This window comes from Catenibacterium mitsuokai, from assembly GCF_025148785.1.
Lineage (GTDB): Bacteria > Bacillota_I > Bacilli_A > Erysipelotrichales > Coprobacillaceae > Catenibacterium > Catenibacterium mitsuoka.
In genome coordinates this window covers 230,685-288,355 of sequence record NZ_CP102271.1, presented here as the reverse complement: position 1 = coordinate 288,355, position 57,671 = coordinate 230,685, and the positions used below count along the sequence as shown (strand labels likewise).

Here is a 57,671-nt window from a genome sequence, read left to right as displayed (position 1 = left end):
TACATTCTCCGAATGATTTTAGTTATCTTCTTTTAATAAATATGGTTTTAAAATTATTTCATCATTTTCTATTTTCTTGATTCCAAATTCTATGAATTTCTTATATAAATCTGGACTTAGGAACTCCATCATCTCCAGCGGTGACTTTCCTTTTAGGTTCTCCTTTGGCTGGGAATTGATGTGGGATGCCATGAGGTTAGCCTTCTCCTGTGAATCAAAACCGAGATCCTTGAGATCTGCTTCTTTAGGGCATATGTAACGTATCTCTTTGTGGTTGTTCTCAAGACTTCCTTTCTGGCATGATTGCATAGGATCACAGTAAAAGACATGAGTCCTCATGCTGCCATCATTGTCCTTTTCTAGTCCATCTGCATCTGAGAATTCAGTACCTCTATCTGTCTTGATGACCTCCACTTCCTTTACAAAAAGGTTTTTTCCTAATATTGATTCAAGAAGGGCTACGCCTTCAACCATAGCCTTTGCAGTCTTCTCTTCATGGTATATAATGAACATGAAAGAGTAAGACAGGAACTTAAAAGTCTGCATGAAGGGACCGCTTTGCCCATTGTAGACGGTATCCATCTCGACAATACTAACGTTGTCATGATCGTCAGTATATGAGATGAAATCCTTATAGGTGCGGCCTATCAGGAACTTTCTGTCTTCTCTTTTTTTATATTTGACAGAATCCTTCTTTGATATTCTTCTTGTCTTGACTCTTAAGTCAATATCAAGCAGGCCGAACTGTCTAAATACGCCAGATTCTATGTAATTGTATAATGTCTTTTCAGAAATATTCAGTTCAGGATGAGAAGTGATGATCTGATATGGTGAATGACCCTTCTTAACAAGAGGGACAATGACATCAGCTAAAGCCTTAAGTTCGCTGTATGTCATGTTTATTCCTTCTCTTGATTCAATGAGATCAGCCATATATTCCTTATTGGCGAGATCTGCAGAATATGTGAACTTGTCAAATCTACAGTGCTGGAATTTAGGACACCCGTTGCAGGCACCAGGAGATCTGTCTCTTCGCTTGCATTTAAAAACTACCAAATCAGCACAATCCTTACATACATGATGATGCTTGCATCTGTCCTTGTTGGCACATGCAGGATCAAAACTGCAGTAATGTGAATGTTTTCTATGTGCCTTTATTTCTTTGCCTATAGTTGATTTATCCTTCCCAAGAGTTGCAGCGATAGAAGCCTTGGTAGCACCATTTTCTATCCCTCTCTCAATGATTTGTCTTTCTGAAAGAGTAAGATGTAAATTCTTATTTGATTTAGCCATGATAATCAGCCTTTCATGAAATAGAGAAACAGACATCACGGTAATTATATACCTGAAGGAGAAAATTCAACTATTGAAGGTGTAAAAGTAAATTCAACTGTAAGAGTAAAATCAACTGGAAAGATGTGAAAGACTAAACGCAACTTTGACCCGCCTAAAGTGGAATTTAACTTTTCACTTTAGATAATCAACAATATTTTGGCTCATACCTTGACATCCTCCTAAAAAGTGATTATGCTAATAGTGTCGAAACAAATAGTTTTGATACAGTTCAAAATAACACAACGAGTTAAAATAAAGCTTATGCTTAAATGTCGGGTTTCCCGATTGTCATTTAGATGACGTATCAAATGCTACTTCGGTAGCATTTTTTATTTGTCTTTTTTTACTATTAACACCTAAATTTATTTACTCCTTTATTATAACTCTTTTAAATAATTATATTAACAGTTAGCCCTCCGACAGCGCCTTTTTAGAGGCACTTACTTATTTTTTCTCTTTTTTTTAATGAATTTCTCAATTTTTTATCAAAAAATTAACGCTCAATTTAAGAAAATTGTTGCTTTGAGTAATCTTATTCAGCGAATATACCATAACGATATTCGTAATATGCTTCCTTAAGTGAAATAGGCATAGGTGTAGCTCTTACCATTTCATTACTGAAAGCCTCAGTATCCATCATCATTCTTAGAATCTCAGATGCCATTTCCTTTCTCTTGAATGTATACTTAGCCTGCTTCTTAAGAAGCAGGAAATCTAGATAACCTTGTATGTATCTGGTGCCAACGCCTCTTGTTGTCTGTATCATTGAGCTTACTTCTGTCATCATCTCATTGACAGCTCCTAATGATTTACCATCATCAGTAAGATATCTCTTCTCTAAAGGAGATGTCTTTATCTTATTGTTTACTGCTTCAAGATAGTTGGCAAACTGCTGTATGCTTGCCTTTGAATCTGATATGAACTCTTCCACATCCTTAAAGTAGTCTTTATTCGCTTTATATTTATCGAATGACTCACTTCCAAGACCTGATACCTGCATCATCATATGATCATTTTCATCTGTAGCACAGACAATGGCAACCTTGTGATGAGATATTCCTCTATATGCAGCCTGTTTACCTCTTTTCTTTGAGTATCTAGGCATATTTTGAGGACGTGTTCCCTTTAGGTTTATACTTTTATACTGTGTATCTATTTCAACTTCACCAGATAATTTCTGATGACCCATGATTTCAGATGCTGCATGATAAAGTTTATGACGCATATAGAAGCAGGTCGTCTTGCTTGTCTCTAAGACTTGAGCCTCACCCTCTAGAGGCATTTTATATAGTTCCAGTTCAATGAAGTGAAGCCACTGGTCCAAAGTAAAATGAGACCAGTAGAATAAGGTGTTGGTTCTATCACTAAAAGACTTGTGACAGTCAAGACAGATATATCTCTGATGTCTGTTCTTATCTTTTCCATTCTTCTTGAAATGGACTGAACCACATATAGGGCATGCCTTATGAGATGGATCAATGTCTTCATCATCCTGTTCATATAATGATTCGATAAGTTTATTTACATAATCCTTATCCTTAGATCTTAAATAGTTTTTTACCTGGTTTTCAGTTATCATAGCACTCACCTGACCTTTTAAGATCATTTTACAACTGTTCGAGAAATGATGATTTGAGTTAGGTGGCTATAAAGTAGAAAAATAGGCGTTAAGTTAAATTTAATGATCTAGTAGCAACATTTTTCATAAACTTAGCGAAAATTAAAAAAAGCATCAACAGATGTTCTAAAGCGAGCAGTTAAATTCCACTTAGTCTAGAAGAAGTAGACTTTACTCTTACAGTTGAAGTTACTTTTACATCCTTTTTCTACTACACATATGCAAGGTAAGTTCAACATAAAAAAAGATCACCTACGGTGATCATGGTAAGGAAATCGGATTTTGGTATGAGCTATTCCCTTACCCATTCATTACTATACACTACTTTCTTATTTTATGCACCTTTTTGCAGTTTTAGAAAAAACTATTAAAAAAAGATTTAGTGGCATACCACTAAATCCCCTTTCTGTATAAACTATAGCTATATCCAAAACATAGTAAACTAGATATCAATAAAATACCTAACCCTATATACATATAACCTAACATACTAAAGATAATATACAACATTCCACTCAATACAAACACATAACCAGAAAATCTATGTGTACGTGACCAGTTCTCATCACTATTTAATGCCCATGAAGTACGAATACCTATAGTATAGTTTCTTTTTATTTTAGGTAAGTAATTACCTAAAATAATAAAGATGAAGCCTATTACTATATTCACGATAAATGTCATATCAAAACGATAGCCTAGACTATATGTAATAATAAGTAGAGTCACCATCAAACATATAACTGGGCAGATCATTAATATGATTCTTAATCCTACTTCTGGTATATTACTCTTTTTAGGATCCTTGAATGTCATAAAAGCACAGAATATATGAAGCAATAACATAAATGCCCACACACCATATAAACCTAAGAACTTATTCATATACCCATCAGGTGTTCCATGAAAATCAAAATGTGTTGCGACTTGTGCAGGTAACTTATTATAAGTCACTAATATACATACAAGTGGCAACAGAAATAATACCAAACTAAACTTAAACCATTTATTCTTCAACATCATCATTTCCTCCTAAAAAAGACTTAAAATACAACAACATTTCTTCAAACACAGTCGCATTAATTTCGTAATAAATATAATTCTTATCTTTTTCTTCTCTTACTAAGTCTGCAGATTTTAATATCGATAAGTGATATGAGACAGTGGCCTGTGTCATATCAAATTGTGCGGCGATATCTCCTGCAGACATCCTTCCTTTCTTTAATAAGTTAAGAATATCTCTTCTTACTGGTGCACTGAGTGCTTTAAATGTTTTCTCAAACATATGTTCACCACCTATTTAGATAACTTTCTAAATAGATTATACAATAAACGCCAAGAAATGCAATACCTATTTAGAAATATTTCTAAATAGGTATCAAAAGAAAAAGAGGCCTAAGCCTCTTTAATGAATGGATCTCTCCAGAATACGATTAATAGATAGATTGTCATAACAACCCAGATGACTGGTTCACAGAAGATGACAGCCATATATTTAAAGACTGGAATAAGTGCGAATACGAAGATGATCTTACCAACTAATTCAATAATACTCGATACAAGTGGTAACATCTTCTGTCCAATACCTTGCAAGGCAAATCTAGTCTGCATTAATATACCTAAGACTGCATAGTTAGGGGCTACAATACGTAAATAAAGTGAGCCATTGTATAAGACTGTCTTGTCCGTTGTACCAGAAATCCATGTTACAAGTGTAGGGGCACTGAATAATAGAATAACGGTTGCTAATGCGGCTACAACGACATCATAGATATACATCTGTTTCATACCTTTGCGAATACGTGATACATTTTCTGCGCCTTTGTTTTGAGATACAAATGTACTGGCTGCTTGAGCCATGGCAGTAAATGGCATATTGAAGAACATATAAAGTTTTCTTGCAGCAGTATGACCTGCAATGATCTGTTTGCTTCCTAGACCATTGATACCTGACTGCAAGATAACTGAACCGGCATTAACGATCGCACTCATAACAGCCATAGAGTATCCCTGACCCAATAGTTCTTTATAAAGAGCTGCATCAAATTTAAAATGTCTCTTTTCTGGTACGAGTAATGGGACATTCTTAAAGATATAAATCAAACAGAATACGACTGATACCCCCTGGGCAATGACTGTCGCAACTGCTGCTCCTCTTACACCCATATGAAGCTGTGTGATAAAGAATAAGTCTAAACCGATATTTAATACTGATGATATGATTAAGAATACTAAAGGCATTAAACTATTCCCTATAGCACGCAATAATCCTGCACATAGATTATAGGCAAACATAACGACTAAGAATTGGACAATCACAATAATATAGCTATAAGCTTCATTCAGTAAGTCTGGTGATACATTGATTGCAATAAGTAATGGTTTAATTCCAATAGAGGCAATAATAGTAATCACAATAGAAGATATAATACCAATCACAAAACTCGCTGCCACTGATTTCTTTAAGAGTTCTTCATCTCCTGAACCATAGCTTCTTGCAGTGACAATAGATAACCCATTCCCAATACCTAACGCAAAACCTACTAATAAGTCATAGACCGCTGCACATGAACCAATGGCAGAAAGTGATGTCATTCCTAAAGTATTTCCTACAATGGCAGTGTCCATTGTGTTATAGAATTGCTGGAAGATGTTTGATATAAGAATTGGAATCATAAAGATAACTAAACTCTTAAATATTGAACCTTCAAGCATATTGACTGATGTTTTCTTTTTATCCACAATAATTTCTCCCTTCTTTTTCTGTGTTATTCTAACACAAATTAATGTTTATAATTCATAACTGACAAATTATGAAAACACTTTAACACTCGGTAGTACCTCTCGGTCAAGTGTTTGTGGTAGAATATGTACGGTGATCTATATGAAAACAATAAAATTATATGATGAAATGCCTTATAGTACAGATTTCAAGGCAACAGTAGTAGAAGTCAATAAGAATGAAATCATTCTTGATCAAACACTTTTCTTTCCTGAGGAAGGTGGCCAAGAATGTGATTTAGGAACTATTAATGATATTCCTGTTAAGGATGTACAAATTAAGAATGATGTGATTATCCATTATGTTAAGAAGCATCACTTCAATGTAGGAGATACAATAGAAGGTCATATTGACTGGAAGAGACGTTATTCTTTTATGCAGAATCATACAGGAGAACATCTTCTTTCTGGTATTGTGCATAGTTTATATGGTTATGATAATGTGAGTTTCCATCTAAATAGTGAAGAAGGACAAGTAGAATATGATGGTGATATCAAGGATATTGATTTAATAGAAGAGAAAGTGAATCAGGCAATCTATGAGAATAAAGAGATTCATTGTTTCTATCCTGATGATTTAGAGAGTATCTCTTATCGTTCTAAGAAAGAGATTGAAGGTAAAGTACGTATTGTAGAGATTAAAGATTATGATATATGCGCATGTTGTGCACCCCATGTAAAAAGAACAGGTGAATTAGGAATATTCAAGATCATCAAAGTGATTCATACCACTCGAGGTACACGTTTTATATTCTTATTTGGGGAACGTGCTTATCATCGTTTCAAGGATGATTTTGATCATCTTGAATCACTTTATCATCTTTTCTCTTCCAACAATCAAACACTTGTAAAACAAGTCAATAAGATGTATGAAGAAAAAACAGCTTTAGAAGTCAAATATGCACAACTAGAGAAAGAACATATGCTTTCTTTATGTGATCATGCTTATTTATTTGTAGAAGACTGTTTACCTGCAAATCAAAGAGAAGTAACGAATCATCTCGTCAATGTTTATAGTACAGGTGGTGTATTTGTAGGAAATGATGAGAAAGGCTATCGTTATGTCATAGGTTCTGCGAATAATGCATTGGATATATTGACACAATTAAAAAGCCTTAAAAGCAAAGGTGGAGGATCAAAGGATATGATCCAGGGATTTACACCTGCTTCTAAGGCTGAGTTGCTTAAAGCCCTCTCTTAGGGCTTTTTATAATACTTCATTAAGGCTTGTGTACCTAAGTCACCATAGCCTTCTTTTTCTAATTCCTGATAGTTTCTTAATACTGTTTCTAATACATTAAGTGTAATGTCTGATTCTTTGGCTTCTTCATCAGCAAGTTTCATATCTTTAATAAAGTGTTTCATAAAGAATCCTGGCTGATAATCATCTTTTAAGATTTTAGGACCAAATGCATCTAACTGATGACTTCCTGCCGCACCAGTAGACACAGACTTTAATAAAACATCTAAATCTAAACCTTTACTAGATGCATATGTGAGTGCTTCACATACACCAGATAATGCGCCTGCAATCATGATCTGATTGGCCATCTTTGCATGCTGTCCTGAACCACTAGGACCCTGATAATTAATATTAGTACCCATAGCTTTAAATAAAGGAAGACATGCTTCATAATCTTCTTTGTCTCCTCCTACAAGAATAGAAAGAGTCGCATTCTTTGCGCCTGTATCTCCACCAGTGACTGGTGCATCTAATACATGGAGATTTCTCTTTTTACCTTCTTCATATATTCTTTGATCAAGTGTAGGTGATGTCGTCGTCATATCAATAAGATATGTACCTTCCTTTACTGAATCAAGAATGTTGTTGTCATTAAAATAAACTTCTTCTACATCCTGTGGAAAACCTACAATAGTCATGACTGCATCTACATCTTTCACGCAATCATGAATAGTAGAATGAAGTGTCGCCCCCTTCTCTACTAAAGATGTCACCTTTTCTGGATGTCTTGCATAAATATGCATTTCATAACCTGCATCCATTAAATGACCTGCCATAGGTAGCCCCATGATACCTAAACCAATAAATCCGATTTTCTTCATCTTATATGTTCCTTTCCTATCATATACTGTATATCTAATTCTAAGATATTCACATTATCTACCATTTGATCAGTAATATCTACCTTCTGTGTAGGACAAAGCGTATAAACGAGTGTTTCTAATACATCTTTCTTTGTTTCTTTGTTCTCTACTTCTTCTAATATACCTAATAAATATACTGAACGATGATTGTGTGTTCTCTTTTCTTCATTGATACCACAATCTTCTACGACAGTGTAACTTACCTGTTTCCCTACACCATTGATCTTATGACCTGTCTTTGATGTATGGAAATAGAGCTTTCCATTCATGTAAATATGATCTAGAGGAATACTATAAGGTATTTCATCAAAGAATGAGAGAACACCATATGCTATCTTATTAATTATATTCACTGATTCATTATAGTTTAATAGCTGTTTTGTTTTTCTCATCTTCCCTGGAACTTTAAAAGGAAGTAACGATTCCCAGTCATCACTATAATGCATACAATGATCACCTAATGGCATATCATCCTTCACAATAGTCAAACCATCTTTAAATTTGTATAAGTAATCCATCTTCTTCCTCCATCATCTTCTGCATTGTTTTCATAACCCCATCATGCTCATTATCTTCTTGAGTCACAAAACGTGCTTTACTTTGTATAAAGTGATCTGCATTCTTCATTGCATAACTATAATAAGCATGCTTAAACATCGGTAGATCATTATCAGAATCCCCAAAGACCATTGTTTCTTCTTCTGATATACTTAATGTCTTTTGTAAGAAGATGACACTATCTGCTTTAGATTGTCCCTTCTTATTAATATCAATCCAACAGTCTCCTGATGGTTTCACTTCAAAACCTTTAATACAAGACAAAGGACCTTCCAAACAATTCTTCACTGGATCAATAGGATCACATACTGTAATCTTGAATATATCATCATCGATATCTTCTATTGTATTTACATAAGTAATATTAAAGTGAATTGTATGCTTACTTATAAGTTCCTTATCTTTATTGAATGCATACATGGCCTTCTTACCACTTAACATAGGAGCCATGCCTTTAAGTGTATTCACATAGTCAACTAGCTTATATACATCTTCATATTTCATATAATCTGCAAAGAGTGTATCTCCGTTATGTTGTATATAGCCACCATTTTCAGCCATAAGGTATATAGTCTTGTTACCTTCAAAGTATTTCTTCACTTCTCCCATCTGTCTTCCAGACGAAATCGCAAAAATGATATTTCTATCATACAATTCCTTATATATTTGATTAAAATGTGGGGGTAAATTCTTCTGATTATCCAACAAAGTGCCGTCCATATCACAAATAATCATCTTAATTTGTGTAAAATTCATACTTTTTCACCTCAAAATGCATTATATCACTATTTTCATACTAGACCAAAAAGTTAGGTTATGATAATATGTGGGCGGTGATGAAAAATGTCTAAATATCAAGAAGTAGTGGAAGATATTATCCACAAAATAGAAAATAATGAATATACTGATAAGCTGCCAACAGAAGATCAGTTAATTGAACAGTATCAGGTAAGTAGAAATACAATTAGAAATGCGATTCGTACTTTAAAGAAACAAGGTACTTTATTCTCTATTCAGGGAAGTGGTGTTTTTGTACGTCATACAAGAGATGATGATTCTTTATGGATGAATGGATCTCGTGGTATTACAGAGAATGCCCCTCGTCATAATATTACAACTGAAGTGAAGGGATTCCATATTATGATGGCTGGTGAAGAACTATCAAAACGTATGCAATGTGAACTCACTACACCTATCTACTATATTGAAAGAATTAGAAAGATGGATGGTGTACCAATGGCTATTGAGTACACATACTACAATAAAGATCTTATTCCTTCACTTGATCGTCGTATTGCGAGTCAGTCAATCTATACTTATATTAAGAATGATTTAAAGTTAAATATTGGTTTTGCGGATAAGTATTTCCATGTTAAAAAGTTAAGTGCACAGGAAGCCGCTATTCTAGGATTGGAAGAAGGTAGTCCTGCATTAGAAGTAGAAGACTATGTGCATCTTTCTAATGGACAGTTATTTAATGTGTCTCGTATTGTGTATAACTATAAGACAACTCATTTCTATGCCTCTAATGTCGATTAAGAAAAAAAGAACCTCGCAGGGTTCTTTTTCTTATCTAGAGGCAACATGCAGTGAGGAACAATCCGGATTATATATTCGCAGTATTTAGGAATGACAATAAGTTGATAGGCATTAATTGAGAAATGGTTTTATAATATTTTGTCCTTCTGCACTTTTCAAGCAGTCATTTTTATTTGCATTCTAGATTCTATGGCTATTATAGTACGTATGCGCTTGCATTTCAATATTAATACCAATGATTTTTACATATTTTTTAATTTTAGTAATGAAATAAGGAGGCTTTTAGTATGAAATGGTTGATTTTCATCATTATTATGATACAGACAGGATATAGATTTGTATTAGATGGTATAAAGAATAAACAAAGAAAGAAACCATTACCTATTGAAGTAAGTGATATATATGATAAGAAGCGTTATGAATCTTTCTTAAGTTATGAGAAGGATTATGACCATATGAAGTTATGTAATAGGTTATTCACAGTGTTAGTGTATATATTCTATTTATTCTCTCCTTTCTTATCTTATATAGATACACTTCCTTTAAATGTGTATACACGTTTCTTTGTGACATTGCTTAGTCTTTCTTTGATTAATAGAATCGTAAGTGTGTTCTTTGACTATTATGCATCGTTTAAGATAGAAGAAAAGTACGGCAAGAATAAGAAGACAATAGAAGTTTTTATAAAAGATGAAGTCGTAGAAACAGTACTAGACCTCATTCTTTCTTTCATCCTTTATATACCTTGTCTTTATATTCTTGAACATATTGACGAATGGACAAATCACTTTTCCATTACTTATACACAATCTTTGGTGTTATGTTTAGGACTTCTAGGTGTTAGTTTTATTCTTTATTTAATTGTCTTAAGTATCAGTTATGTGTATTTAAGAATCCAGTATACATTTACTGAATTAGAAGACAATGAACTAAGACACAAGATAGAAGAACTGATGAAGGATTGTCCTAAGAAAGTGAAACATATTAAAGTATACAATGAATCCAAGAAATCCACTGGTAAGAATGCCTTCTTATTAAAGATGTTATGGTATAAGGAATTTGGAATTGCAGATAACTTTCTTGATGAGAATTCTGAAGGAGAATTACTTGCAGTCCTCTCTCATGAAATAGGACATCTCAAACATAAAAAGAATATCTTTAACTATATGAAGTATATTGTATTATGTATTCTATTTATACTTATAGTCTATATAATTCCTCATGGTGAGTTATGTATAGTCTTATCAGAAAGAGTATTAGAGAGCTTTGGTCTTATTCATATGAACTATGATGTGATCTTTACATGTTTAGGTGTGATGATTACACCTATTATGTATATATGTTCTTTTTATATGAATTATGTATCAAGAAGAGAAGAGTATGAAGCAGATGACCAGGCCGTACATAATGGTTATGGAGAAGAATTAATAACTACTTTTAAGCGTATTTCCAGTGATGAACTGATAGATGTCTATCCAGCAGACTTCATTGAATATACCTCTTATGATCATCCAGGTATGTATCATCGTATTAAGCATATACAAGAAGAAATGAGAAACCGAAAGCCGTAAAGGCTTTCTTTTTTATTCTATATTTCGTTTAATATAAGTTATAATGTGCATATTTTCGTTTAATCATAAATATATGAAAGTTTTATCACTTTTATAACAATTTTTCTTTACAATGATAAAAATATTTTGTACTATAGTTTCACTTATATAGGAGGTGTGTGCATGAATAAAGGTTTATATGATTCATCTTTTGAACATGATAACTGTGGTATTGGTGCAGTTGTTAATATCAAAGGTGTAAAAACGCATATGACAGTATCAAATGCGTTAAAGATTGTAGAACAGTTAGAGCATAGAGCAGGTAAAGACGCAAAGGGTGAAACAGGGGACGGTGTTGGTATTTTAACTCAGGTCCCTTATACATTCTTTAAGAAGAGTATTAAGGATTTCCAGTTACCTAAGGAAGGTCATTATGGTGTTGGTCAGTTCTTCTTCCCTATGAATGAACTAGAAAGACATCAGGCAATGACTATGTTTGAAAAGATTATTACTAAGGAAGGTATGACTTTCCTTGGATGGAGAAAGGTAGAAACACATAAAGAGGTATTAGGTACCAAAGCGATTGAAGCGATGCCTTATATTATGCAGGGATTCGTAAAGAAACCTGATGATTGTGAAACAGGTCTTCCTTTTGACCGTCTTCTTTATCAAGCAAGAAGAATTTTTGAACAGAGTAATGAAAATACATATGTATGTTCATTATCTAGCCGTACTATTGTATATAAAGGTATGTTCCTTGTAGGACAGCTTAGAAGCTTCTTCCAGGACTTACAGGATGATGATTATAAGAGTGCAATCGCATTAGTGCATTCTCGTTTCTCTACAAATACGAATCCATCATGGCAAAGAGCGCATCCAAACCGCTTTATTGTCCACAATGGTGAAATTAATACAATTAGAGGTAATGCGAACAACATGCTTTCTCGTGAAGAAAACATGAAATGTGATGTATTAGATACAGAAAAGGTATTCCCTGTTGTCGATGTAAATGGTTCAGATTCTGCGATGTTAGATAACACATTAGAATTCTTAGTTATGAGTGGTATGGAACTTCCTCGTGCTGTTATGATGTGTATTCCAGAACCATGGGAAAACAATCCTTCTATGTCTAAAAAGAAGAAGGATTTCTATGCCTATAATGCAACAGTTATGGAACCTTGGGATGGACCAGCTTCTATTTTATTCTCTGATGGTGAATTAATGGGTGCTGTGCTTGATAGAAATGGTTTAAGACCTTCTCGTTATTATATTACTAAAGATTCTTATTTAATCTTATCTTCTGAAGTAGGTTCTTTAGATGTTCCTACAGAAGATATTGTGGTTAAGGACCGTTTACGTCCTGGTAAGATGCTTCTTGTAGATACTAAGAAGGGTGTTCTTATTAATGATGAAGAGTTAAAGAACTATTATGCACAAAAGGAACCTTATGGTGAATGGCTTGATTCACACCTCACATACTTAAAGGATTTAAAGATTCCTAATGAAAGAGTAGAGGTCATCAGTGATGAAAAGCTAGAAACTTTACAGACTGCTTTTGGTTATAAGTATGAAGATATTAAGGATTATATTATTCCAATGGCAATGAATGGTAGTGAACCAATTATCGCAATGGGTAATGATGCCCCTCTTGCGGCAATGAGTACTATGCATCAGCCACTCTTCAATTACTTTAAACAGTTATTTGCCCAGGTCACTAACCCTCCTATCGATTCTATTCGTGAAGAGATTGTGACATCTACTTCATTAGATATTGGTACTGAAGGAAATATCTTAAATGATTCACCGGATAACTGTCGTTTATTACATATTCATAACCCTATTCTTACGAATACAGATATTCTTAAGTTAAAACATCTTCATACAGATGATTTTGAAAGTGAAACTATTTCTACACTTTATTATAAGAATACATCACTTAAAAAGGCTTTAGATCACCTCTTTATTGAAGTAGATAAAGCATATCATCATGGCGCAAATATTATTATTCTTTCAGACCGTGGTGTAGATGATAACCATTGTGCTATTCCTGCATTACTTGCAGTTGCAAGTGTGAACTCTTATTTAGTACGTACTAAGAAGAGAATGAAGATGGCTTTAATTATTGAATCTGGTGAAACAAGAGAAGTGCATCATTTCGCAACACTACTTGGTTATGGTGCAAGTGCTATTAATGCTTATCTTGTTCAGGATACAATTCATCAGGCTGTAGAAGAAGGTTTATTAGAAAAAGATTACTATGCTGCAGTAGAAGATTATAATCATGCCGTACTTTCTGGTATTGTCAAGATTGCGTCTAAGATGGGTATTTCTACTTTACAGTCTTATCGTGGTTCTCAAAACTTTGAAGCCATTGGTATTTCTAAAGAAGTGATTGATACATACTTCCCTCATACAGTAAGTAGAGTAGAAGGTATTACTTTAAAGGATATTGAAGCTGATACAAATGCATTACATAATCAGGCTTTTGATCCTCTTGGATATGATGTGAATCCTACACTTGATTCTGGAGGATTCCATAAAGAAAGAAGTCATAAAGAAAAACATCTTTATAACCCTAAGACTATCCACTTATTACAGCAGGCAAGCCGTTTAGGTGATTATAAGTTATTTAAAGAATTCTCTGAAACTATTACTCAGGAAGAAGAAGGTATTAACTTACGTGGTTTATTAGACTTTGACTTCAGCAAGAGAAAACCTGTTTCTCTAGAAGAGGTAGAACCTGTAGAAAACATTGTGAAACGTTTTAAGACAGGTGCTATGAGTTATGGTTCTATTTCTAAAGAAGCCCATGAAACAATGGCTATCGCAATGAATAGATTACATGGTAAGAGTAACTCAGGTGAAGGTGGAGAAGATGCAGAACGTTTTGTGACTCGTTCGAATGGTGATTCTGCATGTTCAGCTATTAAACAGGTAGCCAGTGGTCGTTTTGGTGTAACAAGTGAATACTTATGTTCTGCCAACGAAATTCAGATCAAGATGGCTCAGGGTGCAAAACCAGGTGAGGGTGGACACTTACCTGCTGGTAAGGTTTATCCTTGGATTGCGAAGACTCGTCATAGTACTCCAGGTGTATCACTTATTTCACCACCTCCTCATCATGATATTTATTCTATTGAAGACTTAGCTCAGTTGATCTATGACTTAAAGAATGCGAATGAAGAAGCACGTATTAGTGTTAAGCTTGTATCTGAAGCAGGTGTTGGTACTGTTGCATCAGGTGTTGCAAAAGCAGGGGCTCAGGTTATTCTTATTTCTGGTTATGATGGTGGTACGGGTGCTGCACCTAGAAACTCAGTTTATAGTGCAGGTCTTCCTTGGGAATTAGGTCTTGCAGAAGCACATCAGACATTAATCATGAATGATTTAAGAGATCGTGTTGTGATTGAAACAGATGGTAAATTATTAACTGGTAGAGATCTTGCGATTGCATGCTTACTTGGTGCAGAAGAATATGGTTTTGCGACAGCACCACTTATTACTATGGGATGCGTTATGATGCGTGTGTGTAACTTAGATACATGTCCTGTAGGTGTTGCGACTCAGAACCCTATCTTACGTAAGAGATTTACAGGTAAACCTGAATATGTAGTGAACTTCATGAAGTTTGTTGCAGAAGAAATGCGTGAATATATGGCACAGTTAGGATTTAGAACAATCGATGAAATGGTTGGTCATACAGACTTATTAAAGAAGAAGGATATTGCGGATCAGTATCATATGGACTTATCTAAGATCTTAGATAGCACATATGCGAATGACGCACATAACTGCTTCAATCCAGCTCATGTATATGACTTCAAACTAAATGAAGTACTTGATACAAAGGTATTATTAAAGGCATTAGAACAGGCATCTCAGTCTCATAAGAAGACAGAAGTTTCTGTAGAAGTGTCTAATACAGACCGTTCATTTGGTACTATTCTTGGTTCTCATATTACTAAGACTTTAGGTAATTTTGTAGAAGATGACTTCATTACAGTGCGTGCGTTTGGTGCAGGTGGTCAGAGCTTTGGTGCCTTTATTCCTAAGGGATTAACACTTGAGTTAACAGGTGATTCTAATGACTACTTAGGTAAAGGTTTGTCAGGTGGTAAGATTATTGTGAAGACACCTCATGAAGCCACATTCAAGGCTGAAGACAATATTATTATTGGTAACGTTGCTTTATATGGTGCAACAAGTGGTGAAGCTTATATCAATGGTGTAGCTGGGGAACGTTTCTGTGTAAGAAACTCTGGTGCTAAGGCTGTTGTAGAAGGTGTCGGTGACCATGCATTAGAATATATGACAGGTGGTTTAGTTGTTATTTTAGGTGAAACAGGTAGAAACGTTGCTGCTGGTATGAGTGGTGGTATTGCGTATATCTATGATCCAAATAATGATTTATATGAAAAACTAAATGGTGCACTTGTAGAATATTCTGAAGTCAATAAGCCATATGATATTAAGACAGTAAGAGAATTAATTGAAAATCATTATAAGTATACTGGCTCAGAGAAAGCCAAAATGTTCTTAGATGATTTCAAGACATATATTGGTAAGTTTAAGAAGATCATTCCACATGATTATAAGAAGATGATGGATCTGATTGCTTATTATCAGTCACAGGGTCTCGATGAAGATCAGGCTAAGGTAGAAGCATTTAATGCCGCTATGAAAGGAGGAAAATAGTCATGGGTAAGAAAACTGGATTTTTAGATTATGCACGTGAGACATCTTATGAGGTTCCTCCTACAGAACGTATTAAGAACTTCGATGAATTCCATATCCCTTTGTCTACTAAAGAACAGCAGAAACAGGGTGCAAGATGTATGGACTGTGGTATTCCGTTTTGTCAGTACGGCCAGAAGATTAAAGGTATGTTTTCTGGCTGTCCTTTAAATAATTTAATTCCTGAATGGAATGATTTGGTATTTAAAGGTAAGTATGAACAGGCTCATAAACGTTTAAAAAAGACAAATAACTTCCCAGAATTCACTTCTAGAGTATGTCCTGCATTATGTGAAAAAGCATGTACATGTTCTTTAGATGGTGATGCTGTATCAGTCAAAGAGAATGAACATGCGATTATTGAATATGCTTATGAACATCTATTAGAAGAACCAAAACCACCAATAAAGCGTGTAGGTAAAAAGATTGCGGTTATTGGTTCAGGTCCTGCTGGTTTAGCTGCTGCAGATACACTTAATCAACGTGGTTATAATTGTGATGTATATGAAAGAGAAGATCGTTTAGGTGGACTATTAATGTATGGTATTCCTAATATGAAGATTGAGAAGAATATCATTGATCGTCGTATTTATAAGATGACTGCGGAAGGTGTAAAGTTCTTTACAAATAAAGACATTACAACTAAGAAACAGGCAAAAGAATTATTAAGTAAATACGATGCAGTTATTCTTGCAGTAGGTGCTAAGGAACCTAGAGATATTAATGTACCTGGTAGAGAAGGTAATAATATTCTATTCGCTGTAGACTATTTAACTCAGGTGACTAAGTCATTATTAAATAGTGAATTCAAGGATGGACAGTATCCTAATGCGAAAGGTAAGAATGTATTAGTCATCGGTGGTGGTGATACAGGAAATGACTGTGTTGGTACAGCTATTAGACATGGTGCAAAGTCTGTATTACAGCTAGAAATGATGTCTGAACCACCACTTGTAAGAGCGGATTCTAACCCATGGCCAGAATGGCCTTTAGTCAAGAAGACTGATTATGGACAGGAAGAAAACATTGCAGTATTTGGTGAAGATCCTCGTGTTTATAATAGTACAGTAAAAGAATTTATTCTTGATAGTAAGGGTAATGTAAAACAGGCTGTGATTGTAAAGTTACAGACTGTAGTGAAAGATGGTCGTCGTTCATTTGAACAGGTACCTGGTAGTGAAAAGACAGTACCTTGTGATCTAGTGCTTATTGCAGCAGGATTTATTGGGGCACAGAAGCCAGTCATTAATGCATTTGGTGTAGAATTAGATGCAAGAAATACTGTAAAATGTGATGAAAATGATCATCATACGAATATTAGTAAGTTATATAGTGCAGGTGATGTCCGTAGAGGTCAGTCTTTAGTCGTATGGGCTATTAGAGAAGGCCGTGACGTTGCGAAGCAGGTAGACTTTGATTTAATGGGATATACAGGGTTATAAAATATCGAGGTTGCAACTTAATTGTTGCAACCTCTTTTTGTATGTTAGAATAAATACAGGAGGTACATTTTATGGATCAACTCAATTTCATATTTACTAAAAATAGTTTTCATATTGATGAAGCGAAAGATTCAGCATGGGCTGAATTGTTTAAAGAGAATAAGTATACAGCTCTTTATGAGTTGGGCTTTAAAAATAATTTGAAAGGACTGACTCCAAGTGCTTTTTATTTATATCAATTATCACAGAAGTTTATTGAAGTATTGAGTCGTAGTCCTGAATTAGAAGTTGCAAGAGAAGAGACAATCATAGAATTATCTGATGACGATTTAGATTATCTTATGGCTATGATTCCATTTGCGATTGGTACAGAATATATAAATGAGAGATGGATTAATAATATTATCAAACATTTAAATGAACAATTTAAAAAGGATATGACATCCTATAAAGGTACAGCGCAAATGTATCTTCAAGAAAAGTCTCAGGATTTAAAGGCTGCAAAAAGAATTTATTTTCATTTAGTAGAGAATGAAGAAGATTCTGAGTTTCCTTTCGCATTTCTTGCCACATATGCAACAAAAGATATAGAAAATAGAATAGTACATATGCCTTTAAAACATGCACTTATTGAATACAAGAATGATCAGAAACAATTATTAGATCTATTATCATGTCTCAACGATGTTGCACAGAAAATAGGTTTAATTGCGAAGTTCATGGAAACAGGTGAGTTGTTTCATCCTATCCGATTAACAAGTCAAGAAGCTTATACTTTACTTAAAAGTGTTCCGGATATTGAAGCATCTGGTATTAAGTGCAGAGTACCAAACTGGTGGAAGAAGAAGTATTCTTCAGTTAAGATTAATGTGAATATCGGGGAAAAGAAACCTTCTCTATTAGGTTTTGAATCTATTTTATCAGCACAGCCTTCACTCATAGTAAATGGACATGCATTGACTAAAAAAGAAATCAGCGAATTATTAAAGATGGAAGAAGGTCTTGGCTGGTTAAAGGGTCAATGGGTAGAAATCAATCATAATAAGCTCCAACAGCTTCTTGAACAGATGGAAAAATATGATGGAACGATTTCTTTAAAAGATGCTCTCACAAAGACATATATATCTGATGAAGATAATGTGGATGTTGATTTAGGTGTACAGATATCTAATGGTAAGTGGTTAAGAGAAACTCTAGGGCAGTTAAAGGACCCATCAAAGATTAGAAACAAGGCAAAACCTAAGTATTTAAAGGCAACACTTCGTCCTTATCAGAAGAATGGTTATAATTGGCTGAATCAAATGAATGATTTAGGTTTTGGTGCCTGTCTTGCAGATGATATGGGATTAGGTAAGACAATACAGGTTATTTCTTTCTTAGAGAAGATGTATGAGAATAATAAAGAGAGTCATGTGTTATTGATTGTTCCTGCATCTTTGCTTGGTAACTGGTCAAAGGAAATAGATAAATTTGCGCCTCGTATGACATATCATATACTTCATGGTAAAACAAATATTTTAGATGAAGATTGTTTTGCGACTATTACTACATATGGAATGGCTCTTCGCAATGAATATCTACAGGAACGTGTATGGGATTGTTTGATTTTAGATGAAGCACAGGCTATAAAGAATCCCGCTACAAAACAGACAAGGGCTATTAAGAAGATTCCTAGCAAAATGCGTATTGCGATGACAGGGACTCCGATTGAAAATGATTTATCTAATTTATGGTCTTTGTTTGATTTCTTAAATAAAGGATTATTAGGAAGTGCTACAGATTTTAAAAACTATACAAAGAAAGTACAAGCCCATCCTGAATATATAACTAAACTAAAGATGATGGTTTCTCCTTTTATTTTAAGACGTTTAAAAACAGATAAATCTATTATTTCTGATTTACCTGATAAAATGGAAATTACGGAACATGTAGATCTCTCTAAGAGACAGATTGTCTTATATCGCAAGGAAGTAGAAAAGGCAGAAGATTTAATACTAGAATCAGAAGGAATGGAACGTAGAGGCATTGTATTAGGTTTACTTACAAGACTTAAACAGATTTGTAATCATCCTGATCAATTTATTCATGATACCAACTTCAATCCAAAAGATAGTGGTAAGTATGCAATGTTGAAGAAGTTATGTGAAACAATCTACGAGAAGAGAGAAAGAGTATTGGTATTTACGCAATATAAGGAAATGTGTGAACCATTATCAGATTATCTAGAATCTATATTCCATAAGAAGGGATATATTATTCATGGTGGTATTCCTGCCAAGAAACGTACAGAGATTGTAGAAAAATTCAATAATGAAGATGAGTATGTGCCTTATATTGTGTTATCACTTAAAGCGGCTGGTACAGGACTTAATCTTACTGCCGCAAATCATGTGATTCATTTTGACCGCTGGTGGAATCCAGCTGTAGAAAATCAGGCAAGTGATAGAGCCTATCGTATTGGACAGACAAAAGAAGTCTTTGTGCATAAGCTTGTTTCAAATGGGACAATTGAGGAAAAGATTAATCAGATCATTGAATCAAAACAGGAACTCGCTGAATCTATTCTTGCGACTGGACAGGAAAAATGGATTACTGAAATGGATACAAAAGAATTATTGGATTTATTCAGATTGGATGTGTAGTATATGGGAAGATATTGGAAAACAAGTATGCAATATTCACAGATCAGTGTGGGTGAACTACAGAGAAAAGCCCAACAAAGTGTGAATAATGCGAAAAGTAAAGGAAAAGAATTACACCCAATAGTGATTGAAGGTAGACAAATCGCAAAGAGCTGGTGGGGTATTGCCTGGTGTCAGAATATTGAACAATATGCCGATTATTCTAGCCGCCTCGCACGTGGAAAAAGATATGTGAAAACAGGTGCTGTTATTGATTTACAGATTGTGAAAGGTAAAGTAAAAGCACGTGTACAAGGTACACGAAGAACACCTTATAAGGTAGAAATTAATATCAGCCCGCTTAAAGAAGATGTATGTGAAGAAATTATAGATCAATGCAGTTCACAGATTCAGAATCTCCAGCAGCTTCTCAATGGAGAATTCCCCGAAGACTTAAAAGATCTATTCTTATCAAAGCATGGTTTGTTTCCTTCTCAAAGAGAAATTAGTTTTAATTGCAGCTGTCCTGACTGGGCTATTATGTGTAAACATGTTGCCGCAGTACTCTATGGTATAGGTGCTAAATTAGATGAGAATCCATTCTTGTTTTTTGAACTTAGAGGTATTGATGTAAATAAGCTTGTAGATGTGACAATTAAAGACCATGTAGACTCTTTATTAAAACATGCAGATATGCCTGTGACAGATAGAGTTATGGATGATTCATGTATTGAAACATTGTTTGGATTAAAGTAAACACTCAAAAAGGTTATTCGGAAGGCGAATAACCTTTTAATAATTCTTGAAGAATTGACATTCTTCATCATTACATTGTGTTGCTTCCTTGAGTTTTATATTACAATGGAAGACATGATTGAGAGGTTTATCTCCTACATAATATTTATATATATGAGGGACATTATGATGAGTCAGTACTTGACTCATTGTGAGCGCATCTTCTACTAAGAAGTCCCCTTCTGCTGTCATCACAAAGCATGGAGGGAAGTCTGAAGTAATATATTGTTTTGGATCGATTGCTTTAAATTCTTCTTCTGTTCCTCCATTTGGTAGATATTCTATCATAAGTTCTCTTGTCAATTCTGATTCAGGCGTAATGTTATAAGCACCACAATTTAATGCGAGTGCATTAAATTGAAAGACTTCTGGTACTTTAAAGTCGTAGGTAGAAGCATATTCCTTATTTGTAAGAATAGATGTATAGAGAACTAGTAAATGCGCTCCCGCAGAATCTCCTACACCATATATATGTTCTGTATCTAAAAAATAATCCTTTGCATGATTCATGATCCAATGAGCAACTTGATTCATATCTTCAAGAGGTGCAGGATGTTTGAATTCTGGTGCGAGACGATAAGTAAAGTTAATGACCGCAAAGCCTCTTTCTGCAAGACTCATGCAATAATATTGATATCTTTCCTTATCTCCATAAACCCAGCCTCCACCATGGAAACTAATAATAATAGGAAGTTTTTCTTTTTCTTCTTTAGGAATATAGAGATCCATTGTATTCCATTCTGGATCATCACCATAAAGAATATTATCAAATCGTTGAACTGTATCAGGTGTAGTCAAACCTTCATCTCTGATATCGTCCCCTTCTTTGAACTGTTTTCTAATTGTATCAGTAAGTATAGACAAATCTTAACCCCCTCTTTTCCCCATTCTAACATTTTTCTTACAGGTTAGTCTTGTAAAAATGGTAGAATTATAGAAAGAGGTGATTGTATGCACGAGGGTTTAATTTCTATTGGGAAGATGGCTAAAATTAATCATGTGAGTATTAATACGCTCCGTTTATATGATAAGTGGGGTTTATTGACACCTATCTATATTGATGAAGATACAGGCTATCGTTATTACGATATGAAGCAGAATGCAAGACTTGATCTAATAGGCTATATGAAAGAGTTAGGAATGAACTTGAAGGAAATCAAGGAATTGTTGGATAAAGAAGATCCTACTCTTATAGAAGCGATACTCATTAAGAAACAGCGTTCTATAGAGAAAGAGATGGATGATATTATACGCAAAAGAAATGCAATCAAACGTACAATCTATTCTCTTGAAAGATACCGCAAATCCCCTACACCTGGCACTTTGACAACTGAGTATATTGATGAACGTCACATCTATGCCAAACGAGTGAATAAGAACTTCTATGATTATGATCAGGATGGGTATGAAGTAATACTCAAAGAATTCAAAGATCAATTATTAGAAGAACATCTTCCCCAAATCTATTATTGTAATGTGGGAACTTTTCTTAAAAGAAAGAGATTCCTGAAACAGGAGTTTATTACTCATGATATATTTATTTTTGTAGATGAACACTTTCCAAAAAAGGAATCTGTACAGACATTAGAAAGTGGCATGTATGCTTGTATCTATATGGATGACTTCAATAATGAAAAAGAGTATGCAGGTAGATTACTACAGTATTGTATGGATAATAATTATGAAGTGATTGGTGATTATATATGTGAAGTACTCATAGAACTGACATTCTTTAAGGATAATGAACGTTCTATGTATTTACGATTACAAGTCCCAATTGCCTACAAAAAGGTTGACCCTCATCATTGATGAGGGTTTATCCTTTAGTTAGGAGGTATTTCTTATGGAAAAGATTAAAGTTGTACAGTATGGTTGTGGTAAGATGAGTAAATACATCTTACGCTATTTGTATGAGAAAGGTGCGCAGATTGTCGGAGCCATCGATAATAATCCTGCAATCGTGGGTATGGATGTAGGCGATTATGCAGAACTAGGTATTAAGACTGGTATAAAAATCAGCAGTGATGCCGATGAAGTACTAGATAATTGTGACGCTGATGTTGCAGTCGTGACATTATTCTCACTTGTGAGTGATTGTTTTGATCATTTTGAAAAGTGTTTAAGTAGAGGTATTAATGTCATCACTACATGTGAAGAAGCCACAGATGCATGGACAACCGATCCAGTAAGAATGAATAAGTTAGATGTTCTTGCGAAAGAAACAGGATGTACATTTGTAGGTAGTGGTATGGAAGATACATTCTGGGTGAACATGGTTGGTTTAGTGGCTGGTTCTTGTCATACTATTACTAAGATTGAAGGGGCAGTTAGTTACAATGTAGAAGAATATGGTCTAGCCCTTGCGAAAGCACATGGTGTAGGTTTAACACCTGAAGAGTTTGAAGCAACAATTGCCCATCCTGAAGAAATTGAACCATCTTATGTATGGAACTCAAATGAAGCTCTCGCATCTCGTATGGGATGGACTATTAAGTCACAGACACAAAAATGTGTACCTTATTTCCACGATACTGATTTGTATTCTGAAACAATGGGTGAAACAATTCCAAAAGGAAATTGTATTGGTATGGCTGCAGTCGTTACTACAGAAACATTCCAGGGTCCTATTATTGAAACACAGTGCATTGGTAAGGTCTATGGTCCTAATGATGGTGATATGTGCGATTGGAAGATTACTGGCGAACCAGATACTGAATTCCATGTAGTTAAACCAGCTACAGTAGAACATACATGTGCTACTATAGTAAACAGAATTCCTAGCTTACTTAGAGCACCCGCTGGCGTTGTCACTGTTGATCAGTTAGATACATTAGAATACTTAACATATCCTATGGATTATCACTTATAATCATCACCAAACCCTCCCTTAAGTGGAGGGTTTTTACATGCGTAATTCCAAACAAATCGTTTAAAATGTCAGATGAAATTTTCTTCTATTTATCTTATGATTAAAGTAGAGAAATTGGAGGGTAACATATGGATTTTAATAATTTTTATAATGGTCAGGAGTTTGAGACTTATAAGTATCTTGGCGCTTTTGTTCATATGAATGGCGTGACTTTTAGAACATATGCGCCAGCAGCATCTCATGTGGCAGTTATTGGGGAATTTAATGACTGGCAGGAAACACCTATGAATCGTTGTGGAAATGGGCAGTTCTTTGAAGCGACTATATCAAATGCTAAAGTGGGACAGATGTATAAGTATCGTATTTATAATAATGGGTCTTTTGTAGATCACTGTGATCCTTATATGTATACAAGTGAAGTACGTCCTAATAATGCATCTATTATTTTTGATATGAATCAGTATACATTCCATGATGATGCTTGGATGAATCAAAGATTTAGTGAAGATATGCCTATTAATGTGTATGAAATGCATTTTGGTTCTTGGAAGAAACCAGGTGAAAAAGCCGATGACTGGTATACATATCGTGAAATGGCTGATTTAATTATTCCTTATTTAAAAGAGAATCATTATAACTTCTTAGAAATCATGCCTTTAAATGAATATCCTAATGATTTAAGCTGGGGTTATCAGCCTACTGGTTATTTTGCCCCTACATCTCGTTATGGTACTCCCGATGATTTAAGATATTTTGTAGAGAAGTGTCATGAAAATAATATTGCGGTTATTCTTGATTTCGTACCTGTTCATTTTGCGATTGATGGATTTGGTTTAAATAACTATGATGGTACACCTCTTTATAATTATCCTAATGATGCAGTAGGTAAGAGTGAATGGGGTACATGTAATTTCCAACATTCTCGTGGGGATGTATGTTCATTCTTGAATTCTTCTGCTTATTACTGGTTAAAGGAATATCATATTGATGGCTTAAGACTAGATGCTGTTGGTAATCTTATTTACTGGCAGGGTAATAGTGGTCGTGGAGAGAATAGAGAAGCGATTCGCTTTGTTCAGAACTTTAATAAAGGACTTAAACAGAGAGTTCCTCATACTCTTCTATTCGCCGAAGATTCATCTTCTTATCAAGGTGTAACACGTCCTGTTGAACAAGGTGGTTTAGGTTTTGATTATAAATGGGATCTTGGATGGATGAATGATACATTAGATTACTTTATGAAGACTCCAGAAGAAAGACCTTCTTTCTATCATAAGCTTACATTCTCTATGATGTATTTCTATAATGAACATTTTATTCTTCCATTCTCACACGATGAAGTGGTGCATGGTAAGAAGACTATTATTGATAAGATGTATGGTGAGTATGAAGAGAAGTTTGCACAGGTTAAAGCACTTTATATGTATATGTTTGCGCACCCTGGTAAGAAGCTTAACTTCATGGGTAATGAGATTGCGATGTTTAGAGAATGGGATGAAACAAAGGAACCAGACTGGTTCTTATTGAAGTATCCTATGCATGATTCTTTCCTTCATTTCATGAGAGAATTAAATAACATCTATTTAACACATCCTTCTTTATCACAGTATGACTTTAGTGAAAGAGGATTTAAATGGGTAGATTGTCATCAGGAACAGGATTGTATTTATGTCTTTAAACGTATGAGTGATAAAGAAACAATAGTCGCTTTCTTTAACTTCCACAATGTAGATAAGACATATACTTATAAAGTAGATCAGCCTGAAACATTGACTCTTCTATTAAATTCAGATAATGAATTATATAGTGGTAAATCACATAATCTAGATAAAGAAATTCATATAAAGAATGAAATAGAAATGACATTACCTGCCTACAGTGCACAATTCTATATTGTAAAGTAAAAGCGTATCACCTATTTGGTGATACGTCTTTTTACTTAAATATCTTTCTATACTGACTACTCCCACGGGCAAGCCCGTGGGGTTCTGATTGCCAAGTGTAGCTTGTAATCGTACATCATTTTCAGACTTTGGAGTTACAAGTGTAAATCTATTTGAATCAAAACTTTCATTACCAAGCAGTCCAGCGACCACATTAACGGTAAATTTCTATCTTACGATATGGAAGTATAATCAATCTCCCTTATGTTTATTTTATACTATTTTGATTCCACTATTCAATACTTTGATTCTATTAATCTTAATTCTTTTAATTAAGGCTTCTTCCTTACTGTAACACTTTTCAAATTCTGAAATACATCTGTCCCTATCTATATTCTTAGTCACGTAATCATAGCAGTACAACAGAAATGATGAATACCAGTCTCGTTGTACTAGAGTTCCATCTGCTAATGATACATCCTGTCAGATAATTTCTTCTTTATGTAATCATCTGCTGTATGGTCATATTATGATGCTCTATAATCATTAGGCACCTCTATATATGTACCACCTGTGGTCTTGAATTTTTCTTCTACAGCAGCCTGAAACCCAGAAGGGCATCTATTCTTTATAGACCTGCCAACACGTTTTTTCTTATTAAACTTACCCTTATGCTTAACTCAAGTAAAAATTATGTGGCTTTCATCCCATAGGCAAGCCTATGAGTTTTTCGCCACTAATTTATAACCTCTCTTTTTAAAGTATGTCACTGTATTCTCAAAATCCTTATTAATATAGAAAGTGAGTACATAATCTGCATCATTAATGACTTCAATACTATATTTATAGTTATTAATTGCGTCTGAAATAGTATCCATCGAAAGAGTTTCATAGTCCTTTCTTAAGGCATATTTCAAACCTCTAAAATCATCTTCTTTTAAATAGACTGTATCGTCCATTGTATCATCTTTATAGTTCATAACAGATACTTCTACCCAATGCATATTTCTAAAGATCTGATTCATATAAGAGACATTTGTATAAAGAGACTTCATATCATCCTTCACATATTTATCAAAGCAGTCCTGTGATATGTTGTAGGAACGTGTGAGTGTTTTACCATCTACGAGATGATAAGTAATGTTGAAATAATGAGAAGAATCATTAGAGTTATGTGGTGCTTTTAAGATATCTTTATGTATATCATGAATTATATCTATTGTATCTGAATCATTCAGTTTAACATCCTGATTACCTGAATAATCAGAACTGAATGTCACATAAGATACAGTACCTGTTTTTGGAATCTTATTTTCTTCATCTGTGATATCAAATACAAAGAAGACGCACATGAGTGAGAAGACCACAAGATAGATGATAAACTTCTTAAAGTTCTTCTTATTAAAGACATAAAGTGTCATATCTGCAATCATTCTTGAAATATAGTAACCTATAAATGAATCAATGATACCTATAATCACAAAAGTGATACGCATTGTATGAATAGATGTTTCATTGGATATAAATAAGAATGTCACAAATGAAGAGAGTACAAGAGTCCCTATAATGACAACTATATCTTTTAAACGGTCAAAAACAACAGAAGAACCAATGTATTCTAATTTAACACGTTTATAAATGAAGTAGGCAATAAAGACTAAACTGATGCCTATCGCAATATAAATAGTCAAATAAGCAAGAGTACGCAATGTGAGCCATTTTTCTAGATTTAATACATAATTAAAGGCAGTAGAATAGTTCTCAAAAGCGACAGAAGGTTCTTCTACACCATAAGTAAAGGCTGATTTAAGAATAGTAAAAAACTGTGAACTAAGCCAAGGTAAACTATTAAAAAATACTCCTAATATACAATGTGTATAGAGATTACCCGTGATAATACCACAGAATTGTGTAATGCCATATGCAAAGAATATGATTGCACTTTGAATCAAAAACCAACTCAGACAATGGTTGATTGAAAGTTCTCTATAATATAAAGGGATTGTTTTACCATAGAATATAAGTATCCCTGTTGTAAGAATAAGAGGTACAAACATTAAAATCATTCCTGCAATAAAAGATGTCCAATAGAGTTCTGATCTTTTAATAGGCATAGAATGAATAATTGTAGAGGCTGTACGGTTATGATAGAAATAGAGTAAAGCCACACTTGTAAGTATCGCAATAGTAGAGATAATAAGATTACCTATAAAATAAGATCCCTTGAGATATGCTGCATAGTATTGATACCCCTCTGAACTTGCACCCTGGTAGATAGGATAAAGATATAATAAAACATAGGATACCATCATCCCTAAACCAATGATCCAGAAACGTTTCATAAGGTTTTTAAAGAAGGTTTTATTAAAATATGAGTTTTTGGACATCATCATCTTCCCCTCCTACTTCATATATAAAGAGTTCTTCCAGACTTAAAGGAAGTATATCAAAGATAAGAGGAGATTGATCTCCTATAACCTTTCTAATATTAGAAAGAGAGTCTTCAATAATCAATATTTTTACTGAACCTCTTTCCTCCTGATACGCAATATTTAACTCATCTAAATGAACTTCTTTATCTCCAAATGAAACCTGTATTTTATGAATATGCGTTTGAATATATTCTAAATCAAACTCTCTCATAATCTTACCCTTATACAATATACCTACATGATCCACTATTCCTTCTAATTCTTTTAAATTATGAGAAGAAATAAGAACTGTTAGATTCCTTTGGGCAACATCATCAATAATATATTTCCAAACTAATTTTCTTGCGACTGGATCTAATCCATCTATAGGTTCATCTAAAATAAGATATTTAGGCATTGTAGACATAATTAAACAAAATGATGCTTGTTTTCTCATTCCTTTAGAGAATGTCTGTATCTTCTTTGTAGGATTTAATTTAAATGTTTTGTAGAGTTCTTCAAATCTTTCTTGATTCCATGATGGATAGAGGTCTTTATAGACTTTCGCATTTCTTTCTAAGCTTGTTTCTATGAAATACATCGCATCAGATATATAGCCTATCTTTCTTTTTAATTCTATATTTTCATACACAGGCTGTGATTCTATAAAAATCTTTCCTGCATCTTGTTTTAAGACACCCACCAGATGTCTAATGAGTGTTGTTTTACCTACTCCATTAGGACCAATCAAACCATAGATAGACCCTTCTTCTACCTGCATATTGAGATGATCAAGGACGACCTCACCATCAATCACTTTATATAAATCTTTTACTTTAATCATGAAGGCTTCCTTTCATATATTCTAAAATCTTATTATGTATTTCATCTTGAGTCATACCCATGTCGATTAATTCTTTATAACCTTCTACAATCACATGAATCGTGTCATCGACTTTCTGTTCATCTATCTTTACATGTTTTCTTGATGATACAAAAATACCTTTATTCGCAATTGTATAGATATAGCCTTCCTGGTCCAATGTCTGAAATGCTTTTTGAACTATATGAGGATTAATAGTTAATAGTTGAGAGAGTTCTCTTACCGTTGGTAATTGGGTATTTTCTTTTAATACACCTGTCATAATCTGTTCCTTAATATTGTCTACAATCTGTTCATAGATAGATTTATGACTTTGATAGTTTAACTGAAACATCACTTGACCTCCTTATGAAATGTAGAGATGATGCCAAGAGTATAGGGATCTTCCAGACTCGGAACAGCCTTTAACCACTTCTTCTTAAGAAAGTCATTTATGACCTTCATCACATCTTCTAAATCACTTTCTTCTCCCTCGCATCTCAAATTAAGACCACAGCTTGCACATCCACCAATAGAATGAACAGAATAATCATAGCCTTTCTTCTTCAATATACGATTCAATTCTAGAATCATATTAAAATCTACTGTACCTATCATAGTATCACCTAATTCTCTACATGATAAACATAACTTACATAAGGCTTCCTACCTTCTTGCATATCTCTATAGAGTTCTTTCTTCTGTTCAATATAGTCTAACGATTCCTGTATTTCCGCTAGTCTTCTTTCTAGATCTTCTTTTGTCTCATTGAGCATATCTACACGCTCAGGAATAGAAACAGGACCTTGCATACAATAATCAAGATACATGCGCATATCTTTCAAACTCATACCACATTTCTTTAAACATTGTAAGCCTTTGATCCATTCTATATTATTTTCATCAAAGACACGATAGTTATTCTTATCTCTCTTTACATTAGGAATAAGCCCTTCTTTACAATAATATTTTAATGTTTCATAGCTCCATCCAACAATCTGACAAACTTCTTTCATTGTATACATAAAAAATACTCCTTTTTTTCTTGCACGGTAGTAACTCCCATGTTTTATAATTTTATTGTACAAATATAAAGGAGAAATTACAATGAAAACACTTTATTTAATGCGTCATGGACAGACTTTATTTAATTTACAACATAAGATTCAGGGATGGTGTGATGCACCTCTTACAGAAATTGGAATTAAGCAGGCAGAAGTGGCTGGAAAATGGTTTGATGACAATCATATTCAGATTGATGATGCTTATTGCAGCACAAGTGAAAGAGCGAGTGACACACTTGAAATAGTTACACATCATAATATGCCTTATACACGTTTAAAGGGATTAAAAGAAATGAACTTTGGTGTCTTTGAAGGAAAAGATGAATGTCTCAATCCACCATTTCCTTATCTCGATTACTTTAAAACTTATGGTGGAGAATCACAGGATGAAGTACAGAAAAGAGTTGTAAAGACAATTACAGAAATCATGGAAAATACAAAAGGTGATAATGTCCTAGTTGTATCTCATGGAGCTGCTTGTGCCAACTTTATTAGAAACTTTGAAGAATATAATGTAGCTCACTATAAGAAAGGTATTAAAAACTGTGCTATCTTTGTATGCACATATGAAGATGGAATCTTCTCTTGTAAAGAAATCATCAATCATGATTTTAGCAGTTTTATGTAAAAGTTCCTTTTTGGAACTTTTTTTAGTATGATAAATAAGACAGGAGGATAAAATATGATAAAAGCAATTTTCTTTGATATTGATGGAACATTACTTTCACATAATACGTATAGTGTTCCAGAGTCTACTAAAGAAGCATTAAGACTATTAAAAGAGAAAGGTATACTTACATTTATTGCGACAGGGAGACATTTAAGTGAGATGAGGGATCTTCCTATACAGGATTTAGAATTTGATGCCTGTATTACTTTAAATGGACAGTATTGTTTCAATAAAGAAGGAATGATTTATGGACTTCCTATTGAACAAACAGACATCAACAATATCATCAATTATGTGGATACAAACCATATGCCCTGCATATTTGTAGAAGATGAACTCATGTATATCAACTTTAATAATGAAGTTGTAGAAAAAGTACAGAAAGCTATTTCTACACCACTACCAGAATTAGGAGATATTCATAGAGGTTATACACATCCTATTTATCAGGTCATTCCTTATGATACAAGTAATGAAAGACTAAAAGAAATTAAGGAACTTATGCCTCATTGCAAGGAGACACAATGGAATCCTCAGGCAGTGGACATCATTCCTGCGACGGGTGGTAAACAGAATGGTATTCATGAAGTATTAAAGTATTATTCTATTGATCAAAGTGAAACAATGTCTTTTGGTGATGGCAAGAATGATATTGATATGTTTGACTATACAGAAATATCTGTTGCCATGGGTAATGCAGAAGATGACGTTAAAAAAGCGGCAGACTATGTCACAGATGATATCGATGAAGATGGTTTATATAATGCGTTAAAACATTTTGAAATAATTTAAAAGCAGGCACCGCCCAATGTCATTAAGTTAATAATGCTAGAATTTAAGTCAGATGATATATCAGCAGATATATTATTCTTACTTTTATTTTATTGCAGCCAAAAAAGTATCGTTTTCACGATTTTTTAAAAAATATTCTATTTCATCGCAAAAAGGTTTATAATTTGTCCGACTAGTCAAATCTGTAGTTAAAATATATGAACGACTTTCGTTTGACGTTTCTATTATGAGATCTACCGGGGCGAATTGGTAAGATTTCATTAGCTATCAGATTCTCTAAAGATGGATTTTTTCCATCTTTTTTGTTTAGAAAACTTCTTACTAAATGACAGGCTCTAGTGAAATTAATCTGATAAATATATTTCTTGTTTCTTTTTTCAATCTTTATCTTCCTTATAAATCTCTGTATCAGATTATAAAGAGTAAGACTTATATAAATCTCCTGCTTTATATATTTTCTCTTCTTTGCGTGATGTGAATTCAAACCTATTGCATACTTTACATGTCTGAAAGAAGTCTCTATACCCCAGCGTTTATTATATAGTTCCTTGATGTCTTCAGATGAGAATTCAGTCCTATCAAGATTAGTAATTATACATTCATATGTATCTTCAGTGATTTTGAATCGAACTATCCTGCAATTAAACTCATACCAGGGATCTTCTTTAGACATATAGTCAAATCGCATATTAGTAGGACATACTTTATATAGCTGAGGGCATGCTTTTATCATTGATGTACATTTCAGAGTAAGCATTCTAAACACGTCAATATCAAACTCATCATTCGGATACGGCCCTAAAGATCTTGTCATACTGGTTTTAGAATTGATATCCTTGACTCTGACAAGATACTTGTTTCCAGATTTCGCAACATGTTCAAAACCGTTATAAGATTCATATCCTCTGTCCGCTATAAAAATCGCTTTCCTTCCCTGATAACGATCCACAAGCTGGCAGAAAGCATCATTTTCATCCCTTACTGCCTGACCCTGTATAATAAGATCATCATATGATCGCTCAAGGAGATCGTAGCTGGCATTAATATGAAATGCGGAATAAGGCTTATTGGTACCGCCTGTTCTTAGAACTCTTGTTTCTTTATCATATATGGAATTATCGATTGGCAATTCACTCCCATCAATAGCGAGAAGACGATATCCTTTATACAGTATGTCTTCATGAGTTCTATCATTAAACTTATTAAAAATATGTTTAAAAGCATCCACCTTGATTTTATTTCTAGCCTGCACAAAAGCAGATGCAGTAGGTGTATCAAGTGCATTATCAAAAGACTTAAATAGTTCATCTCTTAAAGAGCCGTTTTCCATGCAGAAGAGGATTTTGATGGTATCTTGAAAATCCAGTTTACGAGAACGAATGAAGTCTGTTCTGGAATTTTCGCAGAAAATAGAGCGTGAATCGTTCATTTTTTTGATAATGTGATTTAAAGTTTTCTCGAGTTGTTTATAGTTGTCCATAATGTATACCTCCGACGACATCTATAAAAAATTGGCCAATAATCAATATATAAATATTGATTATTGGCCTCACATTTTTTGGCTTTTGTCAAGAGAAAATAAAAAAGGCATACATTTTGTTTGTATGCCTTGATAGCTGTCAATTCTTAACTTAATGACATTGGGCACCGCCTGCTTTTTCTAGTCCTTAACCAAATCAATTATTTCTTTCGCAACACCATGATTATCATTACTATCAATCACTTTTTCTGCTATCTGTTTCAGTGCATTCACACCATTACTCATAGCTCGTGTATGCTTATAGCCTTTAAATAGACTCAGATCATTATAACCATCACCAAATACATAAACATCATCAGAAGGATGAAGTGTTTCTATCACTCTTTTTACCATAAGTGCTTTATTCGCATTCATTGATGTAACTTCAATATTCCACCAGGCTGATGAAGTGACATTAATTCCTTCTATTTGATCAAGCCAGTATTTGATTTGATTGATTTTCTGTTCATCATGCACAAATACAAATATCTTTCTTATTTCTTTATAATCTTGAAGATGTTGCTTAGTGAGTTGTGCTGTTGTATCACAAAATACAGTATCAGTAGAATAATCCCCTTCTTCCGTATTAATTTCAAAATCTATATGACGTTCTAATAAGCCATTCACAATAGTATGTGCAATCTTTAGATCGATATTTTCTTTATAAAGAATATCTCCCTGACTATTTCGACATTCTGCACCATTCAATAATACATAATAATCTATATCTACTCCCTTCAACAAAGGGAAAGCTGTCTTGTAACTACGTCCTGTCGCAATAATTCTATAAATAGGTGATGTATTCAATACGTCTTTAGTGAAGGGATCTACTACTCCATAACTATTAAGTAATGTGCCATCTAAATCACTGACAATTGTTTTCATACTATTCTCCAAAAAAGTCAGTTCAAAGAACTGACTAAAGTGATAACTCCATAATAATATCATCAGGCGTAATTGAACCTGTTTTCACCTGAGCAATATCAGTATAGCTGTTATGGTTAGTGACAATCGTAATAACTGTTTTCTGGCACTGATGTCTTTCTACTCCATCTAAGTCCATTACAGTGAGAAGATCACCCTTTTTGACTTTCTGTCCCATTGTGACTTTTGTATCAAATACTTTTTCATCGGTAATTTTTACTGTATCAATACCTAAATGTAGAAGAAGTTCTGCACCTTCATTTGTGATGATTCCAATTGCATGTTCTGATTCACTGATAAAGCTGATTGTACCATTTGCAGGAGCATAGATCTTACCATCAGCTGGTTCAATAGCTGCACATGGTCCCATAATACCTTCTGCAAACATAGGATCCTTGATTGCACTCATTTCAATCGCATCTCCTAATGCAATCGCAAATAAAGATTCACTAGAAACTTCTTTTTCTTCTTTTGGTTCTACGACTTCTTCTTTTTCTGTCTTAGGAACACAGAATAACCATGTAATAGAGAAAGCCACCGCAAATGCGACTAAGTTAACAAGAATATAGAATGGTAACTGATTATTAAGATATAGTAATGTACCAGGAATACCTGTAATACCCATACCTGTTGCTTTAAGATGGAAGATAGAAGCAAGGAATCCACCAACACCTCCACCAATCATTGCAGCGATAAATGGTTTTACTAAACGAAGGTTTACACCAAATACTGCAGGTTCAGTAATACCTAATGCAGCAGATAAAGCAGATGGATAAGCAACCTGTTTCATTTTCTGATCATGAACTTTAATTGCGATAGCTAATACAGCACCTGCCTGCGCAATGTTTCCACAAGTACCAATTGGGTTTAAATAGTTCCAGCCATCATTAGCTAACATACTGATTTCTAAGAAGTTTAAGATATGATGAATACCAAAGATACCAAGTAACTGTCCAAAGCTTCCGTATAATAAACCACCAAGACCTAGAGGTAACTGCAATAATTTTTCAACTACAAATAATACACCTGTTTCAACTGTATGAAGAACTGGACCAATCGCAAATAATGCGACTGTCATACCAATAAGTAATGTAAGGAATGGAGTAAGAATAAGATCTAATGCATCTGGAATACGTTTTCTTAACCATTTCTCCATATTGGCACCAAGAATACCTGTCACAAAGGCAGGTAATACAGAACCCTGATAACCAGATACCTTTAAGAAATTGAAGAACATCAATGGTTTTGCAGCACCAGAGCCAACATCATATGCACTTGGAAGACTAGGACTTACAAGCATTAAACCTAATACAATCCCAATTACAGGACTGCCACCAAAGTTTTTAAATGTTGACCAGCATACAAGTGCAGGAAGAAATGCGAATGCGGTATCCGTTAATACCTGTGTAAATGTAAGTAAGTTTGCAGGAACACTCTTAGTTGTTAAACCAAAAAGATGCAAGATAGCTTCTTGAGTCAATAAGCCTCTTAGACCCATGAATAAACCTGTTGCGACAAGTACAGGAATAATTGGCACAAAGACATCAGAGAATGTTCTTATAGCTCTTTGGAATTTATTTCCGTATACTATTTTTTCATCGTTGTTATTACCTTCTTCTCCAGTCACCTTGATTACTTCATCATAGACACGATTTACTAAACCTGTCCCTAGAATAATCTGATACTGTCCTGAATTGAAGAATGATCCTTTTACCTTATCTAAAGATTCAATTGCTTTCACATTGATTTTATCTTTGTTTTTTACTACTAAACGCAATCTTGTTGCGCAATGTCTTACTGAACTAATGTTTTCTTTTGAACCAGTTAATTCAATAATCTTTAATGCAAGTTCTTTATCGTTCATTTTTCTAACCTTTCCTTTTTAATTTGTTAAGCGCTTTACTGATTATATTTATACCTCGTAAAGCGCATTAATTGAATGGAATAACATAATATAAATATGGCTTTTTCTAACCATTTATACTTTTTTTAGTATAAATGTGTAAGTTTTAAAATCACCATGTTCTAAAGGTACACATAAGCCCATATGCTGCAGCTCATCTCCACCATAGATTTCTTGTGTATGACATTCTAAATAATCAGAATCTTCATCTAAGTATGTTAACTTAAAGTACTTCTGAGCAGTTAGAGGATTATAAAAACGAGTCATTATGACAACATAAACAGTCTTTCTATCAAGACTGACTACTTCCCAGCCTAAATGATTTTCATCACATTCAATGGCATGTAATTCACCGTTGAGTGTTTCTTTTCTTATTGTTTTATATTCCTGAATCTGCTTCTTAATATCATCTAATTCATCATCTGTACACTTTGTAAGATCAAGTTCATAACCTAAGTTAAATAGTTTTGCGATATCATAACGTGTCTCTAAGGATGTAATACGTCCTGTCTGGTGATTAGGAACAGCACTGATATGTGCACCTATCACTGATTGTGGATAAAGCAGACTAAAACTATCTTGAATCACACTGCGATCAAGTGCATCCGTATTATCACTGGCCCAGTTCTGCTGCATATAACATAAGATACCTGGATCAAAACGTGCACCTCCACTTGAACATCCTTCAAAAAGAACATCTGGATAACGAGACGTAATCACATCAAGCACATGATAAAGACCAAGCATATATCTATGAGCCACTTCTGTACTATACTTAGAGATATGAGAACATACATCACTCATCGGTCTATTCATATCCCATTTGATATAATCAATAAGTCCTGTAGAAAGATAAGAATCAAGCATATGAATTAAATAATTCTGGACATCTTCTCTAGATAAATCAAGAAGATATTCATGACGACCTAAAGTAGGTTCATATCCATCTACTGATAATGCATAATCTGGATGATGTATATATAAATCACTGTTTTTACTGATTGCTTCTGGTTCAAACCATAAGCCAAACTTCAAACCATATGATTTAACAAGTTCAGCCGCTTTTTGTATACCACCTGGAAGTTTGCTTGTATTACATTTCCAGTCTCCCATAGAATTACGACTATTATTTTCTTTTCTAAACCAGCCATCATCTAACACAAATAATTCAATACCTAGTTCACTCGCACATTTGGCCTGTTCTTCAATCTTTTCTAAAGACACATCATAATACATAGCTTCCCAGGTATTTAATAATACAGGAGGTAATTCCTGTGATTGTGGTAATAAGTGATGACGATAGAGCTCATGGAAATTCATTCTCATTCCTTCTAAACCTGTACTACTATAATTCACGACAACTTCAGGTGTATAAAACTCTTCTCCTTTATGTAAGTGCCAATTATTCATAGAAGGATGTAAACCCATCTGCATACGAACTTTTCCAAATGAATCCTTTTGTATCTTGCAACAATAATTTCCACTATAAATAAAATGCATTGCATATATATCAGAACCTGATATTAATGCCGCAAATGGATGCATTTGTGGACTACTGCTGCCTCTTGTACTTTCTATTTGAAATATACCTGTATTAAGTGCAGATAGCTGAATATTGCCTTCTTTTGCATGTAAGCCATACATTGTCATCACTTGATAATCCTGTGATGGAAGTTCTAAAGAAACAGATTGTGTATTATAAAGAATAAGATCTTCTTTACAGCTTCTAAAAGAAGCTGAAAATGAAAGAACGCCTAAATCCTCATAAATAGTGATATATTGACTAACTTCTAAGCCAATATGCTTATCTTCATAGACTACTTCTAGTGTCTCACTTCTGCCATGACTTTTAAGTGAGGGTAATCCTGAAAGAGTCTTCTTTTCATCTAGTACATGCACTTCCTTCAACAATAATTCACAATAACGTTGATGGTGTGCTTCTACTTCAATGGCAGGTATACGATAATCTCCATGACCTAATTGTGGATAGAGAAAAGGAAGATCATCAAAAGATGCATTTTCGATACTGACATCATGTTCAGTATTGTAGCCGCGTTTGTAGTAAGTCATTGGACTTTTATGATAATGACGAAGTGGTTTCCCGATATATCTTTGTAAAATGTACTTTTGATCTAATACTTCTAATATATAACTAATATGTGTATTTCTAAGATGAATTATACTATTATTTATTGTAATCATTTTAAATCTCCAATCTGTATACGTTGATATTTTGTGATTCTTTACTACTTGCAAGAAGTAAGTCTTCAGCCTGTGGATCAAGACGTGCAGAATAAACAAACTCTCCGTTATTCGCAAATATTTCTACACTTGATGTATCCAGCCATATTTCCATATGATTGATTTTTATAGGCCATGATTTCTTTTGATATATCTGTTCTGCCCAATCATAGCGTTCAATACTTATGCCTTCATCAAAGTGAATGCTTAATTCCTTATTGATTGAAAAAGATATATGTTCCAAGGGACTGATTTCTATCATCGCCTGTCTTTGTATTTTCATATGATTCGTATAAGGAATTTCATGGCATAATTCATACATCTCCCTTACAGGTGACTGTATCAATTTTCCTTTTTTTACAGATAATTCACGAGGCATTGTTAAACAATGAATATGTCCATCCTTAGCGAATTCTACTTCTTGCGCATCACTAAAACGTGACATCCAAGCAAGCATAATACGTCTTCCTTGAGCATCCACAAATGTTTGTGGTGCATAAAAATCATACCCTTCATCCATATGCAGTCCTTTATCTAAATCACTCAATGTATCTATTAAATAAACAGCGTGTGCATCAAGACATTCATCCGTATCATTATTTCTTGACTGCAAGCCATAAATTAATACTTCATGAGCATCAAGTGTAAATAAGTCAGGACATTCTATCATTTCATACTGTTTAGATATTCCGATGATTTTATTAAACTTAAAAGAGGTTCCATCTATTGATGTATATTGAATAATATTTCCTCTTCCAGTCTTCTTATTCTGTCCTCCAATAATCATTTTCCAGACATCCTCCTTAGTCACTTTAGGATCTCTAAAATGACCTGTATAATCATCAGGAAGAGAGAGTACAGAACCATATTTCTTAAAATGAACACCATCCTTTGATTGTGCAAGACATTGTTCAGGATATCTTACGCCTTCTCTCTTCACATTTCCTGTATAATAAAGAGATAGTGTCTCACCATCACTGACTGCACTTCCTGAATACGTCCCATCCTTGTCATAAGCTTCAGAAGCTTGTAATGCGATAACAGGCTCACTCCAATGAATAAGGTCTTGAGAGGTTGTTTTTCCCCATACTTTATAAGAGTGGTCTGTCACATTAGGATTCCATTGGAAAAAGACATAATACTTTCCTTTAAAATAGGAAAGCCCATTTGGGTCATTGATTAACCCTTTTTCTGTTTCTATATGATATGCTTGTTTTCTATTTTTCATACATAACCCTCACTTTATTTACATTAAACAACGTCAAGAATATAATAAGAATAGAAATACATAACGAATATATGGAAAAAACTAACTTAGGGGATCATATGAAAGAATATAAAGAACGTATTCACAGTAAAACCTATAAAGCCAATACAGATTTGTCTTTATACAGTGCTGGAATAGAACAATGTAAAAGTGAATATACCTATGGACCTATTGTAAGATCTTATTATGTGATGCATTTTGTCTTCTCTGGAAAAGGACAACTGACTATTAATGAACATTCCTTTGATGTCAAGGCAGGAGATATTTTCCTCATTCCTGCCAATAAGGTGGCTACCTATCAAGCAGATAAAAACCATCCATGGAAATATGGATGGGTCAATTTCTTAGGTATTAATGCGGAACAATATTTTTATTCCCTTACAAAAGATACACATGATCAATACATTATTCATAATGTTGATGTGAATAAATATTATAAACAGATTGAACGTCTATTAGATTTATCCTTTAATACTGATGCTGAATATTTTGAATCAAATAGTATACTTCTTCATATTTTCGCAATGTTGTATGAAGAGTTAAATATCCATTTCAATAATAATGTGAAATATTCACTTGCCGAAGAAATTCGTCTTTATTTGGATTTGAATTATCAATATAACCTTAAAATGAGTGAGATTGCGGATAAGTTTGGTATTCATGCAAATTATATGACACGATTATTTCATCAGAAATTTGATATTTCACCTAAACAATATCTGCTTTCAATTAAATTAAAAAAGGCTGCAGGCTTGTTACAGAGTACAAATCTCCCTGTATCTACAATTGCAGCCAGTGTAGGCTTTATTGATGCTCTGGCCTTTTCTAAAAAGTTTAGTAAGACTTATCATTGTTCACCCACACAATATCGTAAACAAACAGATGAAAAGAAGAATTGAGTTATTTCAATTCTTCTTTTTTATTATTTCATTTGAATAAGTTCGTATTCTCTTGTACCTAAACCAATCTTTTCCGCATGTTCTAATGTTTCTTTCCATCTGACATTAGGATTTGAATCTAGGAAGTTATCATGATGGTGATGCCAATGTGGATCAGCTAAGTTATCAGATAACTGGCTATTAGGCATAGGTGTTGCATGTAAGCATGCATCTACACATGCTTGATCTAAAGCAACAGGATCAAATGACGCAAAGATACCAACATCTGGTAAGATAGGTGCATCGTTTTCACCATGACAATCACAGTTAGGTGAGATATCTCTTACAAGACTAATATGGAATGTTGGTCTTCCATCACATACTGCCTGCGAATACTCTGCCATCTTTCTGCCAAGTATTTCATTGGCATTCCAGTTCTGATTTTCAATCGCATCAAATGCGCAGGCCCCAATGCATCTGCCACATCCTTTACAGATATCCTGATTGATGACTGCTTTTCCATTTTCATAAGTGATTGCATCACTGCCACATTCTTTAGCACAGCGACGACATCCTCTACATAAGTCATCATGTACAATTGGTTTGCCTGAATTATGCTGATGCATCTTACCAGCACGGCTTCCACAGCCCATACCAATATTCTTAATAGTTCCACCAAAACCTGTAGATTCATGTCCCTTAAAATGAGTTAAGCTGATGAAGATATCCGCATCCATGACTGCACGACCAATATAGGCTTCTTTACAATATTCACCATTTCTTACAGGTACTGTAATATCATCAGTTCCCCTTAAACCATCTCCAATAATAATCTGACACCCTGTAGTAATTGTATTAAAACCATTGATATTTGCACAATCTAAATGTTCGAGGGCATTCTTTCTAGAACCAGGATATAATGTATTACAATCTGTTAAGAATGGTTTCCCTCCACATTCCTTAACGACATCTGCGACTGCTTTCGCATAATTAGGACGTAAATAAGATAGGTTACCTAATTCACCAAAATGCATCTTGATGGCAACAAACTTACCATCCATATCAATATCAGTGATTCCTGCTTTCTTGATTAAACGCTGTAACTTTTCAGTTAAACTCACACCAACACGTGTACGAAAGTCAGTAAAATATACTTTTGATTTCTCCATAAACATATCCTCCATAATATTATTTTAACCCTAAAGTAAGGTTCATAGTCAACTAAAAAAGAGTAGACGCGCTACTCTTCTGTTAAACAATCTGAATCAATAATCTGGAAGTTTGCACGATGAATATAAAGTGCCTTACCATCAATCATGAGTTTCGTCATCTTAGGAAGATTATCAGGAATTTCCCAATAAACATCATCACCCTGATAAGCCTTAATAGGCTGTCCTAATTGAGATTTAACGACTACGACTCTTCTCTTACCAAATAAGTTCTTATACTTATTTAAGTAATTCGCAATAGCGGTATTGGCAGTAATACCATCTGCTCTACTATTAATATGCTTCTTAGTAAAGTCTACTTCTGCATCCAAGCCCTTTTGTTCAAAGATACAAGTATCACCACAGCTTTCTATTTCATTCCCATCAATTGTGATCGTAATGACTGAAGAAAGACTATATGTTTCTTTTACACTACCATCAGAATTATATGAGGATTCTTTTACTTTATTACCAGTGATTTTGATTTTCTGTCCGTTTGTTTCAAAAAACTTATTTCCATAATTATCATAAGTATCGATTGTATAGCCATTCCCAATCAAACTGCCTTTAATATCATTCATCTTAGACTTGAAATAAGAACATCCACATAAAGATAAACATACAAATGTAATTGTGAAAACCTTCATGATTCTTTTCATCTTATTCACCTACATTCTTTATAATATTTACATCTTTCATTTCAATATAACGAATATGAATTGTTTCACCTGTCTTTAAGAAAGCAAGTGTGTTTTCATTTTCTGATGTAATGACTGCTTTGTATTTATTACCTTCTGTATCCACAATAAATAGCTTCGATTTACCATCTACATTAAGAATCTGTACATTTGCGATTGTGATATCCTTCTTCTTAGTTTCTGCATCAGATTCTTCTGTAATTGTCTGAGAAGAAAGGAAGCTTTTCTTCAATAATTCAAGATTCTTGACTGAATCTGCAGAATAAACAGAGACCTTTTGATAATCCTTCGCATCGACCATCGCATACTGTTTAATCAATCCTCCACTGTCTTTAAGTGAAATCAAATAAACTGGATGACCACCTACATTGACTAATAATGGGAATGTGGCATCATAGCCATAGTTCTTCACTTCACCTTCTGCAGATTTCATAGCAGCTTTTTCATTTGCGCCAGAACATGAGAAACGTAAAGTCTGATGTGTACGTAAGTTAGATAATACAAAGCCTAAGTTAGATGAATCTTTATTTGCAGAAGTAATACCACTATAAATCCAGATATCGCCATCTTTTTCTAAATAATTATAACCTTCAGATGTGACAGTAACATTTTTCTGTCCTAAGACTGAGTTAAAGAACCCATCCTGTAAGCTTCCGTTTTCATCGATTTCAGTCATAATGAGTTCTTCTGGATATACACGATCCACCCATTTAGGTACTTTGCCTTTATCATATTTTTTAGATTTACCAGTAATTGGATCAAAGAGAACAGCACCTGTAACCTTCTTCTTATTACTTACACCAAAGTAAGTATATGTTGTACATACATACCAAGGATGCCCTTTTTCATCTACTTCAAATGAAGGAGAACCAAAAATGGATGTAGGATAAGATAATTGTAGTTTACGATTCAAATTATGATTAAGAATGGCAGAAGGTACATATTTCATACCATCTAAACCTAAATCTTTTAACTTAACAATATCTGTCTTACCATTTGTAGAATTTACTGTAATATAGGCAGGAATACCATTCTTACTGTTAGTCAAATATTTAAAGAAACTTGCATATTCAAGTGGAGTGACACGATAAACACTATTCTTATAAGAAATCTGTGTATAATCATCACTTACTTCAAACTGAGACACATATTCTGGAATTTCACCCATCACCTTATCACCAAGCTTCACAGTACTTTTACGGTCAATAATAGGTGTCTTAGAGAAGTCTACTTCATGTAATGTCTTATTATTAAACTTTACATTTTCTACTTCTATACGACTTGCATAACGTGATGCATGGAAAATCTTACTTGTGAATAAATCAGTCACTAAAATACCTGCCACAATCACTGCCACTGCAGCACCTAAATAACCTACCTTTTCAGGCTTGAATTTCTTACCAAGTAACGTGCTATAAGAAGATGCCGCACCATAGATACATATTGCGACAATTAAGAAAATCCAAAATTCTATCGCATGAATATTCAATGCTGGTGTATAGAAATAATAAATCAGTAATACAAGAATAATAGAAACCAGCATTGGTTTAAATTCTATTTTTTTCATTTGGAATCATTCCCCCTTAGTATATATTATATACCTTTTTCTCCTAGAGTAGTGATAAGACATATTGTCTTTCTATCAAGTGAAAGGACTGGTGTGTCTTTAAAATACACACGATCACTAAAGACAAGTTCTCCGTCGTTGATGAATACTTCTACACTACTTGAATCAATTAAAATCTTCATAGACTGATAGTCTTTAATAGTCCCTACACGTTCTGTCTGGTTCATTACAATGATTTTATGATTATTCACTGTAAGTGTATAAAGATCACCTAACGTAAGAGTCATTCCTTCATATAAGTCTAAATCTATTTCTACCTGCTTAGATGGAAGTAAATAGTCTGTGACTTCTACTTTTTTAGATTCACATCTTAATAATGCAAGTTCTTCTACTGGCATCATATAAAGATGATCATCATGAATAGTGAGTTCTCTAGGGAAAGTCATAGCCCCTGACCAGCCTTCTTCTTTTTCAGGGAATTCACTATGCCACATATCCATCCAGGCCATGAGTATACGTCTTCCATCAGGTGCCAACATTGTAGTCGCTGCATAAAAATCATGACCATGATCTAATTCAATAAATGAATCTCTAATCTTATAGCCTGTTTGATGATAGTTTCTGTATTTTTCACCATCTTCTTTAATACCTTGTGGTGACATAAGTAATACATCAACTCCATTAATTCTAAATAAATCAGGACATTCCCACATCTTCCCTTCATGATCAATAGTTGATGCATGTCCATATTCACCTGAATAATCCCAATGAACTAAATCATCTGACTGATAAATCAATACATGTCCTCTTCCATCCTCTTTCTGTCCACCAATAATCATCTTAAAATGATCATCTTCTCGCCATACCTTAGGATCACGGAAATGAATTGTATTATCTAGAGGTGGATGGGCAATAACTGGATTGTTTTCATATTTATGGAAGTGAATCCCATCTTCACTCCAGGCAATATTCACATTCTGATGAAATGTGATATGTTCAGGATCATCATAAATATTACCTGTATAGATTAAATATAAACGATTGTTGTACTCTACTGCACTTCCTGAGAAACAGCCATCAAGATCTTCTTTATCTCCAGGTGTCAATGCGATAGGTAAGTTTTCCCAATGAACTAAATCCTTACTTCTAACATGACCCCAATGCATTGGTCCCCATATAGGTTCATCTGGGTAGTATTGATAAAATAAGTGATAGTATCCTTGGAAATAAGAAAAACCATTTGGATCATTAATCCATCCATGTTCTGGGCATACATGATAGTTTAAACGGTATGTCATATTACTCTCCTTTATGTCTATTAAGATGTAACGTGAATGTATTGATATCAGAGCGATAACGTGCAATAGAATACTCTATTGGAGTCTTATTTATATCATAACCAATAGAGTGGAAATAGAATAATGGGTCTCCTTCTTCTATATCCAGCATATCCGCTATTGTATCATCGGCTTTGATCATTTCTAATTCTCGGTCAATTGTATCAATACTATGTCCCTGTGCTTCAAAAACATCATAAAGTCTTTCTTGAGTAAAGTCTGTATCAAGCAATTCTGGAAATAGAGAAACAGGAATATAGGTTGTAATAAAGACATTAGGATTCTTATCTGTATAACGTAAACGAACAAGCTTATAAACTAAATCTTTTTCTTGTTGATGTAAAGAGTCCGCAATCTCTTTAGATGCCTGTTCTTTTTTAAATGAAATCACCTGCGTTTGAGATACAATACCATGTCTTTTCATCTGTGTATCAAAACTGGATATTGTCTGTGTAAAGTCTTGAATTACCTTAGGTATACATACAATAGTGCCACGTTTCTTTTTCTTTTCTAAATAACCGGCATCTACTAAGATTTGTACAGCTTTTCTAATAGTAGGTCGGCTTACACGATAAATATCAGATAATTCATGTTCTGTAGGAATAATAGTGCCTTCAGGGTATTCTCCCGATGTAATCTTATCTAATAAATCTTTTTTTACATCTAAATATAAAGCAGTCATAACGCACCCTCCTCATGTATATGCTATTTTATCACATTTATAACACCAGTGATATGTTTACATATCATTGACATAATAATTATATAATGTTAGTATATATGTAAAGGAGAGATACAGATGAAAGAATATACTATTGATGAATTGGCACAGATGATTGATCATACTAACTTACATACTGATGCCTCTAAAAAAGATATGGAGAAATTATGCAATGAGGCAAAAGACTATCATTTCAAGATGGTTGCAATCAACCAGGTTCAGTCTCATCTATGTGCAGAACTATTAAAGGGCACTGATATTCATGTAGGTGCTGCAATTTCATTCCCACTTGGACAAACTACTATTGCCTCTAAGGTATTTGATACAAATAATGCGATTGAAGAAGGAGCCACTGAGATTGATTATGTCATCAATCAGACAGAGGTTAAGAATAAGAACTGGGAGTATATTAAGGATGAAATGACACAGATTGTGGATGCATGTCATGCCCATCATATTCCATGTAAGGTTATTTTTGAAAACTGTTATTTAGATGATGAAGAAAAGATAAAATTATGTGAGATTGCGAAAGAGGTTAAACCTGATTTCATTAAAACATCTACTGGTTTTGGAACAGGTGGTGCTACTTTTGAAGATGTCGCATTAATGAAGAAATATGTAGGTGATGAGGTAGAAGTAAAGGCTGCAGGTGGTATTAGAAATGCGGATACTTTTATCAAGATGATTCAAAATGGAGCAACTCGTATTGGTACAAGTGCAGGAGTCTCTATTATTGAAGAATTAAAGAAACAAGCTGTTGATGGTATTATTAAGATTTAAAAAGGTCGTAAGACCTTTTTTTCGTATATAATAATGTAAAGGAGGGTTTTCTTATGGGATTCCAGATTTTTAATTTTGAAGATAATAGCAATGTCTCTGTAGTGAGTCGTAAAGGAATGTTTAAGGTAATTCAGTACGATAAGGATTTAAGTTGTACAGCGGATGATGCACAAATTAAGTTCTATATGAGTCAAATGAATGTTAAGAAAAGACAATTGATGATTACTTTAAATAATGAGAGTGTAAATATTCAACCAGGAGCCATGCAATGGTATATAGGTGATGTACATCAGTCTACAGGTTTAAAAGGGATTGGTGATACAATCAAGAAGTTCTTTAATGCCCAGGTCACTGGTGAATCTACAATTAAACCACAATATGAAGGGACTGGTGTTATAGTCACAGAACCAAGCTATAAACATTATATTATTGAAGATCTAGATGATTGGAATGGAGCTATGTGTGTAGAGGATGGTTTATATTGTGCATCTGAAACCAAAGTCAGCTTAAGTACATCTATGATTAAAAGTGTATCAGGACAGACAATTGGTGATGAGGGATTATTTAATCTATGTCTTAAAGGCTCTGGTAAGGTTGTCTTAGAATGTGATGTACCACAAGAAGAACTTATCACAATAGATTTACATAACGATACGTTAAAGATTGATGGATCATTTGCGATTGCCTGGAGTGAGAATCTAGACTTTACAGTAGAAAGAAGCGGTAAAACACTCATTGGTTCAGCTATGAGTGGTGAAGGTTTAGTTAACGTTTATCGTGGTACAGGAAGAGTATTAATCAAACCACAGATTTAAAAACATCCACTAATCGTGGATGTTTTCATTATACGCATAATCATCAATAAGATATTCTGAAATCAACATATAGACATCTCTCATACAGTTCTCTGGTACTCTTGATACATTCATCACTTTCATATCCTTGCCATAAAGAATATAATTCGCATCTGTACAATAGATTTCTATCAGCTTCGCTAAGACTTTTATAGATGGTTCACATTCACCATTCTCATACTTCCCTATGGTTGTGCGATGTGTATCAATACGTCTTGCGACTTCTTCTTGAGAATATCCCATTTTTAATCTTGCTTTTCTTAATCGTTCTCCCATTGACATATCTGTATACCTCTATACATTAAGCATAGAAATAAAATAGAGAGTATAGCGCTCATGTGCGTAAAAATCTCATTTTTTAGATTTCACGATATTATTATTCGTTTCATGTTATTTATTATGTTATACATTAGTTTATTCATGTATTCTGATTATGGGAGCTATAACAGTATGTATATGTGTATATATACACTAAAGGACTAATACCAACATGGCTTAGTCCTTTTTCCTTTATTATATTGTATATAATATTACTAGGTGGTAGAGTATTATGATTGTTTCTATTGTACATTTAAATTCTTATATAACAGACAGAATAATCCAGATGTTTCGTCATTATCATCATCGTTATACAATTTCTAAAACACTGATTCATTCTGATATATATTTTACAGGTGCATTTGAAGATATACAAAGAATTAAAATAATTGATCAAGAAGCTTTTATTGTGGTTGTATTAAATAAACCTTTAGGTCCAGAGACTGTGATCTACCAGCCTTTTCATTATATATTTGAAAATGATTTAGAGTTCGGCGTTTCATTGATGTTGTCATTGCATATGAAGCATTACGATTATTATCAATTTAAATATGAGCATCATAAGATATCTATTCCTATCCATGATATTTTCTATATAGAAACACATGATCATCTTTCTACTATACATACAAAGAAAAAGAACTATCATCTCTATAAGCCTTTAAGAATAATACAAGAAGAGATGCATTCTAAACAGATTGTACAGATTAATAAAAGTACATGTATTAATAGCCATTATATCAATAAAATAAATCATCACGATATCTATATGGGAAATCATATATTTAAGTTAGGACAAATTTATAAAAATAACTTTTATCAGTCATTAAAAAAGAAGTCCGGAGACTTCTAGATGATTTGGAAGATATAGAACTTTAAGTAAGATGTTTCTTCCATAGTCCATAGAATTGGATGATCTGCATTCTGTTGAGTCACAGAGACCTGTTTTAGAGTTACTCCACATTCCTTTGCGGATTCTCTTAACATCTGTTCAAATAGTGCAGTTTCCATAAAACGTGAACAGCTGCATGTAATTAGATATCCACCCTGTCTTAGTAGTTTCATAGCCTTCATGTTAATATTCTTATAGCCATTATAAGCATGATTTACTGTTCTTCTTGATTTAGTAAATGCAGGTGGATCTAAGACAATAATATCATACTGTCCCTGATGACATTTATCTAAGTAATCAAAAACATCATCCTGTACAAAAGACATTCTCTCTTCTAGATGATTCATCTTCGCATTCGCAAGACCCTGATCTAAAGCTGTTTGAGAAACATCTACAGCAGTGACATGTTTTGCGCCACCAATTGCAGCATTTAATGCGAAACCTCCTGTATGACTAAAACAGTCTAAGACTGTCTTACCTGCTGACATGTTTCTTAGTAATACTCTGTTAGATTTCTGATCTAAGAAGTAACCCGTCTTCTGACCATTTTCTACATCTACATTAAGCTTTAAACCATTTTCATTAATAACTGTTGTAGTCGGTAATTTGCTTGGTTTCCAGAATCCTTTATAGAGTTCTAGACCCTCCTTAGCACGCACCTTGACATCATTTCTTTCATAGATGGCAGATACATTCTGACCATCTTCTTTTAATACTTCTAGTAATAATTCATAGATCATATCTTTGATTAAATCTAAACCATAAGATGTAATCTGAGTCACAATGATTTCATTATAACGGTCTGCAGTTAAACCTGGTAAGCTATCTGCTTCACCAAATACAAGACGACAGTTCGTTAAATTATCTTTTTCTACTGTCTTTCTAAAGTCATACGCAAACTGAATTCTCTTTTTAAAGAATTCTCTATCAATCACTTCATTTTGATTCTTAGTTAAAATACGTACTGTAATATGACTTTCTTTAGAAAGAAACCCTGTACCTAAATAACGTCCTTGAGTCGTCATAATATCTACTAAAGAACCATTCTCAATAGAATCATCTAGACTACCTAGATTGTTCTTATACATCCACATCTGCCCTTTATCGAGCCATTTTTCTCCTTCAGGAGTAATAATAATACTTGGATAATTTCTTTTCATTTTCTACACCTCGTAAATAAAATAAAGTATATGCGAAATAAAATCAACAAAAAAATCAGAGTTCATTAAGAACCCTGATTAGGAGATTATTTTAATTTCCAGATATCTTCATTATACTGTGCAATAGTTCTATCACTAGAGAAGAAACCAGCTTTAGAGATATTAACTAACATCTTCTTAGCCCATGCTTTTCTATCTTTATAATCGTTGATAGCACGTACTTTAGTCTCAATATAGTCTCTTGCATCAAGTAATGCCATAAACCAATCCTTGTATGACATATCATTATGTAATCTTTCAAGTGATTCCACATCACCGACTGATTTCATTTCATCACTGACAATAAAATCAACAAGTGTTCTTAATTCAGGATCATTATTTAAGATATCCTGAGGATGATAATCACCTTTCGCATAATGGTCAATAACTGTATCAGCTTTTGCGCCAAAGATATAAATATTATCGTCACCTACAAATTCATGTATTTCGACATTGGCACCATCGTCAGTACCTAATGTGACTGCACCGTTCAACATGAATTTCATATTAGATGTACCAGATGCTTCTTTTGAAGCAAGGGAAATCTGTTCAGAGAAATCAGCTGCAGGAATAATAGATTCTGCATAAGTGACATTATAGTTTTCTACCATGACTACTTTTAAGTAAGGAGATACTTCTGGGTCATTGTCAATAAGCTGCTGCAGACAAAGGAGTGTATGGACGATATCTTTTGCGAGAATATAAGCAGGAGCTGCTTTTGCGCCAAAGATACATGTAATAGTATGTGCAGGCTTATGACCGGCTTTAATCTGTAAGTACTGGTAGATGATATATAACACATTCATCTGCTGACGTTTATATTCATGTAATCTCTTAACCTGAACATCGAAGATAGAGGAAGGATCTAACTCAATACCTTCTTTTTCTTTGATTACGTTCGCAAGCTGTGTTTTCTTTTCCTGTTTGATTGTAAGTAGTTTATCTAGGACTACTTCATCATCTAAATATTTCTGTAATTTCTCTAATTCACTTGCATCTTGTTTGTAGCCTTCACCAATTAAGCTATCAATCAAATCAGTTAATTCTTCATTACATGATAATAACCATCTTCTAAATGTAATACCGTTTGTTTTGTTGTTGAAATGTGTTGGGTAAAGTTCATAGAAGTCATGTAATTCAGTATTCTTTAAAATATCAGTATGAATAGAAGCCACACCATTGATAGAGAAACCAAAGTGGATATCCATATGCGCCATATGAACAAGCTTATTATTATCAATAATTGCGACTTTTTCATTTGTAGATCTTTCTTTCGCAACAGCATCTAATGCTTCAATAATAGGTACTAATTGAGGCACGATTTCTTCTAGATAAGACAATGGCCATTTTTCAAGTGCTTCTGCAAGAATAGTATGGTTTGTATAAGCACATGTTTTAGATGTAATATCAATAGCCTGCTTCATTGTAAGTCCTTCTTTCATAAGAAGACGAATCAATTCAGGAATAACCATTGATGGATGTGTATCATTAATCTGGATACATACATGCTTATCTAAATCAGTTAAACTGATTCCTTTACTCTTGATATCTTCAAGAATCATCTGTGCCCCATTAGATACCATGAAATACTGCTGGTAAATACGTAATTTACGACCTGCTTCATCACTATCATCTGGATAGAGGAATAAAGTTAAGTTACGTACAATGTTTGATTTATCAAATGAGATACCATCATGTACCATTGATTCATCAACAGATGCAATATCAAATAAGTGTAATTTATTCTTATTTCCTTTATAGCCTAATACATCTAAATCATATAATTGAGACTTTAAAGAAAAGTCCTTAAATTCTACAGTATAATGTTTGTTTGTAGGAATGAGCCAAGAATGATCATTAATCCAAGGGTTTGGTGTTTCGCACTGTTTGTTGTATTCAAATACCTGTTTGAATAAACCTAAATGATAATTAAGACCAACACCATCACCAGGTAGGTCTAAAGTTGCGATTGAATCTAAGAAACAAGCAGCTAATCGACCTAACCCACCATTACCGAGTGAAGGTTCAGCTTCTATTTCTTCAATTTCTTCTAAACTCTTTCCGTTTTCTTTGAATAATTCCTTTACTTCCTTACGAATACCTAAGTTGATTAAGTTATTACTCATGAGTTTACCAATTAAGAATTCAGCAGAGAAATAATAAACCTTACGGTCACCTTCAATTGTCTTTTTATCATCAAGCAAGTCTTTTACAACACTTAATAATGCGATATATGCTTGTTCATTAGAACAATCCTTTATTGAAAGATTAAATAACTCCTGAACTCTTGTATTAATTAACGTCTTAACATCCATTCTTAAAATCTCCTTTAAATACGGTTTGTTTTTACTGTAATATCACGCATTCGTTCCTTTAATGAATCACTAAAAGCATTCTTATCTAAACGCCACATCCAGTTATTACCTAAAGTATTAGGCTTATTCATACGCGCTGTATTATCAAGCTTCAAGTAATCCTGCATTGGTACAATGCACTTATCACTTACACTTGCCATAATACAATCAATACTCATATCCACTAATACAGTGTCATCATCACCATCATAGTGTAGATAGTCTTTCAACATCTGTCTTTCTTCAGGCAGAATATTTTTAAGCCATCCGATCATTGTTTCATTATCATGAGTTCCAGTATAAACAACTGAATTTTCTGTATAGTTGTGAGGTAGGTAGTTGCTTGTACCAGAAGAATCACGTGAATCAAATGCGAATTCAAATACCTTCATACCTGGATAACCACAATCAGCGACCATCTGTTTAACTGTATCAGTCAAATAACCTAAGTCTTCGGCAATTACATTGAGTTTTCCTAAAGACTCTTCAACTGTCTTAAATAAGTCATAGCCTGGACCTTTTTCCCAATGTCCATTTCTAGCAGTTGTATCACCATAAGGAATTGAGAAATATTCATCAAAACCTCTAAAATGGTCAATACGTACAACATCATAGGCTTTCTTACAATATGCAATTCTCTGGATCCACCATGCATAACCAGTTTCCTTATGTTTCTTCCAGTCATAAAGTGGATTACCCCAAAGCTGTCCATCAGCAGAGAAACCATCAGGTGGTACACCTGCAACTGCAGTAGGTTTTACTTCAGGATCCAACTGGAATAATTCTGGCTGTCCCCATACATCAGATGAATCATATGCGACATAGATAGGAATATCACCAATGATTTCTACCCCTTTACTATTCGCATAATCCTTTAATGCATACCATTGCTTCCATACATAGTACTGTAAGAACTTATGGTAATTAATGTCATCACTTAGTTCATTACGTTTCTCGGTAAGGGACGCATCATTTCTTAAACGTAATTCTAAAGGCCAATTTTCCCAGCCTTGGTTATCATAAGATGCTTTTATTGCCATAAATAATGCATAATCTTCTAGCCACCATGCATTGTCCTTACAGTAAGCTTTAAAATCTTCATTATCAGTAATATGTGAATTCTCATACGCTTTCTTTAATAATGCATATCTATTTTCATAGAGATAAGAATAATCAACATAATCACTATTTATATCTGCTTCTGGTAGATCTTCTTCCTTTAAATAACCACATTTCACAAACTCATCTAAAGAAATAAAATATGGGTTACCTGCAAAAGTAGAGAATGACTGATAAGGTGAATCACCATAACCAGTAATACCTAAAGGGAGAATCTGCCAATATGTTTGTTTAGCTTCTACAAGATCATCTACAAACTTATAAGCAGCTTCATCAAAACAACCAATACCATACTTACTAGGTAAAGATGATACGGATAATAACACACCACTTTTTCTCATAAACTATCCTCCATAAATAGTCCAAAATGATCAGAAACTACATCTTCATGTGTACCATCAAATATGACATGATGGCTTTTTACATGTTCTTTTTTATTACACCAGATATAATCAATACGCATACCATCTACTGCCTCATCCCATCCGTCTATTTTACCCTGAGCAGTAAAACGACCTTGGACATCATCTGCTAAGTCACGTGTATCAAACCATCCATCTTCTTTAATAGTGGTATAACTTTGGTTTGGAATAATATCAGGCGCATTGAAATCTCCTGCTAAGTAAACAGGGACTTCTTTAGTCGCAATTGTCTTGAGCTTATGCCATTGATTAATGAAAGGTTCCTCTTCATCCTTCCACCATCCTAAATGGGCTGTATAAACCCAGAAATGCGTGTTTTCTTTTACTAATTCAACTCCAAGAGAATTACGTTTCTTCCAGAACGAATAATCATTGGTTTGTGTCAATAAAGTATTTTCACTATTCACAATAGGATACTTAGAGAAGATGGCTACACCTTCATCAAACTTGTCATAACCTACTTTAACTGGAATATAGTTCCAGTTATATTGATCACCAAGTAATCGACTTAACCCAAGTGCATAATTATCTTCTTTAATAATGTCTCTACCGACATAAGAGCTGTCGGTAGAAACACTTTTTGCCGTCATACTTTGATTGACTTCTTGTAAACAAATGACATCAACATCATGATTCAGAATAAAATTCGCAATTGTCTGGAGCTTATTCTTTTCATCACTTTCACTTAGTGAATGTGTGTTAAGTGTCATAAGCTTCATATTTATTTACCTAAGGCATCATTGATATCTGACTTAAGAACATCGGCTTTAGGTCCATAAACTGCCTGTACACCATTATCCTTCTTAAGGAGACCCTTTGCACCTTCCTTCTTCCAAGCATCAACATCAGCAACTTTATTGACATCATTAACTGTAACTCTTAAACGAGTCATACATGCATCAACTAACTGAATATTATCTCTACCACCAAGTAAGTTGATAATTGCTTCGACCTGAGCACTACCTTCATGTGCTGTAGAAGTTTCATCACTTTCCATATCATCATAGTTACCAAGTCTACCTGGTGTCGCAAAGTTAAACTTCTTGATCATGAAGTTTGCAACGAAATAACCAACTACTGCGAATACAACACAAGCAATAACGAAATTAATAACATCACCAAGTAATCCTGCTTGAACTGCCATAGGAACACGAGTTAAGAATTCGATATTACCAAATGAATGAACTCTTAAATGAACAATATCAGCTGCTGCGAAAGCTAAACCTTGAAGTACTGCATAAACACCATATAGTGGAACTGCTGCGAACATAAACATGAATTCTAGAGGTTCTGTAACACCTGTTAAGAAAGTTGCAACGAATGTAGAAATAAACATTGATTTATATTTAGGCTGTTTATCTTTATCTACGTTCTTATACATTGCATAAGCGAAACCAGCTAATAGACCAGTTGCACCAATCATCTGACCTACTTTGAAACGAGCAGGTGTAACTGTTGTTAATAAGTGAGTGTAAGCTGTCATATTTCCAGCTTTCTTTAAGTTAATTAAGTCTGTAACCCAAGCTAACCATAATGGATCCTGACCGAATACTTTTGTACCCTTCTGTAAACCAGTCATGATAGTGTATGTACCACCAAATGAAGTGTAGTTAACTGGAATAGTTAACATATGATGTAAACCAAATGGTAATAATAGACGTTCTAACATACCATATAAGAATGGGGCAATGATTGGAGCTGTTTTACTTGAGTTTGCAAGCCAAACACCAAAGCTATTGATACCACCCTGAACAAATGGCCATACAACTGACATAATAACTGCGATAACAACTGAATGAACAATAACCATTAATGGAACGAAACGTTTACCATTGAAGAATGATAAGCAATCAGGTAATTTACGGAAGTTATAGTATTTGTTGTAAACAATACCACCAACGAAACCAGCAATAATACCTACAAAGACACCCATATTAAGTGCTGCAGATCCTAGAACTGTTGTGAAATAGTTGGCAATTGGAATCTTTGCACCAAATAATGTATGTGTATAAATGACTTTACTACTATTAACCATATCGGCTGTAACACCAAAGATTGTACCTGTGATGTTATTGATTAAGATAAATGCGATAACAGCTGCGAATGCACCTCCGGCACGATCTTTAGCCCAGTTACCACCAATGGCAGCTGCGAATAAGATATGTAGATTGTTGATAACTGCCCAACCAATCTGTTCCATTACAGAACCAACAGTCATAACAAATGCGACATCTGCACCAAACATCTGGAATACTTTACCTAATGAAATCATTAAACCAGCAGCAGGCATTACTGCGATAACTGTCATTAAGGCTTTACCTAACTTCTGTAAGAAGTCGAAGTTAATTCCTTTTTTCTTCTTCTTTTCAGGTGCTGCTTTAGGAGCTGCAACATCTTCAAGAACAAGCATTTCATCCTTTACATTATGAGCACCTTTCTTTAAGACAATCTTCTTACCTTTAAGATCATCTTCTTTAGTAAATACGAATGGAGTCATTGTATTGACACCTTTAGATTTAAAGAAATCTAAATCTCCTTCAAACAATAAATCTCCTTTTTCAACTGTCTGTCCTTCTTTTACATGCCAAGTAAAACCTTCACCTTGATACTGAACTGTGTCTAATCCAAAATGGATTAAGATTTCAATACCATCATCTGTCACAAGACCAACTGCATGTTTAGTAGGTGCAACCATTTTTACTACACAGTTGTCTGGTGCATATACTTTTCCATCTTCTGGAATGATAGCACATCCGTCTCCCATCATCTTTTCTGAAAATACAGAATCTGGGACATCAGTGATTGGTACTACTTTACCCTTGAGGGGCATACATAAAACTTTTCCCTTACTCATATTCTTTCCTCCTTCTAATAAGGTTATGTCTTACTCCCTTTTTCTTACAAATCCTATTTTAATGATTGTAAACACTTACACAATAGGAATTATGCAACAAAACAGGGTATTTACGCATATATTATGCAAATATTAGCGCAACTATAGTGCAATTCAGCAATAATGAGTATAATAAAAGTGAGGTGATTTAAATGAGTATCACAATTAAAGACATTGCGAAAAAAGCAGGGGTATCTCCATCTACTGTATCTCGTACAATTAATAATCATTATTCAATTAGTGAAGAAACGAAAGAAAAAGTACGTAAAGTAATGGATGAACTCGGTTATGTATATGATAAATCACATATTAAGAAACATGATGTTGGTGTCGTCTTTCCACGTTCTATGGTAGATGTCTATGAAAATCCATTCTATCTAGAAATAGTAAGAGGTATTAGTTATATGTGTAATAAAGGGCGTTATAGTCTTCATATTATTACTGGTGCCGATACGAGAGAAATGAAGACAAGTATGGAGATTGCGGATTGTGAAGGATATATCTTCCTAAATACGAAAATTGAATCTTCTGTGACAGACTATTTAAGAGAACGTATGATTCCTTATATTATGATTGGTAAACCACCAATGAATTCCATTACATCAGTTAGTGTAGATACAGATAATATCCAGGCAGGCTATGAGGCAGTGAAATACTTATTAAAAAAAGGACATCAAAAGATCGGTTATATTGGTGAAAAAAAGGATGTACAATATTCTATAGATCGACGTCTTGGTTATATACAAGCTTTATCCGAAGCAGGCTATGAAGTGAAAGAAGACTATATTAAGAATCTTTCTTCAAGTTATTCCTATAACCCCAATGAAATACTTGAATTATTAAGAAGTGATGACTGTCCGAGTGCCTTTGTGGTATGTGATGATATTTATGCCGTCATTATGGTTAGACTAATTACTGAAGTAGGAAAGAAAGTACCTGATGATATT

Annotated in this window: 47 protein-coding genes (1 of these 47 only partly in view); 17 read left to right on the top strand and 30 right to left on the bottom strand. The window is 33.9% G+C overall.

What is annotated here, in order from left to right; genetic code table 11:
• Positions 1-18 precede the first annotated feature (18 nt).
• The 5 genes from NQ499_RS01375 to NQ499_RS01355 all read right to left on the bottom strand — a co-directional run bounded on the left by NQ499_RS01375 (position 19) and on the right by NQ499_RS01355 (position 5,695).
• Positions 19-1,293, bottom strand: a complete 1,275-nt coding sequence (locus tag NQ499_RS01375; protein WP_259848576.1) for an IS30 family transposase — start codon at positions 1,291-1,293, stop codon at positions 19-21.
• A 574-nt stretch (positions 1,294-1,867) separates the two neighbouring features.
• Positions 1,868-2,914 carry an IS1/IS1595 family N-terminal zinc-binding domain-containing protein gene (locus tag NQ499_RS01370; protein ID WP_040389582.1) on the bottom strand — a complete coding sequence of 349 codons (1,047 nt, stop codon included), beginning with the start codon at positions 2,912-2,914 and terminating at the stop codon, positions 1,868-1,870.
• Between the two features lie 432 nt (positions 2,915-3,346).
• Entirely contained in the window at positions 3,347-3,973 is a 627-nt protein-coding gene (locus NQ499_RS01365; RefSeq protein ID WP_238319899.1) for an SdpI family protein, read from the bottom strand.
• Complete coding sequence (locus NQ499_RS01360; protein ID WP_006506773.1) at positions 3,960-4,238, bottom strand: autorepressor SdpR family transcription factor; 279 nt, start codon at positions 4,236-4,238, stop codon at positions 3,960-3,962. The genes NQ499_RS01365 and NQ499_RS01360 overlap by 14 nt, the downstream gene beginning before the upstream one ends.
• Positions 4,239-4,348: 110 nt before the next feature.
• A complete protein-coding gene (locus NQ499_RS01355; RefSeq protein ID WP_006506774.1) occupies positions 4,349-5,695 on the bottom strand; it encodes an MATE family efflux transporter in 1,347 nt (448 codons plus the stop codon).
• Between the two features lie 142 nt (positions 5,696-5,837).
• Here NQ499_RS01355 and NQ499_RS01350 point away from each other — a divergent pair, with 142 nt between their 5' ends.
• Complete coding sequence (locus NQ499_RS01350; protein WP_006506775.1) at positions 5,838-6,935, top strand: alanyl-tRNA editing protein; 1,098 nt, start codon at positions 5,838-5,840, stop codon at positions 6,933-6,935.
• On the opposite strand, the gene NQ499_RS01345 is transcribed toward NQ499_RS01350, so the two are convergent.
• The 3 genes from NQ499_RS01345 to NQ499_RS01335 are packed head-to-tail and all read right to left on the bottom strand — an operon-like array spanning position 6,932 to position 9,154.
• Positions 6,932-7,798, bottom strand: coding sequence for an NAD(P)-dependent oxidoreductase (locus NQ499_RS01345; RefSeq protein WP_006506776.1), 867 nt, complete (start codon positions 7,796-7,798; stop codon positions 6,932-6,934). The two genes, NQ499_RS01350 and NQ499_RS01345, sit on opposite strands and share 4 nt — an antisense overlap.
• Positions 7,795-8,358 (bottom strand): pyridoxamine 5'-phosphate oxidase family protein, encoded by a 564-nt coding sequence (locus NQ499_RS01340; protein ID WP_006506777.1) that lies wholly within the window; start codon positions 8,356-8,358, stop codon positions 7,795-7,797. Before NQ499_RS01340 ends, NQ499_RS01345 begins: the two co-directional genes overlap by 4 nt.
• A complete protein-coding gene (locus NQ499_RS01335; protein ID WP_006506778.1) occupies positions 8,336-9,154 on the bottom strand; it encodes a Cof-type HAD-IIB family hydrolase in 819 nt (272 codons plus the stop codon). The genes NQ499_RS01340 and NQ499_RS01335 overlap by 23 nt, the downstream gene beginning before the upstream one ends.
• Positions 9,155-9,241: 87 nt before the next feature.
• Between NQ499_RS01335 and NQ499_RS01330 the strand changes: the two genes are divergently transcribed.
• The 6 genes from NQ499_RS01330 (at position 9,242) to NQ499_RS01305 (ending at position 21,040) form a co-directional block, all read left to right on the top strand.
• Positions 9,242-9,937, top strand: coding sequence for a GntR family transcriptional regulator (locus NQ499_RS01330; protein WP_006506779.1), 696 nt, complete (start codon positions 9,242-9,244; stop codon positions 9,935-9,937).
• A 287-nt stretch (positions 9,938-10,224) separates the two neighbouring features.
• The gene (locus tag NQ499_RS01325; protein ID WP_006506780.1) at positions 10,225-11,508 is read left to right on the top strand and encodes a M48 family metalloprotease; all 1,284 of its coding nucleotides are present in this window, start codon (positions 10,225-10,227) and stop codon (positions 11,506-11,508) included.
• A 162-nt stretch (positions 11,509-11,670) separates the two neighbouring features.
• Positions 11,671-16,182 (top strand): glutamate synthase large subunit, encoded by a 4,512-nt coding sequence (gene gltB / locus NQ499_RS01320; RefSeq protein ID WP_006506781.1) that lies wholly within the window; start codon positions 11,671-11,673, stop codon positions 16,180-16,182.
• Between the two features lie 2 nt (positions 16,183-16,184).
• On the top strand, positions 16,185-17,663 hold the full coding sequence (locus NQ499_RS01315; RefSeq protein WP_006506782.1) for a glutamate synthase subunit beta: 1,479 nt from the start codon (positions 16,185-16,187) through the stop codon (positions 17,661-17,663).
• Between the two features lie 71 nt (positions 17,664-17,734).
• Positions 17,735-20,305: a DEAD/DEAH box helicase gene (locus NQ499_RS01310; protein ID WP_006506783.1), complete on the top strand. Its 2,571-nt coding sequence runs from the start codon at positions 17,735-17,737 to the stop codon at positions 20,303-20,305.
• 3 nt (positions 20,306-20,308) lie between these two features.
• A complete protein-coding gene (locus NQ499_RS01305) occupies positions 20,309-21,040 on the top strand; it encodes an SWIM zinc finger family protein (protein ID WP_006506784.1) in 732 nt (243 codons plus the stop codon).
• 36 nt (positions 21,041-21,076) lie between these two features.
• Here NQ499_RS01305 and NQ499_RS01300 read toward each other — a convergent pair whose 3' ends face one another.
• Positions 21,077-21,943 carry an alpha/beta hydrolase gene (locus NQ499_RS01300; RefSeq protein ID WP_006506785.1) on the bottom strand — a complete coding sequence of 289 codons (867 nt, stop codon included), beginning with the start codon at positions 21,941-21,943 and terminating at the stop codon, positions 21,077-21,079.
• Positions 21,944-22,030: 87 nt separating this feature from the next.
• Between NQ499_RS01300 and NQ499_RS01295 the strand changes: the two genes are divergently transcribed.
• The 3 genes from NQ499_RS01295 to glgB all read left to right on the top strand — a co-directional run bounded on the left by NQ499_RS01295 (position 22,031) and on the right by glgB (position 25,852).
• Positions 22,031-22,888 (top strand): MerR family transcriptional regulator, encoded by an 858-nt coding sequence (locus NQ499_RS01295; RefSeq protein WP_006506786.1) that lies wholly within the window; start codon positions 22,031-22,033, stop codon positions 22,886-22,888.
• 34 nt (positions 22,889-22,922) lie between these two features.
• Complete coding sequence (locus NQ499_RS01290; RefSeq protein WP_006506787.1) at positions 22,923-23,948, top strand: NAD(P)H-dependent amine dehydrogenase family protein; 1,026 nt, start codon at positions 22,923-22,925, stop codon at positions 23,946-23,948.
• Between the two features lie 128 nt (positions 23,949-24,076).
• Complete coding sequence (gene glgB / locus NQ499_RS01285) at positions 24,077-25,852, top strand: 1,4-alpha-glucan branching protein GlgB (RefSeq protein ID WP_006506788.1); 1,776 nt, start codon at positions 24,077-24,079, stop codon at positions 25,850-25,852.
• Positions 25,853-26,550: 698 nt separating this feature from the next.
• Here the strand turns inward: glgB and NQ499_RS01280 are convergent.
• From NQ499_RS01280 to NQ499_RS01260, 5 genes are read right to left on the bottom strand one after another with little or no spacing between them, the layout of a single operon-like run.
• A complete protein-coding gene (locus tag NQ499_RS01280; protein WP_259848575.1) occupies positions 26,551-28,224 on the bottom strand; it encodes a hypothetical protein in 1,674 nt (557 codons plus the stop codon).
• Positions 28,196-29,086 (bottom strand): ABC transporter ATP-binding protein, encoded by an 891-nt coding sequence (locus tag NQ499_RS01275; RefSeq protein WP_006506596.1) that lies wholly within the window; start codon positions 29,084-29,086, stop codon positions 28,196-28,198. Before NQ499_RS01275 ends, NQ499_RS01280 begins: the two co-directional genes overlap by 29 nt.
• The gene (locus NQ499_RS01270) at positions 29,079-29,459 is read right to left on the bottom strand and encodes a GntR family transcriptional regulator (protein ID WP_006506595.1); all 381 of its coding nucleotides are present in this window, start codon (positions 29,457-29,459) and stop codon (positions 29,079-29,081) included. The genes NQ499_RS01275 and NQ499_RS01270 overlap by 8 nt, the downstream gene beginning before the upstream one ends.
• Complete coding sequence (locus NQ499_RS01265) at positions 29,459-29,722, bottom strand: RDAC family protein (RefSeq protein WP_006506594.1); 264 nt, start codon at positions 29,720-29,722, stop codon at positions 29,459-29,461. The genes NQ499_RS01270 and NQ499_RS01265 overlap by 1 nt, the downstream gene beginning before the upstream one ends.
• 8 nt (positions 29,723-29,730) lie before the next feature.
• Positions 29,731-30,129, bottom strand: coding sequence for a MerR family transcriptional regulator (locus NQ499_RS01260; RefSeq protein ID WP_040390124.1), 399 nt, complete (start codon positions 30,127-30,129; stop codon positions 29,731-29,733).
• 82 nt (positions 30,130-30,211) lie between these two features.
• On the opposite strand from NQ499_RS01260, the gene NQ499_RS01255 reads away from it, so the two are divergent.
• Both NQ499_RS01255 and NQ499_RS01250 read left to right on the top strand, forming a co-directional pair.
• Positions 30,212-30,796 carry a histidine phosphatase family protein gene (locus NQ499_RS01255; protein ID WP_040390123.1) on the top strand — a complete coding sequence of 195 codons (585 nt, stop codon included), beginning with the start codon at positions 30,212-30,214 and terminating at the stop codon, positions 30,794-30,796.
• Positions 30,797-30,850: 54 nt separating this feature from the next.
• Entirely contained in the window at positions 30,851-31,630 is a 780-nt protein-coding gene (locus tag NQ499_RS01250; RefSeq protein WP_006506591.1) for a Cof-type HAD-IIB family hydrolase, read from the top strand.
• A gap of 172 nt (positions 31,631-31,802) precedes the next feature.
• Here the strand turns inward: NQ499_RS01250 and NQ499_RS01245 are convergent, their stop codons facing one another.
• From NQ499_RS01245 to NQ499_RS01225, 5 genes are all read right to left on the bottom strand, one after another.
• Positions 31,803-33,110 (bottom strand): IS4 family transposase, encoded by a 1,308-nt coding sequence (locus tag NQ499_RS01245; protein WP_259848574.1) that lies wholly within the window; start codon positions 33,108-33,110, stop codon positions 31,803-31,805.
• 180 nt (positions 33,111-33,290) lie between these two features.
• The gene (locus NQ499_RS01240; protein ID WP_040389803.1) at positions 33,291-34,034 is read right to left on the bottom strand and encodes a Cof-type HAD-IIB family hydrolase; all 744 of its coding nucleotides are present in this window, start codon (positions 34,032-34,034) and stop codon (positions 33,291-33,293) included.
• 34 nt (positions 34,035-34,068) lie between these two features.
• Positions 34,069-35,937 carry a sucrose-specific PTS transporter subunit IIBC gene (locus NQ499_RS01235; protein ID WP_006505425.1) on the bottom strand — a complete coding sequence of 623 codons (1,869 nt, stop codon included), beginning with the start codon at positions 35,935-35,937 and terminating at the stop codon, positions 34,069-34,071.
• A 114-nt stretch (positions 35,938-36,051) separates the two neighbouring features.
• A complete protein-coding gene (locus NQ499_RS01230) occupies positions 36,052-38,178 on the bottom strand; it encodes an alpha-galactosidase (protein ID WP_259848573.1) in 2,127 nt (708 codons plus the stop codon).
• Between the two features lies 1 nt (position 38,179).
• The gene (locus NQ499_RS01225; RefSeq protein ID WP_006505423.1) at positions 38,180-39,445 is read right to left on the bottom strand and encodes a glycoside hydrolase family 32 protein; all 1,266 of its coding nucleotides are present in this window, start codon (positions 39,443-39,445) and stop codon (positions 38,180-38,182) included.
• Positions 39,446-39,543: 98 nt separating this feature from the next.
• Between NQ499_RS01225 and NQ499_RS01220 the strand changes: the two genes are divergently transcribed.
• Entirely contained in the window at positions 39,544-40,383 is an 840-nt protein-coding gene (locus tag NQ499_RS01220) for an AraC family transcriptional regulator (RefSeq protein ID WP_040389802.1), read from the top strand.
• A 23-nt stretch (positions 40,384-40,406) separates the two neighbouring features.
• Here the strand turns inward: NQ499_RS01220 and NQ499_RS01215 are convergent, their stop codons facing one another.
• The 5 genes from NQ499_RS01215 to NQ499_RS01195 form a co-directional block, all read right to left on the bottom strand.
• Positions 40,407-41,531 carry a DUF362 domain-containing protein gene (locus NQ499_RS01215; protein WP_040389801.1) on the bottom strand — a complete coding sequence of 375 codons (1,125 nt, stop codon included), beginning with the start codon at positions 41,529-41,531 and terminating at the stop codon, positions 40,407-40,409.
• Between the two features lie 71 nt (positions 41,532-41,602).
• Positions 41,603-42,229 (bottom strand): DUF5052 family protein, encoded by a 627-nt coding sequence (locus NQ499_RS01210; protein ID WP_050772163.1) that lies wholly within the window; start codon positions 42,227-42,229, stop codon positions 41,603-41,605.
• A 1-nt stretch (position 42,230) separates the two neighbouring features.
• Positions 42,231-43,835 (bottom strand): hypothetical protein, encoded by a 1,605-nt coding sequence (locus NQ499_RS01205; RefSeq protein ID WP_006505419.1) that lies wholly within the window; start codon positions 43,833-43,835, stop codon positions 42,231-42,233.
• Between the two features lie 26 nt (positions 43,836-43,861).
• A complete protein-coding gene (locus NQ499_RS01200) occupies positions 43,862-45,133 on the bottom strand; it encodes a glycoside hydrolase family 32 protein (RefSeq protein WP_006505418.1) in 1,272 nt (423 codons plus the stop codon).
• 1 nt (position 45,134) lies between these two features.
• Positions 45,135-45,854 (bottom strand): GntR family transcriptional regulator, encoded by a 720-nt coding sequence (locus NQ499_RS01195; protein WP_006505417.1) that lies wholly within the window; start codon positions 45,852-45,854, stop codon positions 45,135-45,137.
• 117 nt (positions 45,855-45,971) lie between these two features.
• On the opposite strand from NQ499_RS01195, the gene deoC reads away from it, so the two are divergent.
• Together deoC and NQ499_RS01185 are read left to right on the top strand one after the other, a co-directional pair.
• Positions 45,972-46,673, top strand: coding sequence for a deoxyribose-phosphate aldolase (gene deoC, locus NQ499_RS01190; protein ID WP_006505416.1), 702 nt, complete (start codon positions 45,972-45,974; stop codon positions 46,671-46,673).
• A gap of 53 nt (positions 46,674-46,726) precedes the next feature.
• Positions 46,727-47,488 carry an AIM24 family protein gene (locus NQ499_RS01185; protein WP_006505415.1) on the top strand — a complete coding sequence of 254 codons (762 nt, stop codon included), beginning with the start codon at positions 46,727-46,729 and terminating at the stop codon, positions 47,486-47,488.
• A 9-nt stretch (positions 47,489-47,497) separates the two neighbouring features.
• Here NQ499_RS01185 and NQ499_RS01180 read toward each other — a convergent pair whose 3' ends face one another.
• Positions 47,498-47,809: a helix-turn-helix domain-containing protein gene (locus NQ499_RS01180; protein ID WP_050772162.1), complete on the bottom strand. Its 312-nt coding sequence runs from the start codon at positions 47,807-47,809 to the stop codon at positions 47,498-47,500.
• Positions 47,810-48,077: 268 nt separating this feature from the next.
• Between NQ499_RS01180 and NQ499_RS01175 the strand changes: the two genes are divergently transcribed.
• Positions 48,078-48,698 carry a LytTR family DNA-binding domain-containing protein gene (locus tag NQ499_RS01175; protein ID WP_006505413.1) on the top strand — a complete coding sequence of 207 codons (621 nt, stop codon included), beginning with the start codon at positions 48,078-48,080 and terminating at the stop codon, positions 48,696-48,698.
• On the opposite strand, the gene NQ499_RS01170 is transcribed toward NQ499_RS01175, so the two are convergent.
• From NQ499_RS01170 to NQ499_RS01150, 5 genes are all read right to left on the bottom strand, one after another.
• On the bottom strand, positions 48,695-49,897 hold the full coding sequence (locus NQ499_RS01170) for a class I SAM-dependent rRNA methyltransferase (RefSeq protein WP_006505412.1): 1,203 nt from the start codon (positions 49,895-49,897) through the stop codon (positions 48,695-48,697). The two genes, NQ499_RS01175 and NQ499_RS01170, sit on opposite strands and share 4 nt — an antisense overlap.
• 86 nt (positions 49,898-49,983) lie before the next feature.
• Entirely contained in the window at positions 49,984-52,251 is a 2,268-nt protein-coding gene (locus NQ499_RS01165) for a glycogen/starch/alpha-glucan phosphorylase (RefSeq protein WP_006505411.1), read from the bottom strand.
• Positions 52,252-52,265: 14 nt separating this feature from the next.
• A complete protein-coding gene (gene malQ / locus NQ499_RS01160) occupies positions 52,266-53,750 on the bottom strand; it encodes a 4-alpha-glucanotransferase (protein WP_006505410.1) in 1,485 nt (494 codons plus the stop codon).
• Positions 53,747-54,550, bottom strand: a complete 804-nt coding sequence (locus tag NQ499_RS01155; protein WP_006505409.1) for an endonuclease/exonuclease/phosphatase family protein — start codon at positions 54,548-54,550, stop codon at positions 53,747-53,749. The genes malQ and NQ499_RS01155 overlap by 4 nt, the downstream gene beginning before the upstream one ends.
• A 2-nt stretch (positions 54,551-54,552) precedes the next feature.
• Positions 54,553-56,685, bottom strand: a complete 2,133-nt coding sequence (locus tag NQ499_RS01150) for a PTS transporter subunit IIBC (RefSeq protein ID WP_006505408.1) — start codon at positions 56,683-56,685, stop codon at positions 54,553-54,555.
• A 191-nt stretch (positions 56,686-56,876) separates the two neighbouring features.
• Here NQ499_RS01150 and NQ499_RS01145 point away from each other — a divergent pair, with 191 nt between their 5' ends.
• On the top strand, positions 56,877-57,671 hold the 5' portion of the coding sequence (locus NQ499_RS01145) for a LacI family DNA-binding transcriptional regulator (protein ID WP_006505407.1). It continues 216 nt past the right edge of the window; only the first 795 of its 1,011 coding nucleotides appear in the window; its start codon is at positions 56,877-56,879; its stop codon lies off the right edge, out of view.

What these genes read in the sequence shown, in the direction of transcription:
- NQ499_RS01365 (WP_238319899.1), bottom strand. Translation starts at nt 3,973, where the DNA reads ATGTTGAAGAATAAATGGTTTAAGTTTAGTTTGGTATTATTTCTGTTG.
- NQ499_RS01220 (WP_040389802.1), top strand. Translation starts at nt 39,544, where the DNA reads ATGAAAGAATATAAAGAACGTATTCACAGTAAAACCTATAAAGCCAAT.
- NQ499_RS01250 (WP_006506591.1), top strand. Translation starts at nt 30,851, where the DNA reads ATGATAAAAGCAATTTTCTTTGATATTGATGGAACATTACTTTCACAT.
- NQ499_RS01295 (WP_006506786.1), top strand. Translation starts at nt 22,031, where the DNA reads ATGCACGAGGGTTTAATTTCTATTGGGAAGATGGCTAAAATTAATCAT.
- NQ499_RS01195 (WP_006505417.1), bottom strand. Translation starts at nt 45,854, where the DNA reads ATGACTGCTTTATATTTAGATGTAAAAAAAGATTTATTAGATAAGATT.
- NQ499_RS01155 (WP_006505409.1), bottom strand. Translation starts at nt 54,550, where the DNA reads ATGAAGCTTATGACACTTAACACACATTCACTAAGTGAAAGTGATGAA.
- NQ499_RS01360 (WP_006506773.1), bottom strand. Translation starts at nt 4,238, where the DNA reads ATGTTTGAGAAAACATTTAAAGCACTCAGTGCACCAGTAAGAAGAGAT.
- NQ499_RS01255 (WP_040390123.1), top strand. Translation starts at nt 30,212, where the DNA reads ATGAAAACACTTTATTTAATGCGTCATGGACAGACTTTATTTAATTTA.
- NQ499_RS01340 (WP_006506777.1), bottom strand. Translation starts at nt 8,358, where the DNA reads ATGGATTACTTATACAAATTTAAAGATGGTTTGACTATTGTGAAGGAT.
- NQ499_RS01240 (WP_040389803.1), bottom strand. Translation starts at nt 34,034, where the DNA reads ATGAAAACAATTGTCAGTGATTTAGATGGCACATTACTTAATAGTTAT.
- NQ499_RS01225 (WP_006505423.1), bottom strand. Translation starts at nt 39,445, where the DNA reads ATGAAAAATAGAAAACAAGCATATCATATAGAAACAGAAAAAGGGTTA.
- NQ499_RS01280 (WP_259848575.1), bottom strand. Translation starts at nt 28,224, where the DNA reads ATGATGATGTCCAAAAACTCATATTTTAATAAAACCTTCTTTAAAAAC.
- NQ499_RS01350 (WP_006506775.1), top strand. Translation starts at nt 5,838, where the DNA reads ATGAAAACAATAAAATTATATGATGAAATGCCTTATAGTACAGATTTC.
- NQ499_RS01305 (WP_006506784.1), top strand. Translation starts at nt 20,309, where the DNA reads ATGGGAAGATATTGGAAAACAAGTATGCAATATTCACAGATCAGTGTG.
- NQ499_RS01310 (WP_006506783.1), top strand. Translation starts at nt 17,735, where the DNA reads ATGGATCAACTCAATTTCATATTTACTAAAAATAGTTTTCATATTGAT.
- NQ499_RS01180 (WP_050772162.1), bottom strand. Translation starts at nt 47,809, where the DNA reads ATGTCAATGGGAGAACGATTAAGAAAAGCAAGATTAAAAATGGGATAT.
- malQ (WP_006505410.1), bottom strand. Translation starts at nt 53,750, where the DNA reads ATGAGAAAAAGTGGTGTGTTATTATCCGTATCATCTTTACCTAGTAAG.
- NQ499_RS01185 (WP_006505415.1), top strand. Translation starts at nt 46,727, where the DNA reads ATGGGATTCCAGATTTTTAATTTTGAAGATAATAGCAATGTCTCTGTA.
- NQ499_RS01330 (WP_006506779.1), top strand. Translation starts at nt 9,242, where the DNA reads ATGTCTAAATATCAAGAAGTAGTGGAAGATATTATCCACAAAATAGAA.
- NQ499_RS01150 (WP_006505408.1), bottom strand. Translation starts at nt 56,685, where the DNA reads ATGAGTAAGGGAAAAGTTTTATGTATGCCCCTCAAGGGTAAAGTAGTA.
- NQ499_RS01245 (WP_259848574.1), bottom strand. Translation starts at nt 33,110, where the DNA reads ATGGACAACTATAAACAACTCGAGAAAACTTTAAATCACATTATCAAA.
- NQ499_RS01315 (WP_006506782.1), top strand. Translation starts at nt 16,185, where the DNA reads ATGGGTAAGAAAACTGGATTTTTAGATTATGCACGTGAGACATCTTAT.
- NQ499_RS01200 (WP_006505418.1), bottom strand. Translation starts at nt 45,133, where the DNA reads ATGACATACCGTTTAAACTATCATGTATGCCCAGAACATGGATGGATT.
- glgB (WP_006506788.1), top strand. Translation starts at nt 24,077, where the DNA reads ATGGATTTTAATAATTTTTATAATGGTCAGGAGTTTGAGACTTATAAG.
- NQ499_RS01230 (WP_259848573.1), bottom strand. Translation starts at nt 38,178, where the DNA reads ATGATTACAATAAATAATAGTATAATTCATCTTAGAAATACACATATT.
- NQ499_RS01215 (WP_040389801.1), bottom strand. Translation starts at nt 41,531, where the DNA reads ATGGAGAAATCAAAAGTATATTTTACTGACTTTCGTACACGTGTTGGT.
- NQ499_RS01170 (WP_006505412.1), bottom strand. Translation starts at nt 49,897, where the DNA reads ATGAAAAGAAATTATCCAAGTATTATTATTACTCCTGAAGGAGAAAAA.
- deoC (WP_006505416.1), top strand. Translation starts at nt 45,972, where the DNA reads ATGAAAGAATATACTATTGATGAATTGGCACAGATGATTGATCATACT.
- NQ499_RS01205 (WP_006505419.1), bottom strand. Translation starts at nt 43,835, where the DNA reads ATGAAAAAAATAGAATTTAAACCAATGCTGGTTTCTATTATTCTTGTA.
- NQ499_RS01290 (WP_006506787.1), top strand. Translation starts at nt 22,923, where the DNA reads ATGGAAAAGATTAAAGTTGTACAGTATGGTTGTGGTAAGATGAGTAAA.
- gltB (WP_006506781.1), top strand. Translation starts at nt 11,671, where the DNA reads ATGAATAAAGGTTTATATGATTCATCTTTTGAACATGATAACTGTGGT.
- NQ499_RS01345 (WP_006506776.1), bottom strand. Translation starts at nt 7,798, where the DNA reads ATGAAGAAAATCGGATTTATTGGTTTAGGTATCATGGGGCTACCTATG.
- NQ499_RS01325 (WP_006506780.1), top strand. Translation starts at nt 10,225, where the DNA reads ATGAAATGGTTGATTTTCATCATTATTATGATACAGACAGGATATAGA.
- NQ499_RS01175 (WP_006505413.1), top strand. Translation starts at nt 48,078, where the DNA reads ATGATTGTTTCTATTGTACATTTAAATTCTTATATAACAGACAGAATA.
- NQ499_RS01275 (WP_006506596.1), bottom strand. Translation starts at nt 29,086, where the DNA reads ATGATTAAAGTAAAAGATTTATATAAAGTGATTGATGGTGAGGTCGTC.
- NQ499_RS01210 (WP_050772163.1), bottom strand. Translation starts at nt 42,229, where the DNA reads ATGAAAAGAATCATGAAGGTTTTCACAATTACATTTGTATGTTTATCT.
- NQ499_RS01235 (WP_006505425.1), bottom strand. Translation starts at nt 35,937, where the DNA reads ATGAACGATAAAGAACTTGCATTAAAGATTATTGAATTAACTGGTTCA.
- NQ499_RS01270 (WP_006506595.1), bottom strand. Translation starts at nt 29,459, where the DNA reads ATGTTTCAGTTAAACTATCAAAGTCATAAATCTATCTATGAACAGATT.
- NQ499_RS01265 (WP_006506594.1), bottom strand. Translation starts at nt 29,722, where the DNA reads ATGATAGGTACAGTAGATTTTAATATGATTCTAGAATTGAATCGTATA.
- NQ499_RS01260 (WP_040390124.1), bottom strand. Translation starts at nt 30,129, where the DNA reads ATGTATACAATGAAAGAAGTTTGTCAGATTGTTGGATGGAGCTATGAA.
- NQ499_RS01165 (WP_006505411.1), bottom strand. Translation starts at nt 52,251, where the DNA reads ATGGATGTTAAGACGTTAATTAATACAAGAGTTCAGGAGTTATTTAAT.
- NQ499_RS01370 (WP_040389582.1), bottom strand. Translation starts at nt 2,914, where the DNA reads ATGATAACTGAAAACCAGGTAAAAAACTATTTAAGATCTAAGGATAAG.
- NQ499_RS01335 (WP_006506778.1), bottom strand. Translation starts at nt 9,154, where the DNA reads ATGAATTTTACACAAATTAAGATGATTATTTGTGATATGGACGGCACT.
- NQ499_RS01375 (WP_259848576.1), bottom strand. Translation starts at nt 1,293, where the DNA reads ATGGCTAAATCAAATAAGAATTTACATCTTACTCTTTCAGAAAGACAA.